Raw genomic sequence first — 46,118 nt, forward strand, 5'->3', positions numbered from 1 at the left:
ATAGCCTTGAACCTCCTGAAAAATGAACAAACTAAAAAACTGTCGGTTAAAAGCAAAAGACTCAAAGCGGCTTGGGATGAAGACTATTTATTAAGGATATTGAAAATAAAAGTGTGAGTTTGCCCTGAATGGGAAGGATGGCTATATCTTCATAAATTTATAGAAATTGAAAGAAATAAAATTGATAAACTATATGAAATGTCTTATAATACTTCAAATGAGTTTATTGTAAACCAAAATACTGGATTGTTTAAATATGATAATAAATTTTATATTCTTAACAAAGAAAATTACAGAATAATAGAATTAACGAAAGAAATTTTCAACAAGGTTGCCAAGAATTCTACCTTTAGAAAAAACAACAATAATGAAGATGTCAGATTCTTGGTTGAAAAAGGAATTTTAATAATAAAAAATAAAATTCATGAAATTATTAAATAAAATATATATACGTATCTCATTATATATGCTCATAGCCTTATCATCATCATTTCTATTTAGGTATGATATTTTTGGGTTTTATAAAAATTGGAAACTTTCTCCCATACTTGATATATATAAATCACTTTTAGAAGGATTAGGTCCTTTTGCGGGTGCTTTGATTATTACATTTATATTTAAAGTTAAGAGGAAAATCTCTTTTCTTGGAATTGCAAAGTTAAAAAGTATCTTAATGATTATTACTCCAATTTTAATACTGTTTATGTTTGGAATAAAAAATAATACAGGTTTTAATAAACACGTATATGGGATGCTTATAGGAATTTGGATTGTCCTTTATGGAATAGCTGAAGAGACAGGATGGAGAGGGTATTTACAAGATGAATTAAGTAATTACAAGCCTATCATTAAATATTCTGTTGTAGGGGTGTTTTGGTATGTGTGGCATCTTACATTTTTAGGAAATACAAATATTTTAAATGAATTTTTTATTTTTTCTATATTAGTAATTTCTAGCATTGGAATAGGCTTAATTGCAGACAAGACTAAATCTATTTTCGCAGCTGCATGTTTTCACATAATTGGTAACATGATTGGGTTTAGTACATTATTTACTACTATTTTTAGTTTAAACAAACGTTTAGTTATTGTTGGAATTTGTGTGGTTGTATGGATTGCAATTATGAAAATACGTATATATACAAAAAAGGTTAATGATTATTAAATTTATTCTTATCCTATTATCTGTTCAAATAATTCACTTTCAAGATGAAAATCACAAACGTAATGAAAGATCTAAAAAGACTATAGATTTCCTAATTGAACATATAACAAAAAAGTGAACAACATTTAAATAAAATTAGAGATTTAATTATATTTAAAAAATAATTTAATTTTACTTAAAAAGTAAACTCTCGTATTTTTTAATTCTATATTTTTGGGTAGTGTCTAAGAAAAAACCGCCAATTGGCGGTTTTTCTTTTAATCATAGCAAAATTCCAAAACTTATTTTCCTCCAAGCATTAACAATTCATTTACAATTACTTCTGTAATATATTTTTTATTCCCTTCTTTATCATCGTAGCTTCTTGAAGTTAATTTACCTTCAATAGCAATTTCTTTTCCTTTTTCTAAATATTTTTCAACAATTTCAGCTGTTTTATTCCATGCCACTAAATTGTGCCATTCAGTGTTGGTTATTTTTTCACCATCTGCATTTTTGTAGGTTTCATTTGTGGCAAGTGAAAATTTTGCTAGTTTACTGCCGTTCTCAAGGGTAATAATTTCAGGATTGCTTCCTAAGTTTCCAATTAATTGTACTTTGTTTCTTAACGTATTCATAAGATAAGTTTTAAATTAAGTCAAATCTCGTTTGTTCGATTCAACAGTGCAAATATGAGTAGCTTCATAATATTTATTCGGTTGGTATTTAATTACTTTCGAATGTAAATGATTGTAATCGTTTGTACACGAATATTTTTTGTATATTTAAATCTACAAACTAAAATGTTGGATTATGATAATTGACTTTAATAACGAGATTTGGAAATATTATAAAGGAGAAAATTGGAGTGATGATGATGAATATATGGTTTCAAATTATGGAAGAATTAAAAAGAAAAAAATATATGAAGAAGATTGGAGGCTTTCTCCAACATCTTTGGTTAGTGAATATTTATCTTTTGGAATTAGAAAAAAAAATAGGAAAAAGAATAAAGGATCTTCAGCATATGTGCACAGAGTAGTTGCTATTTTGTTTTGTGAAAAAAGAGAGGATCAAAAATATGTAATTCATTTAGATTTCAATAAAGAAAATAATATGATTTATAATCTAAAATGGGTTAACAAATCAGAAATGTTTTTACATCATAAAAATAATCCAAAAAAAATTAGTAGAAGAGGACAACGAACTTATTCTAAATTAAGTGAAGGACGAGTTCGATTAATAAAAAAGAAAATATTTGACCCAAATAGAAGAACAAGAATGCGTTTAATTGCAAAACAATTTGGTATTTCAGAAATGCAATTATACCGAATTAAATCTGGTGAAAATTGGGGTAGTGTAAAAATTGATGATTAAATTAAATTGTGAAAATAAACTATGAAAAAAAATTGCTTAGAATGTGGCGAGCCATTTCAAGGACGCATTGACAAAAAATTTTGCTCTGATTATTGTAGAAATACGTACAACAACAAAATTAACAAAGACAGTAAAAACCTTATTAGAAATATTAATAATAGATTACGAAAAAATCATCGATTATTAACTGAGCTAAACAAAACAGGAAAAACAAAAGTTACCAGAAGGAAATTATTAGATGGTAATTTCGATTTTAATTATTATACTTCTATTTATACTACAAAAACTGGAAATACCTATTATTATGTGTATGACCAAGGATATCTTAAATTAGAAAACGATTATTTTTTATTGATTAAAAACGAATAATTTTTCACCAAAAACAAATTCAACTTTTATGAAAACCAACTATCAAACCGTAATTTCATTTTTACTATTCATTTTTATTGGCTACTATAGTTTTGTCTCTTTAACGCCTTCGGCAAGTATAAAAGAGAAAAGTAGTGAAGTAGTATTTTCTACCCCAAAAGCTTTAAATGAATTAAAAGAAATTACCAAAAAACCACATTTTGTTGGTACAATTGAGCATGAAAATGTAAAAAATTACTTAAAATCACAATTAGAAGCACTTGGTTTACAAGTGGAAATACAAGAACAAGTGGCGGTTAATAAAAAATGGAGAGCTGCCACCAAAGTCAAAAATATTATTACAAAAATAAAAGGTACTCAAAACGGTAAAGCTTTATTGCTGTTATCTCATTATGATTCAAATCCACACTCTGCAATTGGTGCAAGTGATGATGGAAGTGGCGTAGTAACTATATTGGAAAGCGTTAGAGCTTTTTTGGCATCAGGGAAAAAGCCTAAAAACGATATTATTATTTGTTTTTCAGATGCTGAGGAATTAGGTTTATTAGGGGCAAGTGCCTTTGTAAATCATCATCCTTGGGCAAAAAATGTGGGTTTAGTTTTAAACTTTGAAGCTCGTGGTAGTGGCGGTCCAAGTTATATTCTTTTGGAAACCAATGAAGGAAATCATAATTTAATTCAAAATTTTCAGCAATCAAAAGCATCGCATCCAGTAGGAAATTCATTAATGTATAGCGTATATAAAATGCTACCTAATGATACCGATTTAACTATTTTTAGAGAAGATGGAAATATTAACGGATTTAATTTTGCGTTTATTGGTGATCATTTTGATTATCATACGGCACAGGATTCTTTTGAACGTTTAGATATTAAATCGTTAAAACATCAAGCAACATATTTAACAGCGACTTTAAATTATTTTGCCAATGCCAACTTAGAAAAATTAAATTCGCAGCAAGATGATGTGTTTTTTAACTTTCCATATTTAGGGATAGTTTATTATCCTTTTGCATGGGTTTTGCCTATGTTTTTTGTTTGTATTCTTTTATTTATAGGACTTTTATTTATAGGACTTTTCACTAAAAAATTAACGGTTAAAGGAATTTTTATTGGATTTATTCCGTTAATTATTAGTTTAATTTCATCAGGATTGTTTGCTTATTATGGTTGGAAATTCATCCTTAAAATTCATCCTCAGTACAAAGATATTTTACAAGGATTTACTTATAATGGATATTATTATATAGCGGCTTTTGTAGCAATAACGGTTGCTATTTGCTTCGCAATATATAATCGATATTTTAAGAAAATTAGCAAACAAGATTTATTAATTGCTCCTTTATTTATTTGGTTACTTATTAATGCAGGAATTGGATTTTATTTAAAAGGAGCAGGATTTTTTAGTATCCCTGTAATCATTTTATTAGTAATGTTAGGTGTGTTTATTTTTTCAAATTCAAAAACAAATACTACCTTGTTTTTTACAATTTTGAGCTTGCCAATAGTTTTAATTTTCGCACCTTTAGTAAAAATGTTTCCTGTTGGGTTGGGATTAAAAATGTTGGCAATAAGCACCGTGTTAACCGTATTGCTATTTAGCTCGTTAATTCCTGTATTTCAACAATATACAAAGATAAAACAACTTAAAAAATTAGTTGCACTTGTAGGCGTTTTATGTTTTGTAATAGCGTATTTCACTTCTGATTATAGCATTAATCGAAAAAAACCAAATAGTATTTTTTATCTTTTAAATACTTCAAAAAATAAAGCATTTTGGGCGAGCTATAATTATAGGACAGATGATTTTACAAAACAATTTTTAGGTGATAAACCTACTAAAGGAAGTTATGACACTAACACAATGGCAAGTAAATATCATACTAATATTAAATTATATACAAAGGCTAAAATAGAAAATTTACAAAAACCTACTATTTCAGTTTTAATGGACACCATAATAGATAATAATAGAAAAGTTACTCTTGAAATTTTTTCGAATAGAAATGCAAACAAAGTAGAATTATTAACTAAAACGCCTTTAAAATTAAAATCTTTTATAATCAACAATGAAGTATTAAAAGGTAATGCTAAATCAGCTGATGTTATAGATTTACAAAAAGGAACTTTGTTAAGCTATTACAGAACATCAAAAGATGAGAAAATAATTTTACAATTAGTTGCGGATAAAAATCAAAAATATGATTTAGATATATTAGAAATAAAATATGATTTGTTTACCAATAATGCGTTTAATGTAAAACCAAGAACAAGTAAAATGATGCCAATGCCTTTTGTTCTAAGTGATGCTACAGTTATTAAAACAAACTTAAAACTCTGATGAACCAATAAATATCTAAAATTTACTTTTTGTATAACATGTTGGCAATACTAAAACTCTGAAATTCTCATAGTATTTGCCATACCACGTTCTTTAACAGGCATAGAAGTTACGTTAACGGCATAATCACCTTTGTTTAAATATCCGTGTTTATGTGCTAAATTATTAATATCCTCAATGGTTTGGTCAGTACTTACAAATTTATCATAATAAATTCCTTTAACACCCCAAAGTAAATTTAGCATAGTTAAAACTCTTCGGTTTGAAGAGAAAACTAAAATGTTTGATTTTGGTCGCCAAGATGAAATATGGAAAGCTGTAAACCCTGAATCTGTAAGCGTTGTAATAACTTCAGCGTTAATTGCATTAGCAGTTAATGCCGCTTGATGGCAAAGTGTTTTTGAAATAAAACGATCATTTACGCATTGTACATAAACTTCAGGAATAGAAATTAAAGGAGAATTTTCTACACTTTCAATAATTCTACGCATTTGCTTAATTACTTCAACAGGATATTCTCCAACAGAAGTTTCTCCAGATAACATAACCGCATCCGCTCCATCCATAATAGAATTTGCCACATCATTAACTTCAGCTCTAGTAGGCACTTCACTATTAATCATAGTTTCCATCATTTGGGTTGCTATAATTACAGGAATATGTGCTTTTTTAGCTTTCAACACTAATCTTTTTTGAATTAAAGGTACTTTTTCCATAGGCACTTCTACTCCTAAATCACCACGAGCAACCATTAATGCATCGCAATGAGATGTTAATTTATCAATATTTGCAACCGCTTCTGGTTTTTCAATTTTAGCAATTACAGGTATTTTAAAAGGAGAATTTTCTTTAATTAACGTATTTAGCTGAATTAAATCTTCCGGCGTTCTTACAAAAGAAAGTGCCATCCAATCTACATTCATTTTTATAGCAAATAAGGCATCTTTTATATCTTTTTCTGTAAGTGCAGGTAATGATATTTTTGTGTTTGGTAAGTTTACACCCTTTTTAGATTTTAATTTACCACCACGCAAAACTTTAGTAATAACATCGGTTTTTCTATCTGTTGCAGTTACTTCAAATAATAATTTACCATCATCAACCAATATTTGCTCACCAACCTCTACATCTTTTGGGAAATTTTGGTAAGTCATAAAAGCTTTTTGGCTAGTTCCTTCACATTTTTCAGTGGTAAAAGTAAAGGTGTCTCCTGATTTTAGTTTTACCTTTTCAGCCATTTTACCAACTCTTAATTTTGGGCCTTGCAAATCGGCTAAAATGGCAACGTGGTAATTTTTTTCTTTATTTATTGTTCTAATTATTTTTATTTTTTCTTCAACATCGGCATATTCAGCATGCGAGAAATTAACTCTAAATACATTTACTCCAGAAATCACCATATTTTCAATAATTTCTTTAGTGCTACATGCAGGTCCTAATGTTGCTACTATTTTTGTTCTTTTTGTAATTTCTGCCATAATTAAAATATTAGGTGATCTTTTGATTTTAAGGTGGTTGGGTCAATTAAATAGCAAGTAACTATTTGATTAATATTTTTTAGTTTAGAAACTAATTTTTTTAAAAATAACGGATTATTACATCCGTCTATTTTATAAAAAAAATCTACTTCTTTTTTTTCAGGAATTAAATAAGAAATTGTGCTAAAATCCCCTTCAAATAATCCTTTATTTTTACTCACAGCTTTTGTACTGCATTTATTATTTATTAAGTAATAATTATTTAAACTGTTGCAATCTTCATATTCAAATAATGGATATTCAGATATTGAATCTTTAAAATCTAAAGGATGTTTAAACCTTGTTAATTTGGTGTTTAAGTTTTGGTTTAATAAATAGGCAAGTCTATAATCTTCCTCGGTAGAATGAATTCCTATTAAGGAAAAATCATCTTCTAAATCAAACAAAACGTATTCCATATAACAAGCACTATATATTTTGCAAAATTACTATAGTTTAATCTTTCAAACTAATAATATTACGAAATCGTATTCGAATTATTTTATAAAGATTTAGAAATTTCTTTTTGATAAACAAAAAATGCCCTTTTCGAAGCAATTTCTTCAGCTTTTTTCTTTGATGTGGCTCTTCCTTTGGCTATAACTTTATTATCAAAATTAAGTTTTACGCTAAAATGTTTTACCTGATCGTTACCTGTATCTTCATAAACATCAAAATGAAATTCTATTTTTTGTTTTTGACACCATTCAATAATTAAACTTTTGTAACTGGTTATAATACGTTCTAATTCTTTTACACTAACGTAGGAATCAATTACTTTCTCTTGAATAAATTTCTCACTATATCGATATCCTTTATCTAAATAAATGGCTCCAACTAAAGCTTCAAATATATTGCCGTGAATATCAATTCCAAATTTTGATTTTGAAATATTACTTTTTACAAAATGTAAGAGGTTTAAATCTTGACCTAATTCATTCAAATGTTCTCTACTCACAACCTTAGATCGCATTTGAGTTAAATAACCTTCGTTTCCAGATGGTACAACTTTAAATAAATAAGAAGCAATAATGGCACTTAATATAGCGTCGCCTAAAAATTCTAAACGCTCATAATTTAGAGGTAATCCAGTAGATTTATCAACTTTTTTATTGGAACGATGAATAAAAGCTTTTTTATAATAATACAAATCATTGGGTTTAAAGCCTAATAATTCTCTTAATTCATGTAAAAAAGCCTCGTCCTTTAAATTACGAGATTTTATAATTTTTCGAATGAAATTCATTCAGTAATTTGTTGTTTTAATCTAGTTTTTTAAAGAGCACACATGCGTTGTGTCCTCCAAAACCAAAAGTGTTGCTCATAGCAACTTTAACATCTCTTTTCTGAGGTTTATTAAATGTAAAATTTAATTTAGAATCAATGTGGTCGTCATCAGTAAAATGATTGATGGTTGGAGGAACAATTCCATGTTCAATTGTTAAAATTGAAGCAATAGATTCAATTGCACCTGCCGCACCTAATAAGTGACCGGTCATTGATTTTGTAGAGTTAATATTTAAAGTATAAGCGTGTTTTCCAAAAACCTCTAAAATAGCTTTTGATTCAGCAATATCACCTAATGGTGTAGATGTACCGTGCATATTAATAGCATCAACATCTTCGGGTTTTAATCCTGCATCTTCTAGGCAATCTAGCATTACTTTTTTTGCTCCAATTCCTTCAGGATGTGGAGCAGTAATATGGTAAGCATCAGCAGATAAACCACCACCAACTAATTCGGCATAAATTTTGGCTCCTCGTGCTTTTGCGTGTTCATATTCTTCTAAAATAAGGCTTCCAGCACCTTCTCCTAAAACAAAACCATCTCTATTTTTATCAAATGGTCGCGATGCTGTTTTAGGATCCTCATTTCTTGTAGATATAGCTTGTAAAGAACTGAATCCACCCATACCAGCAATGGTTATTGCAGCTTCTGATCCTCCGGAAACCATAACGTCAGCTTTTCCTAACCTAATGTAGTTGTAAGCGTCAATTAATGCGTTTGCTGAAGAAGCACAGGCTGAAACAGTAGTGAAATTTGGTCCTTTAAAACCATATTTAATAGAAATTTGCCCTGGAGCAATATCGGCAATCATTTTTGGAATAAAGAAAGGATTAAATCTTGGAGTTCCATCGCCATCACAAAAATTAATGACTTCATTTTGGAAAGTTTCTAAACCACCAATTCCAGCACCCCAAATAACACCAACTCTATCTTTATTAATTTTCTCTAAGTCTAATTTTGAATTTACAATAGCCTCATCGGTTGCCACCATAGCATATTGTGTGAATCTATCCATTTTTCTAGCATTTTTTCTAGGCATAAATTCAGTAACATCAAAATTTTTAAGTTCGCATGCAAAACGAGTTTTGAACTTGGAAGCATCAAAATGTGTTATTGGAGCCGCCCCACTAACTCCGTTAAGGAGGCTGTTCCAATACTCATCAATTGTATTACCAATTGGTGTTAATGCACCAAGCCCAGTTACTACAACTCGTTTTAATTCCATATAAAAATTACTTTTTTGCTTCTTCTATATAGCTAATTGCTTGACCTACGGTGCCAATATTCTCAGCTTGATCATCTGGTATTTGGATATCAAATTCTTTTTCAAATTCCATGATTAATTCAACCGTATCAAGTGAGTCTGCTCCTAAGTCGTTAGTAAAGCTAGCTTCTGTTGTTACTTCATTTTCGTCAACGCCTAATTTATCTACGATAATGGCTTTAACTCTTGATGCAATGTCTGACATAATTTTTTAATTTTAAATTTAATTACTTGGCAAAAATATAAAACTTTATTGAAAAGAAAATCTTTTATTACCTAAAAGATAATTTTTACGATTTAAAAATAAGTAAAGTTTTGAATAATGAAACTATAAAGTTGAAAATATTTTAGTTTATTTGTTGATTATTAGCAGTAAATATGCAGGTATGAAACGTATAATTATTTTAGCATCAGGTTCAGGAACTAACGCTGAAAACATAATAAAACATTTTAAAAATAACTTAAACGTTGAGGTAACCAAGGTGTTAACAAATAATCCTAAGGCTAAAGTGTTGCAAAGAGCAAAAAAATTAAATGTTAGCTCAAGTATTTTTTCAAAAGAAGATTTTTATAGTACTAATTCTATTTTAAAATTTTTAAAACAACATGCTGATTATATTATTTTAGCAGGATTTTTATGGAAAGTACCATTTGTTATTCTTAATTCATTTCCAAATAAAATAATTAATATTCACCCTGCATTATTGCCAAAATATGGAGGAAAAGGTATGTACGGAATGCGTATTCATGATGCAGTTGTTGCAAATAAAGAAAAAGAATCAGGAATTACCATTCATTTTGTAAATAGTAATTATGATGAAGGAGCCATTATTTTTCAAAAAAGCTTTGAAGTGTTGATTTGTGATACGGCTGAAAGTGTTGCTAAAAAAATTCATATTTTAGAACAAGAGAATTTTCCAAAAGTTATTGAAAAGGTTATTTTAGAAAATGGAGATTAAAAATCAAGTACATATTTATACAGATGGAGCTTGTAAATACAAATAAATGGGGGGGGAAAAGAAAAGATATTATGTAGTTTGGGAAGGTCAGAAAACGGGGGTTTTAAAATCTTGGGAGGAATGTAAAAACTCTATTCACGGATTTAAAGGAGCAAAATACAAATCATTTAGTACACTTGAATTGGCAAAAAAAGCTTTTTCAGAAAACTATGAAGATTACAGAGGAAAAGTTGTTTTTGAATGTGAATTATCAAAAGAGCAACTTAAACTTATTGGTGAACCAAACTTAGAAACCATTTCGGTAGATGCAGCTTGTAGTGGAAACCCAGGTATAATGGAATACCGAGGCGTTGATACTGAAACAAAAAAACAAATTTTTATTCAAGGTCCTTTTAAGCAGGGAACAAATAATATTGGAGAGTTTTTGGCTTTGGTTCACGGTTTGAGTTATTTAAAACAAAAAAAGTTGGATTATCCTGTTTATTCTGATTCAAAAATTGCAATTAGTTGGGTTAAAAAAGGTCAATGCAGAACTAATTTACAAATTACGTCAGATAATAAATCCTTATTTGAGTTGGTTAAACGAGCTGAAAAATGGTTAAAAGAAAATAAATACACTACTAAAATTTTGAAATGGGAAACCAAAGCTTGGGGAGAAATTCCTGCTGATTTTGGCAGAAAATAAAACATATGCAAGAAACTAAAACAGATTTAAGTGGATTAAACGAAAATCAAAGGAAAGCAGTTGTTAGTGAAAAAAAAAGATTACTGGTTCTTGCAGGAGCAGGTTCAGGAAAAACAAAAACACTTCTTCAAAAGTTGATTTATCTAATTGAAGAGAAAGGAGTAAATCCAGCAAATATTTTAGCCATTACTTTTACTAAAAATGCAGCTAATGAAATGTTGGATAGATTAATAATTTCAGCAGATGAAACAGAAGAATATGCTGAAATTCTTGCCGACAAAAATAAAACCGTAAAAGAAAAGGATACCGAAAGATATTTTTTCACAAAAAAACACAGATGGATTGACAATCTAACTCTAAAGACTTTTCATAGTTTATGTTATGGAATAATGAGAAACTTTGGTGTAAATGAATTTGATAATAAATTTAAAATAATAACCGATAGCAAAGTTATTAATGATGATTTTTCTAAGTTTTCTGCAACAGAAACTTCTTTTGAAATAATACATAAAATTCTAATTGAAAATTGTGAAAAAAATGAATATTTACTGAATCTAAAGAGATACATTTTAGACTATATGGTAGATAAAATCCATATCGAAAATAAAAAAATCTCTTTACCAAAAGATGGAAAATTTTATACTTCACTTAACGGAACAAAAGTTCGTTCCAAATCTGAACAATATATTTCAGATTGGCTTTATAGACATAGTATCAAATTTGAGTATGAACCAAATGTAAACTTTAAAGATTTTGACTTCAAACCTGATTTTTACATTCCTGAAGCAAATTTATATCTTGAACACGTCAGCGATTTAAGTTACCCAACAAAAGGAAAAGAACTTCAATTCAAAAAAGCAAATAAATTATTAGTCAAAACTTTTGAATCACAAACAAAAGACACTACACTTTTTAATTTAGCACTTGAACGAATTATAAAAAACAGATTACCTGCAAACTACCATTACACAAGTGCTTTATCTTTTGAGGAAGAATTTAAGTATTATCATAAAGAAGTAAAAGATTTTTTAAGACAAACTATGCGTGTTGTCGATATGGTAAAAGTTGAAAATTTATCATCTGAATTTATTCTTAACAAATCACAAAAAGACCAACACGAAAGAGTACGAGATTTTTATACTCTTGCTGTTCCAATAATCTCAAAATACAAAACTTATTGCACCAATAAATCATATCTTGATTTTAATGATATGATAATTAAAACAATCTCTCTTTTTAAAAATCATCAAGAAATTGCAGATAAATTTAGAAGAAAATACGAATACATTTTAGTTGATGAATTTCAAGACGTGAATAATCTTCAAGTAGAACTTATCAAACTTTTGCTTACAGATGATAATCAACTTTTTTGCGTAGGAGATGATTGGCAAAGCATATATGGATTTAGAGGTTCTAATGTAGATTACATTGTTAATTTCAATGAGCATTTTAAAAATGCAGAAACAATAAAATTAAGTATGAATTATAGAAGTACTGAAAATATTGTTGAGGCAGGTAATGAAGTTATAAAACACAATAAATTCAAGGTTGAAAAAGACATTATATCTTCCAAAAAATCAAACAGCAAAATTCATATTTATGCAGGAAAAAATGAAGCAGAAAATATTGAATATGTAGTTGGTAAGGTCAATCAGTTAAAGAAAAGAGGTTATCGAAAAGAAGATATTTTATTCCTATATCGCAGAAGTAAAATGTATAATCCATATTTTGAGAGATTTAGACAAGAAAAAATGTTTGTTTCTGGAAAGACAATTCATTCATCTAAAGGTCTTGAAGCGAAAGCAGTTTTTATTATTGGTTTAACTCAAGGAAATGGAGGTTTTCCAGATATTTGGATGGAAGACAGAATTTATCAAGTAATCAAAGAGTCAAATCACGATTTATTGCTTGAAGAAGAAAGAAGATTATTTTATGTAGCAATAACAAGGGCAAAAGACGAACTGTTTTTATTAACAGAAAAAGGAAATGAATCAAGTTTTTTAAAAGAAATTCCAGATGACTTGACCTTCAAAACAAGTATTCCTTTTAAGTCTATAATTGAACAAATTATACTTTGTAGTAATTGTAATAATAGAATTGATGAAGGATTTTCATTTTGTCCATATTGTGGGGCTGAACAAGAAAATGGATAAATCCAACTAATAACAGAATGGAATTATTGGCTGTAATTGTTGCTTTAGAAAAAATAAAAACCTCAAATGTTGAAATTACTGTTTTTCAGATTCTAAATATGTGGTAGATGCAGTTGAGAAAAAATGGTTATTAGGTTGGCGTAAAAAACAATTTTAAAAAGTTAAAAACTCAGATTTATGGAAACGTTTTTTAAAAATTTACAATCCTAAAAATACAAAATTTGAATGGATAAAGGGGCACAATAATCATCCTCAAAATGAGCGATGTGATGTATTAGCAGTTAACGCTTCTAAAAAAGAAGATTTATTAGAAGATGTAGGTTATGTTAAACAAGAAAACCAATTATTTTAATATTTAACTTAGCATTGCTTTCGCTTTTTGTAAAGCATCTACTAGCAAGTCAATTTCTTTAAAAGTATTGTAAAATGAAAATGAGGCTCTAACCGTTCCGGGAATTTTATAAAAGTCCATAATTGGTTGTGCACAATGGTGTCCTGTTCTAACTTCAATTCCTAGTTTGTCAATAATAGTTCCTATATCATACGGATGAATGTTTGCTATATTAAATGAAATAACAGAAGTTTTATTTTTTGCAGTTCCATAAATTTTTAATCCTTCAATTTGCAATAGCTTTTTTGTAGCATAAACAAGCAATTCATTTTCATAAGCTGCAATATTATCAAATCCTAATTCATTTAAATAATCAAGAGCCACACCAAACGCAATTACACCTGCAATATTTGGGGTACCGGCTTCAAATTTATAAGGTAAATCGGCATACGTAGTTTTTTCAAAAGTCACTTGTTTAATCATTTCACCACCACCTTGGTACGGAGGTAATTTATTTAGTAAAGCTTCTTTTCCGTATAAAATACCAACGCCTGTTGGGCCACAAAGTTTATGAGCAGATGCTACATAAAAATCTACATCTAAAGCTTGTAAGTCAGGTTTAATATGAGGACTAGATTGTGCACCATCAATTAAAACAGATGCACCGAATTTGTGAGCTTTATCAATAATTTTTTTTATAGGATTTATGGTTCCCAAAGCATTTGAAACATGGTTTACAAATACTAATTTGGTTTTATTAGAAAGTAAATTGTCATATTCTTCTAATATTAATTCGCCATTTTCATTTATCGGAATTACTTTTAAAATAGCTCCTGTTCTTTGGCATAACATTTGCCAAGGCACAATGTTAGAATGATGTTCCATAGCTGAAATAATAATTTCATCTCCTTTTTGTAAAAATTGGGTGAAGCTAGTTGCCACCAAATTAATGCTATCTGTTGTGCCTGAAGTAATTATAATTTCGTAATTATGTTTGGTGTTAAAATGTTTTTGAATTTTAATACGCGCTTGTTCAAAAGCATCCGTTGCTAATTGACTTAAAGTATGCACTCCTCTATGAATATTTGCGTTGTAATTAGTGTAATAATCCACCAAACTATCAATAACAACTTGTGGTTTTTGAGATGTTGCGGCATTGTCTAAATACACTAAAGGTTTTCCATTTATTTTTCGTTTTAAAATAGGAAAATCGGCACGAACTTTTTTAATATCTATCATTATCTATTTTAGAATGATTCTAAATGCAAAAGTACAAAATTGAAGTTATTTAATATATGATTGAAAGTAAAACATCAAATTTTAATACTTAAAATAATATTTTTAAAATATTTTTGCTTTCTTAAACCAATTACCTAATAAACTTAAGTTAAGAGATAATTTATGATAATTATCTTGAATTAATCCATTTGATAAAGTGCCTTCTCTACCATAAGAGTAGTTTATATTTATGGTGGATGAAAAATTATTTTTAGAGACAGGAAGTCCTAAACCTAAAGAAAAACTATATCTATTAATATTTTGGTTAGAGATGTGTAAATAACCAGAATCATAATTTGCACCAGCCCTATACTTTACATTACTCCAATAACTGTTTAGGTTAGACGAAGGTTTAAACTCAAAACCAATTCCATAAATGGTTTGGTCTTTATAAGCTGAAGAAGTATTATCAAGCTGGTTTGTTTTGTCCCAATAATTTTTTCTGTAATCTGCATTTACCAATAGATTTTTATTGATTTGTGAACTTATACCTATTCCTAATTTTAATGGTAAATTAAAATCATCAGCATTTTGGTTAAATTCGCTTGAAATAATTGTGCTAGATTTTGTTCCAACAGAAGCTTCAGACCCACGTAAAACGGTTGGTAAATTTATGGTTGCACCAAGTATTGTTTTAGTTCCTAAAAAATTGTTTAAAGAATATTGTATTCCTGCATTTGCTCCAAGGCTAAAGTAAACATTTTTATCGTTTAGATAAGTTGAACTTGTTCCTACGTAAATCCATTGTTCCTGACTTATTGACCCAAACAAACTAGCTAATTCAATACCAATTGATAGATTGTTTCTAAGTTTAAATCCTTGTCCCCAAAATATTTCATTTAAACCTCCAGAACCTTTAACTTTTGTTATGTAATCATTTAGACTTCCTTCCACTGGTTGTACTATGTCTATTTCATAACTTACTTTGCTATATGGCATTATGCCAAAACTCATGCCCCAATTTTTATTTACACTAAATGCCATTGCTAAATGAGTGAAATTAAAATCATAGTTTTGTTGACTTACATGCTTATCTTTCTGAAATGACAAAGTATTATTAAAACCCACTTCATATAAAAATGAATTTTTAGAGATTGTAGTTAATGAAGCAGGATTAGATTTATTAATTATTATTGAAGATGATCTATACGCAATACCAGTGTTTCCCATAGCAGAAAAACCGCCATAGTAGTTTAAATTTTCCTGTCCGATACCATATATAGAATATGGAGAACTAAAATCGCTTTGGGCAATTACAAATAAATTTATGAAGGAAAACATTAAGAATAAAATAGGTTTTATTTTCATAAAATTTTAATAAAGTAAGTAGGTTAATTCAATTTTCATTTTAGTTTCTTTTCCTGATTCACTATCATAAATTAATAGCTTATCAACTGATTGATTATTATTTGGTAACTGGAATAACAATGCATATTTTGTTAGGTAAGTACTTGTTTGAGTTTCATTGATAAATGAAGTAATATCTATTGAATAATAATAATCATAATTTAATTCTTCATCATGAGAATTTAAAGTAGCATAAATGGGATTTCCAGCGGAATTAGTATATTGACTTATAAATCTATTTTTATTATCCACTATGAAAACTGATAAAGACTCAATTGAAGAAATATTTTCATAACTGTTTGGGTCAAGGTACATTTTTAAAGTTGCTTTTATCACCGTGCCACCGTTCTTACTCTCAAGAGAAGTCAAATCTCTAACATAAGGCACTTCAACTCTCATGTTTAGACTAGATCCTGATTGAATATACATTTGATTATTAGTTTTAGAACTTGATAAAATATATTCACTATCGGTAATTAGATTTAAAAGAGTAGCGGTTTTATTGCTAGAAATATTATTAAAAACCTGTTGAATATTAAAATCTGTATATCTATCATTTTCTGAGTTTACACCTTCATCTAGTTTATAATACATTCGAACCACAGAACTTGAAAAATTATCAGAGTTGTTTAATTTAAATCCTAAAACAGAATTGTTATTATTATCTGAAAGGATGGTAAGCCCTTTAAATATTTTTTCTAAATCATCATAATTTTCAACTGTTTTATTCTGAAAAGTATTAAATAAGTTTTCTCCAAAACTATGTTTTAAAGTTATATTAATAGAGTCTTTTTTAATTGGGTAAGGTTTAAAAGATAGTTCGCCTAAAACATCATCATTAAAAGCTAAGGTAGATGTATTGTAGAATTGTGTTTGATCCTTATCCTTTGGTTCAAACTTATCTGTAATTTCATGAATTCTATAGGTTTGCGTTTGAAGAGTATCTCCATAATAGTACTTGTCATAACGTAAAATTAAAGCAATTGAATCATAGGTTGCTTTGGTGTCAACAAAATAACTGTTAGGAATTAGTGAAAAATAACTTTGAGTTTTTAAATCTCCAAATTCTGAATCTTGTAATCCTCCAATTAATATTCGATTGGTTATTGAAGTAATAACAGAATCTAATTGAATAGTAGCTGTTTTTAATGTTAAAGTATCAATTACTACAAGTTTAGAGTCTAAATTTATAAACTCCTCACCAACCAAATATGTTTTTGAATCATCACTACATGAAGCTAGACCAATAAAACTTACTATAAAAAAGAATTTTAAATAGTTTTTCATTTTTTTTGTGTAAAAGTATTTAGTTGATTATAGTTTGAATACTAAAATATACGAAACTTAGAAATACATCTACATAGGTGTTAACAAAACGTTAAATCAACGCATTTAAATAGATTTAATCGTTTATAGATGATTAACTTAATTAGGTAGATGAATATCGACAGTTTGTCTATCTTGTTATTTATATAAATTTATTACGCTCTATTTTTGCTACGATAAGAGGTTTGTTATATGGATTTAAGATTAGGGGTATTTTTATTAATGTTTATTTCAATAGTGGGTAAAGCCCAAAATTTTGAAATTTTTAGCGGAAATATTTATTCAACACTTAACAATTCTAATTCTGTTGGATTAAAAAATGCTATCATTAAAATTAATTTACCCCTACATCTTAAAAAAGGAGGGTTAATTAATAGGTTGTTTTTTTCTAAATATAATCTAGATTACAATTCAGAAGAAACATTAAATACATCTAACATTGAGAGTTTTAAAATATTAAAATATTCATTAGAATATTATACCCCAATAAATAATACATGGAGTCTTAAAACGAACTTTTCACCAATAATATCTTCCAACTTTGAGGCTAATATAACCATGGACGATGTTTTTTTTAATGGAAGCTTAGTTTTTGTTAAGTCTAATAAAAAAAGCATATTTCAAGTTGGGGTAGTTTACAATATTAGTTTTGGAACAAAAAAACCAATACCAATTATAAATTATTCAAGAAAAATTAATAATAATGCTTCCTATGTTTTAGGAATGCCAATCACTAAAATTGAGTATAGCTTTAATTCAATAAATAAGGCAAATATATATTTAAAACCAAAAGGATTTTACTCAAATATTAGTAACAATATAGTTCTAAATAATAATGAAATAGCTGAAACGGTAAAATATCAATCTATTCAATCAGGCATAAGTTATTCGCATTCTATAGACGAATTTTTGAAGTTATCTTTAGATATGGGGTATCAATTTTCATCAAAATATGAACTACTAAATAACAATAAAAGCATTTATAAATTTAAAATGGAAAATAGCTTTTTTGTAGGTTTAAACTTAAAATTTAATTTGTTAAAAAATAAGAAAAATTAAAATAGAATATTATGAATTTTAAAAAAATGTACTTAAAAAGTGTCACCATATTTTCACTTATAGTTCTTGTAAGTTGTTCAACGAATGATTCTAATGATATGGGTAATTGGGTAGAAAGTTCTACCTTTGATGGATATTCTCGAGCAAATTCTGCTGCATTTGTAGTTGATGATAAAGGTTATATAGTTGCAGGCTATGATGGTGATGATTATATGTTTGATCTTTGGGAGTATGATAGAGATGGTGATTATTGGGTGCAAAAAGCTGATTTTCCGGGAGTTCCAAGAACTGCAGCTGTAGGGTTTGCACTTAATGGTAAAGGTTATTTTGGCACAGGATATGATGGAGATAATGAATTAAAGGACTTTTGGAGCTATGATCCTATTACAAATACTTGGGCACAAAAAGCTGATTTTGGAGGAACGGCCAGAACTGGTGCCATTGGTTTTGCTGTTTCAGGAAAAGGATATATTGGAACAGGTTATGATGGAAGTGAACTTAAAGATTTTTGGCAATATAATGATGCTTCAAATGAATGGATTCAATTATATGGATTTGGAGGAAATAAAAGAAAAGATGCGGCTGTATTTGTAATTAATGATAAAGCATATATAGGAACGGGCATACAAAATGGAGCTTATCAAAATGATTTTTATGAATTTGATGGAAATTCAGAAACCTGGATTAGATTAAAAGATTTAGACGATGAAGATGAGGATTATGTAATCTTATTGGCTAATGGAGTAGGTTTTTCCTTAAACGGATTAGGATATATAGCAACAGGTGATGCTTCAGGAGTTTCTAACAATACTTGGGAATATAATCCATTAACAGATACTTGGGATGATAGACCAGATTTTGAAGGAACTCCTCGACAAGATGCTGTTGCATTTAGTTTTTCAGATAGAGCATTTGTTTTAATGGGTAGAAGTGGTGGATATTATTTTGATGATAATTGGGAATATCGCCCTGATGAAGAAAACGATGAAGACGATTAATATTTTTTAAAGTTTGGTTAAGGTTTGTTTTAGGAGTCAAACATTTTTATTTGGCTCCTTTAACTTTTAAAAATCCTAAAATTAAACAACTACAAATGAAAAAAAAGAAAATATTTTTGGTTATTTTATTCATAATTTCACTACTATTTATTGGGTTAAATAATGGTTCAACAAAAAGTTATCATTTAAAATCATATCAATTAGATAATGGCTGGGGATATATGATATTAAAAAAAAATAAAGTAATAATTAAACAAGAAATAATTCCCGCCATTTCAATCAAAAAACCCTTTGCGAATAAAAGAGATGCGGAAATTGTAGGAGAATTAATGATTGATAAACTAAAAAGTAAACAAATACCAAGCATTACTTACAATGAACTCCAAACAAAAAAAATAATATTTTAGTTAATAATCACTATTTTTGGATGTCATTTTAAATTTAGCACTCTTTTGAAAATTAGTATAAAAATAATATCTCCAGTAATATTTCACCTATTATCATGGCTACTATTAATTATGTTAATGTTCGGCACTTTTTATGGGAAGTTTCACTATTTTCCAATAAATGACTTTTTTTATTACAGATTATTTTTAAACATTGTCATTTTTTATTTAAATTATAGTATTCTAGTACCAAAATTATTGTTGAATAAAAGAGTTAATCTTTATGCAATAGCATCTTTTTTATTTATTGTCTTTTTTATTTTTTTATATCTCAGAATCTTACCATCAATTCCATTCATGGCAAATTTCGGAAATCTTTCTGAATTTCAAGATTTAAAAAATGGAGTAAGTATTCTTGAATCAAAAAGATTGTTCTTTATTGGGCTTATTCAAGGAATAGTTGTTTTTTTATTATTCGCGATAAGTTTAAGCGTTAAGTTATCTCAAGAATGGTATAAAAACGAAAAAATTAAAAACCAGATTAAAACACAAAAAATAAATGCCGAATTATCCTTTTTAAAATCTCAGTTAAACCCACATTTTTTATTCAACTCTCTAAACAGTATTTATTCATTAGCAAATAAAAAATCTGACCATACAACAGATGCTATTGTTACACTCTCTGAATTAATGCGCTATATGATTTATGAAACGGATAAGGAGTGTGTGCCTTTACAAAAAGAAATAGATTATATTAAAAATTATATTTCACTTCAAAACTTGAGACTAAAAGATTCTAGTGGAGTAAGATTTAATGTTTATGGTAATTTAGATCAAAATATAGAGCCACTACTTCTTATCTCATTTATTGAAAATGCATTTAAGTACGGGACTGATTATACTGGGAAAACGAATATCTCTATTAAAATTATAGTTAAAGAAAATAAATTAACTTTAAAAGTGAATAATTACATATCTTTAAAAGAAAAAAACAATCCAAATTCAGGGTTTGGGATGCAAAATATTGAAAACAGATTGAATTTGTTATACCCAAAATCTCATGTATTAAAAATTGAAGAAATAGATAACTTATATAAAGTAGAATTGTCGTTAAAATTGAAAAATGATAAAATGTTTAATAATAGATGATGAACCTTTAGCAGTTGAACTGCTGGAAGATTTTGTTTCTAAAGTCCCAGCACTAAAATTAATAGCTACATGTTCTAATGCCATAGAAGCATCAACAATTCTCCAAACAAATAAAGTTGACTTGATTTTTTCAGATATTGAAATGCCTGATTTTTCAGGGATTGAGTTTATAAAATCGTTGGATGTTAAACCGTTGTTTATTTTTACTACAGCTTATTCGCATTATGCAGTTGAAGGGTTTAATTTAAATGCGGTGGATTATTTAGTAAAACCTATTCCTTTTCATAGGTTTTTGAAAGCTGTAAATAGAGCTCAAGAGCTTTTTTTGTTAAAAAATGAAGAACCCAAGCAAGTTGCACAAACTCAAGACTCTCCAAATTTTATTTTTGTCAAATCTGATTACGAAAACATAAAATTAAATTTTGAAGACATTAAATATTTTGAAGGGTTAAAGGATTATATAAAAATATTTTCTACTTCACATAAACCTATTTTAACCTTGAGTAATTTTAAAAAAATTGAGGAAAAATTACCAAGAGATACATTTATACGAGTACACCGATCTTATATAGTTTCATTAAAGTATATCAATTCTGTTCAACGAAACAGAATACTTATAGACAATGTTAGAATACCTATTGGTCAAAATTATAAAGATGAATTTATTAGAAGGATAGGAGGTTAACAAATTAAACGAGACACAATTTTAATTTAAATCACATAAATTTTGTGCTTCAGAAAGTACTTTTCGAACTTTTACATCAGAAAATTCAAGTTTCTTTAAAATAAGAGAGGCTTCAAGGAGCTCTTTTGTTAAAATAACATCATACTCAATGAGTAATTTTTTTTCTCGTTTGCTTAATGATGTTAAAACAGTGATAGGATATAACCCAAATTTATCAATGTTGTTTTTAATCCCATTATTTTTAGGATAATCCCAACTTAATAATAACAGTCCTGAACACTTAGCGTAGTTAATCGCATCTTCAGTAAATTTAGTATTGGTTACTATCCATCCTTGTTTTAAAAATGACTTTTTTTGAGAATTTTTATTCCATTGCTCTTTAATGTCTAAAAACCTAGAATTAATATATAAGGGGATTTTTACATTGTTTGCATAATTAGGTTTTAAGTGGAATTTACATTCTATAGCATAAGTATAACTATCTTTTTCTGCTAAAACATCAATTTCATGAGTTACACATTTTCCGGGTAAAATAATACCAACCTTTGTTTTAAATCCCTTTTGCTTTAATAAAGCACCAACCAGTCGTTCAAAAGGATATCCTGTTGGACCTAAATCAAAAATGGCTTTTTTTAGACTGAATTTTGAAGCGTGTAATCGGTTGTGTTTTTTGAGTAGTGAAAAGGCATTGCTGTAAATCTCTTTGGTGCTAATGCCATTGTACAATTTTGGTTTAATACATTCAATAATTTCATGAGTCACTTCTGTAGAAGCACCACTTCTTTGCAGCGAATTTTGGAGTTTTTGAAACGAAAAAGGTTCTAATTCTCCAGAATTTTTTTTAACGGTTATTACTTTTTTATTCATAATTTTTTAGAGTTAATTAACTTTTAAGGGAGTTATTAATAAGCTGCTTTTAATTTTTGATAAGGTATAAATTATATAGTATTAATTAGTTTCCCGTCAGCCATTTCAATAATTCTATTCGATGCTTCAGCAAAATCATTATCATGGGTTACAGCAATAATGGTTTGCCCTAACTCTTGCGATAATTGATGAAATGTTTCAAGAACAATACTTGTATTTTTACTATCTAAATTACCAGTAGGCTCATCGCACATAATAATTTTGGGTTGGTTTATTAAAGCTCGTGCAATGGCTACTCTTTGTTGCTGACCTCCAGAAAGTTTAGATGCTGGTTTTAACGCTTGATCTTTTATTCCCAAAAGGGTTAATTTTTGATAAGCCTGTTCTTCAATTTCCTGAGGAGAGAGTTTTCCTAACTTTAATGCCGGAATCATTACATTTTTTAAGCATGAAAATTCAGGAAGGAGATAATGAAACTGAAATACAAATCCAATATTTTTATTTCTGATAGCGGCAAGATTATCAGATTTTTGTCCAGTAATTTTTTCACCACCAATAATTAATTCTCCTTCGTAATCGGTATCCATAGTGGAAAGGATATATAATAAAGTTGATTTTCCGCTGCCTGATTTTCCAATCATTGTAATAAATTCGCTATCAAATACTTCAAACGAAATATCATCTAAAGCTTTAAACTTTACTGGTTGGTAAAAATATTTACTTATTTGTTTTGTTTGAAGAATAATTTTTTTTCTCATTATTTTCTGAATATTTCAATAGGATCAATTTTGGCAGCTCCAATTGCAGGAATATAGCCAGCTCCTAAAGTGATTAAAATACCGAGAATACCACCAATTATAAATATTGAAGACTCAAAACCAATAGGAAAATATTCTCGGTCACCACCAATATAAATACCACTTATAAATTTAATTAGACCAGAAGCAAGAAGTAATCCAAATGATGTTCCAATAATCCCCATGATTAAAGATTCTTTTAAAAAAATATTTATTACATCTTTTCCTGAAAACCCAGTTGCTTTAAGAATAGCTATATCATTTAATTTTTCCTTTATGGTCATATTTATAATATTATAAATTCCAAATGCTGCTACTAATAAAATAGCCAATGAAATTGAACCAAGCATAACCTGTCTGGTTTTTTTATTAGACATAGATTGTTCGTTTGCAGCCTGCCAATCTTCAACTTTATAAATTGTTAAATTTTTAAGCTGTTTTGAAAATTCTGGTGCCTTATTTGGGTCTTTGATATTTACTAAAATATCTGTTAAATAACTTGAACTTTCTTTCATAAGTTGTTGAGATATTGCCAAGTTTATATATGATTTAGTTAAATCTATATTAGAATTACTTGTTTTAAAAATACCTTCAACCTTCATCATTTTTACCACGCCAATTGAGGAAGTGATATTTATATTATCATATAATTTGATATTTAATTTTTCAGCTATTCCTACTCCAATTAGTATTCCGTTTGATGTTGACAAAAGATTTCTTATATCTCCAGCTAACATGGTAGATTGAATATTAAACATCTCATTGGCATCAATAATATTTACACCAGAGGCAACCCCATTTATTTGTGATATTCCATTGTTGTAAAAAAGGCTAACAGATACTTGAGGTGTTACGGTTACTATATTTTCATTTTTTTTTAAATCAGCTATTATTTTTTTAGGGTTGAGAAGCGTATTAGATAAGTTAGCTATTTTAGGATTAATTATTATAGTAGTATTCCCTAATTTAGTTTTTGGAATTAAAGGTCTACTAAGAGTGTCATCTTGGTATATTCTAATATGTGATTCCGTTTTAAATAAGGCTTCATCTGAATAGCGATTAAAGCCAACAACCATAGAAATCATGAAAATAAATATTCCAATACCTACAGTTACCCCTAAAGATGCAATTATGGTTTGCTTTTTACGTGTGAGTAAGTGAGTTAAAGCAATTTCTGAATTTACATTTAGTTTCATTTTGTTTTATCGGCTATAATTACAGTATTTTCATCTAATCCGTGAATTATTTCTACCCAATCATTAGAAATAAAACCTATTTCAACAGCTATTTCATCACCTCCTTTTAATTTAACCTTATTACTATAACTCAAATAATTTCGTGGAATAACCAAGGCATTATTTTTATTTTCTATAATAATATTTCCTTGAAGTTGAGTTCCAGAAATTTTGAAATCTAAAATATCTTCAAATTCTATTTTGCAATAAAACGATTGAGTTTGCTTATCAAATGCTGGGTATATTTCGGTAACTTTTCCTTTGTAATTTTTTTTTACTTGTGTGTTTAACTGAATTATTACTTGTTGATGCAATTTTACTTTTGAAATATTACTTTCATCAATACTTAATAATGCATATAATTTTTCTGGGTTTCCAATTACAGCAATAACATCTCCTTTTCTAATATAATCACCTAATTCTTTTTTTAATTCATATACTTTCCCTCCAACAATAGCTTTAATTTTATTGTAATTTTCAGAAACATTATCTACCTCTTTTTGTGATTTTTGTATAATTAATTGTTGATCGGCTTGCTGTTTTAATAGTTTATAATTTTCTTGAAGTGATAAAAAATTGGTTTTAGAGTTGTCTAAATTCAAAAGAACATTTTCATATTCTAATTTTGAAACACTGTTTAATTTATAGAGTTTTTTATATCGTTCTGCTTGTTTTTGGTCTTGAAGAAGTTTTTGTTTTGCGAGCTCAACATTAATTTCTGCCTGTTTAAGCGCAGGAGCATTTGGATTTGTATTAGCCTTTGCAATAGTTAATAAATCAACAGAACTTTTAGCACTTATAATGTTTTGTTCGTTATCTACAATTGCCAATAATTGATTTTTAGTTACAATGTCGCCTTCTTCAATATCCAGTTTTTTAATGTATCCGTCGGACAAAGAGGTTAAGTTATATTGATCTTCTGGCACAAGAATTCCTGAAGCAAAAATAGTTTCAGTAACGTTTTTTCTAATTGGTTTAGTTTCGGTTGTTATTTTCCCGCAAGAACTTATTAAAATTAAGCTTATTAAAAGGAATATGGTTTTTGTTGAATCTTTCATTTTATTGAATTATTTATCTCAATTTTTGATTTTGTATATAATAAATTTGCCAAAGCAATACTATAATTTAATTGGCTAATTAATTTATCGTCAAAAGCAATTAGAAGTTTGTTAGAAGAAAGAATAGATGCATTGAACTGATTTAACGCCATTTGGTAATTTTGTTCTTTTAGTAAAAATATTTGGTTTGTTGTTTTAAATTGAGAGTAGGCCTTTTTATAGTCTAAATTCAAAGTAATATTGGTGATGTCATTTTGAAGCTTTGTATGGTTCGCCTCTAATTCAGAAATTATTTTATTGATTTTGGCGCTTTTGGTAAGCGTAAATCTGTCAATATCAGGAAAAGGCATACTTAGCTTTAGTCCAATATATTGAGAGTTTATCCAATTGGTATTTGGGTCTAAAAACTGATTATTGCTGTTTTGCTGCCATCCATCATAAGCCACTATTGAAATTGTTGGGTATTGGGCTAATCGGTTTGCCCTTAACTCTTCTTTGGCCAAATCGACTTTTAATAATGACGATTTATGTTCCAATTGATTGTTAGTTTGTAAATTTAGATCAAAAGGCTGATTGTAAACGGTGTTTTCAGTTAAGAAAATAGCTGTGTTTTGAGGAATATCGCATAGTATTTTAAGTGCATAATATTGTTGGTTGAGCGATATCTCCAATTGTGTCAAGTTATCTTTCAAAGAGAGCTTGTTTATAGTAGCGTCATTTAAATCTTGTTGCCTGACAATTCCTTCGGTATATTTATTATACATAATGGTTTGCAAAGTATCTGCAGTATATAAATTTTTCTGTGTAATTTCTATTTGTTCTTTCAATGAAATAATGTTGTAATAACTTGCCGAAATGGATTCAAAAAGTAACTTTTTTACTATTAAATTATTCACATCTGTAAGCTGTGTGTTAATTTTTGCACTTTTTAACTTTGTCCAACTTACAGGATTAATAATGTCTATTTGCGGTGCAAAATTAATATTCCCTATAAATTGTTGGCCCATTGTTACTTCTTTAAAAGTACCAGGTTCACCACCAAATGGCTCAGATGGAAAATATGTGACAGGTAATTTTACGTTGTTGGTTAACGAAAAAGAAGATTGTATTTTAAAGTTTACTAAACCTGCTTGTGCTGATATTTTTTGCCATTTAGCCAAAAGTACTTGTTGTTCGCCTGTTTTTATTGAAATGCTATTGTTTTCAGCATATTTAAAAAGAGAATCAATAGTATTAAACACTATTCTATTTTGTGAAATCAAAAATTGATTTATCAATAAAAAACTAAATAAAACTATTGAGTTATACACTTAGTATCTGTTTTATTTGATTTTGGTAAATAGGTTTACTTTCTACCATTCTACTAATTGTTTTATGAAATATGCTCTGCTTAAATTGAGAACGATTAATCCTAAAACAAAATTCGTCAAAATATGCTTGAATATGCCATTTACTTATATGAGTTGGTATTGCTCTTAACCAAGATTTAACTTGCATAATCATAATATGGTGGGTTCTAAAAATTGATTTTTTCAGTTTTCTCAAAAAGGCAAGAACCCTTTTTTATCTTTTTGAGAAAAATCATACTTCAAATGTAGCAAAAATTTGTTGATTTCAATAATAAATATTGAAATTATATCTATCTATCTATCTATCTATTTATCAGTATGTTATTTTTAATTTTTTAATCTGCTCATATCTAAATAAGTTGTAGGTTAAGTTTATTAATCCTATTATTCCAGTTGCTCTTACCAGACCAACTGATTTTAAGACTAAACCATTCATACTTTGTTCCATAAAACCAAATACATGTTCTACTCTTGCTCTAATTTTCGATTTTTTGGTATTACTTTCTTTTTGTTGTTTGGTTAATGGTTTATTACGATAGCCTTTTTCATGTACTTTATTCTTCATTTTATATTTGGCAATAATTTTATCTTGTTCTTCTCCTGTGTAAGCACTATCTGCGTGCAGGTCTTGGTCTTTATCTTTTTTGGTAAGCAAGTTATCTAAAGCTTGGGAGTCGTGAACTGATGCATCTGTTACGGTATAGGTGTTAATGAATTTACTTTTGGTGTCTACTTTTGCGTGATTTTTATAACCGTAAAAAGTCTCCCCGTTTTTCTTTGTCCAACGGGCATCAATGTCTTTATGACTTTTTTTATTAGGCTTGTCGTTCCATAAATCATCACCCTCTCCATTCTTAATTCTCTTGTTTTCTTCCCTTGTGTTGCGTTGTCGTGGAGCTACCGTGAAACTTGCATCTACCATTTGTCCTTCATTAAATATCAACTCTTTTTTTTCTAAAAATGAGGTAAATTGTTCGAACAACTCTTCTACTAAACCTGTTTTTGTTACACGTTCTCTAAAACTCCATACTGTTTTTTCGTCTGGAACTTTATCGCCTGTTTCCAAACCTAAAAATGTTTTAAAACTAGATCTATCTAATATTTGATATTCCACCTGACTATCTCCAAGCCCATAATAACGCTGTAGTATCATTATTTTGAATAACATTACCACATCATAAGGCTTCGCTCCAGCATTATTCTTTTTATTAGTATTGAGCAATTTACTTTCTAACGATTTTCGAAACATCTCAAAATCAATCACTTTACTAATAGCTTCTAATGGATTTCCCATAACTGATAAACGTTCATTAGTGAACTCCTGATCAAATAAGCCTTTATTTCCTCGTGTTTTATACATTTTTTATTGTAATTTTATACCTGATAAATATACGTATATTTAACTGATTAATAATAAGTTAAATTTTAGAAGCCCCCATATGTAATTGTTTGAAATTTGTGCCATTATTACTATATATCTGCTGAATATCATAAATTTCTTTTAACGGTTCATATCCTCTCCATTTATCTGTTATTATTTTAGCAGATGTACTTATATGTTCTTCAAATATTGGTGTTAATGATTTTGCCGAATAATCCTTAATTGATTTTATATAAACTCTCTTAACTTTATTATTATCAGTTAATTCAACAGCAATAACGGCTTTTTTCTTTTTCGTATCATAACTTCTTCCTTGTTTCCCCTCCTCTTTTCCTCCAACAGTAAATTCATCTACATGTATTAATTTTGATAACGGATATTTCTGACTACTTTTCATTGCTTTACGAACTTTTTGCATAAAATACCACGCCGTTCCTTGTCGAATACTAAAACGTTTACCCATTTGAATACTTGAAGTACTTTTGCTACTTGTACTCATTTCAAAAACTACACAAAAAGCTTTTTGCAAACCAAATTTAACCTTATGAAAAAGTGTATTTGCTGTTGCACTTTCTACATGATCACAAGCGTAACAATGGTAATTATATCCTGACTTCTCACAACCTTTTGTGCCTCCACATTTGCTACAAGTAAAACCATCTTGCCACTTTATTTTAGCTAAGTATGCTTTACAAGCATCATCATTTGGTAATTCTTTTATAAAGTTTAGTATATCTTGCCCTTTAAATTGTTCCATATCTATTTGTTTAAAGAGATAAATATACGGAAACTAAATGACTAACTCAATAAAACTAAATTTTTTTTCATTATTATTATATTTTCCATATTTTTTTGATAATAATACTTAAAAACGTAATATTTCAGTCATTAATCCAAACCGTATCACATCTAACTTGTTCTGAAAATAAATATTGTAATAATCGGTACCGTGGTAAAACTGAACAAAGAATCCGATATCTTCTAAAAATGTTGGATGGTAATAAAAAGTTAGGCTTGCATTCAATCTGTCTAAATTAAAAGTATCCCAATTATTTATAGCATCAAGCATCCAAGTAGTTTCTAATTTTAAAGAAACATTAGGCCTTTTATCTGATGTTAAATTAGTTATAGGGAGTTTAAATGCAGAGAATGTATTGTGCCATCTAAACCCACTATATTTTCCGTGTAGTTCATCAAGCATCCAACTTTTTGGGTGCACTTCAATAGAACTTTTAAAAAATTTAATCGCATTGTGAGCTTCACTGAAGGTGGTTTTAATAAAACCAAGTTCAAAATAATTGGTTGCAAAATTTCCTGATAATAAGTTAACGGTACCATCTTCGTTGTAAAAATCACTATTTTGACCGTTGGTGTGGTGTGCAATTCTCCCAAAAAGAGTGGTATGATTTGCCAATGTTTTATCACCTACTAAATAATAAAATGTAATTTGAGGCATGTAACTTGGTGTTCTTACAGGGTAAGAATCCTCATTGTACATCCTTATAATAATTTGTGAAGTTAAAACCCCCATTAACCTAGCGTCTTTTCGCTCCCTAATTATAAAACTAGGACTAATATTAGCTTCAAACATCAAAGGGGCAATATTACCAATATCAACAGGAAATGTAATATAGCTATCACTTTGATTATTAAATGGGCGGACATTATTTAGGATTAGTTCACGCTGCATATTTAATACTTTCGTGTTTAAAATAATTAGCAACTTTAGTTTTGTTTTTTTGTAAAGACCTCATATGAGAATTTAGATTACTCTTTAATTGGGCTTCATTTTTAGGAGAAGGCTTGTTTGATAATGATAATTTTAAGTCGCAATTAAGATATTCATCTGGATTTCTTTCAGGTGAATAGGATGGGAGATAAAACAATCGAATCTTTTCATTATTTTCTTCTTCCCATTGCTTTACAAGTTTACTGTGATGAACCCTCAAATTATCTAAAATCAAGTAAATTTTGTTTTTTGATCCTTTTATCAACCTTTTCAAAAACTTGATTAATCGTTGAGAATTCATAGTCCCATTATAAATCATAAACCTTACTTTTCCTTGGTTGGTTACTGTAGAAATCATATTCATAGATAAACGCTTAGCTAATTTTTTTCTAATTGGGGTTTTCCCTTTGGGTGCATATGAACGTCCATATTGACTCTCGTTTCTTACCCCTGTTTCATCTCCCTAATGTATTACTGCATGCTCTTGTTTGGCTTGTTTTTTTATAAAAGGATATTCTTGTTCAAGCCACTTTTTAACCAATTTATCATTTTGTTCATATGCTTTTTTCTTTGGCTTTTGTGGGGTAAAACCCCATCTATTCAGATAATCCCCCATGGTTCTTATTGCTATTGATACTTTAAATTCCCGTTTTATTAACTCTTTTATAGCTTTTCTAGTCCATAAGCCATAAGGCAATTTTAATTGCTCTGGCATGGTGTCAATTATCATATTTTGAATTATTTTTTCCTGTTCAATAGTGAGAATACGCCCTTCTCCAAGCTTATGCCCTCTTGGCTTTTCTTGTAAGCCTTCGTTACCCCCTATTTTATGATGCTTACACCATAAATAAACAGAATTCCTATTAACTCCCAATAAATCAGCTATTGATAACTGAGTCAACCCTCTTTTATGCAACCGAATAGCTCGTTCTCTAATTGCTAGTTTTGTTTCTTTTCCTAGCGTTCTTAAATCTAATTTAACCATAACCAAAGATACAAAATATATATTAATATTCCTAATATTATGTTGCCGAGTTAATAACGCTCTAAAAAACGCAATGAAACAAATTAATGAGTTATCAACAAATAAATATCAAAATGTGGCGTAATCGTGAATGTTTTGCGTAAGGTCAGTAAAGTTATAAAAAGAAACATAGTAGTAATCTCTTAATGAAAGATCAAATTCATTTCCTGTATATCCTTCCATTCTCAAAAATTCAAAATACCTATGGACATTTAAAAAAAATTGCTCTCCTCCTGTTAAATTATCTGTCATAATAATTTTTTGTTTTTTATTTCTACAAAATATTGTTGATACTTTTACAATTTTGTATATTTTCTTGCAGAGAGGAAGGGATTCGAACCCTCGATACGTTGCCGTATACACACTTTCCAGGCGTGCGCCTTCGACCACTCGGCCACCTCTCTATTTTATTGATTCAAATATAAATCAATTAATCCTTCTGGTGTTTTTACCAGAATTGTTTTTTGTTCTCTATCAACCTTAACAATAAAGTCGTCAATCATTGGGATAAAAACATCGGTACCATTTGCATTTATTTCAAATAATGGCTGTGCTGTTCTGTCATTTATTCCTTCAATTACACCAATAAAACCATGTTTTTCATCCACCATTTTAAAATTAATGATTTCGTGAAAATAGAATTTATTTCCTGTTAATTTTGGTAAAAATTTTAATGGTAAATAAATTTCTCCTCCTAAAATTTCATCAGCTTCAGCTTCACTATTTACATCTTCTATTTTTAGCCGTAATTGATTTCCTTTTTGAAGCAAACTTTTTTCAATAAAAAAAGGAACCAGTTGGCTGCCAAAAGCAACAAAAATTGATTCCAAATTTGTATAAAGTTCAGGTTCGTCTGTATCTAATTTTGCTACAACTTCCCCTTTAAAACTATGTTTTCTAACGATTTTGCCTAAATAAAAACAATCTTCTTTACGCATTATCGTTAACTAAATTATTCTGCTTTTCCTTCATCAGATGCTGCAGCTTGTGCATCATCAATAGTTTCAGGAGCTTTTTCTTCAACTACTTCTTCTGCAGCCTTTGCAGCAGCTTTTGCATCTGCTTCTGCTTTAATAGCTTCTTCTTCAACTTCTTTTACAGCAGCTAAACGTTCTTCATTTATTTTTGCTTCAGCTTTTAAAATTTCAGCTTTTGTTTTAGCATCAGCTTGTGCTAATCCATCTTTTTTAGCGTTAATTTTATTTTCTTTTTCAGCAACCCAAGCTTGAAATTTTTCTTCGGCTTGTTCTTCTGTTAAAGCACCTTTTCTAACTCCACCAACTAAATGGTTTTTTAACATTGCTCCTTTATAAGATAAAATTGCTTTTGCTGTATCTGTTGGTTGTGCTCCATTTTGTAACCATTTTACAGCTCCATCTATATCTAAATCAATAGCTGCTGGGTTTACGTTTGGATTATAAGTTCCAATTTTTTCTAGGTACTTACCATCTCTTTTTGAGCGTACATCTGCAGCTACTATCCAATAGAATGGTTTTCCTTTTTTACCGTGTCTTTGTAATCTAATTTTTACTGGCATTTGTTTTAATTTTTAAGGTTCTCGACCTTGGTTATTAATTTTTTTGAGTGGGCAAAGATACTGAGTTATTTTTAAAATAACACACTTTATTTAAGTATCTTTTAGACTAAACCTGTAAAACCCAAGAAAGCAAGTGATAAAAGACCCGCCACTAATAAATTAATTGGAACTCCTTTCATTCCTTTTGGGATGTTTGCAAGCTCTAAATGTTCTTTAATACTTGCAAATAAAATTAGAGCTAAAGCAAAACCGAGTGAATTAGCCATAGCAAAAAATGTTGCTTTTAATAAACTTCCATTTTCTAATCCTAATGCTAAAATTGCTACACCTAATACAGCACAATTTGTTGTAATCAATGGTAAAAATACGCCCAGAGCCTTATATAACGGCGGACTTACTTTTTTTAACATAATTTCAACCATTTGAACCAAAGCCGCAATAACTAAAATAAATGAAATTGTTTTTAAATAATCTAATCCTGCCGGAACCAAAATATATTGATATAGCAAATAGGTAACTATGGTAGCAATTGTCATGACAAACAAAACGGCACCAGACATTCCTATTGAGGTTGAAACTTTATTAGAAACACCTAAAAATGGACAAATTCCTAAAAATTGAGATAAAACAATGTTATTTACAAAAACTGCGGCTATAAGTATTACAATATATTCCATTATCCTGTTATTTTAGAAGTTAGTTTATTAAATATAACGGTTAAATACGCTAAAGCAATAAAAGCTCCGGGAGGCAAAATAAAAATAATAAAAGTATTTGCGTTTTCAGAAGTTAATTTAAAATCAAATACACTTCCATTACCTAATAATTCACGTGTTGCACCTAAAATTGTCAATGCAATTACAAATCCTAATCCCATTCCAAAAGCATCAATGATGGAAGAAAAAACATCATTTTTTGATGCAAACGCTTCGGCTCTTCCTAAAATTATACAGTTTACAACAATTAAAGGAATAAAAATCCCTAATTGCTCATACAAAAAAGGAACAAATGCTTCTAATACCATTTCTACAACTGTTACAAATGTGGCTATAATAATGATAAAAGCAGGAATACGAACTTTACTTGGTATTTGGTTTTTTACGAGTGAAACAACAATGTTTGACATTACCAAAACAAACAAGGTTGCCACCCCCATTCCAAAACCATTAAATGCTGATGTTGTAACACCCAACGTTGGACACATACCTAATAACAGTACAAAAGTTGGATTTTCTTTTACAATTCCTTTTATAAAATTTTCCTTTTGATTTATTTTACTGACCATAATTTTTGATTTTTAGGTACTTAAATAGAATCTATAGTTTTCACAAATTCATCATAAGCTATTTGAACAGATTCAGCAAATGCTCTTGAACTAATGGTTGCACCTGTTAAAGCATCAATATCACCGCCGTCCTTTTTTACTTTTAATTTATAGGTAGATGGATTTTTGCCTCTGAATTGCTTTAAAAATTTTTCTTTTGTCATTTTTGTTCCTAAACCAGGTGTTTCCTTCTGATCTAATATTTGGATATCTTGTATATCTCCATTCGGTTTAAAACCAATCATTAATTTCACTAAGCCATTAAATCCTTTTTCTGAGGAACCCGTTACAGCGATCCCTACTTTATTCTTATTTGCATACGCCGTATAAATTTCAATACTATCTTTAACTTTTTCCGATTTAACCCTTTTTACATTTTCAACTGGATTATTATCAAACTTGGGCAATACTATTTTTAATGCATTAACCTTTTTTTGCAATCGGGCTTTCGCTTTTGGTGCCATAGTTAAATCGTTAACATACCCTAATAAAAATCCTGAAACAACAGTAATTACCAAAAGTGATATCACCATATTAAAAAATGTATCTTTCTTTTTACCCATAATTATAAAATTTTAGATTTAATTTCTGAGCCAAATCGTCTTGGTTTGAAATAAGTATTTATTAAAGGAACAAATGCGTTCATTATTAATATTGCAAAGGATACACCTTCAGGATATGCACCAAAAAGCCTAATAACTACAGTAATTACGCCTATTCCTATTGCAAAAACAATCATCCCTTTTTTAGTTATAGGGCTTGTAACTAAGTCAGTTGCCATATAAAAAGCACCTAAAATAGCTCCTCCTGATAACAATTGAATTAAGGGGTTTGCATATTGTTCAGGATTTATTAGCCAAAAAACACCAGTCATTATAGTAATTGTAGCTAACATTATTATTGGAATATACCAAGATATTACACGTTTGTATAAAAGATATGCTCCGCCAATTAATAAGGCTAATGCTGAAATTTCACCTATTGAACCTCCTGTAATTCCTAACAACATATCCAAAGTTGAAGGTATTTTAGAACTTAAATCCGTCATTGTATCTCCATACATTAATCCTTCTTTAATAATACCTAATGTTGTTGCTCCAGTAACTCCGTCAATCAATTGAGTATTATTTACAACGGCTGTTGGCCACATTGTCATTTGAACTGGAAAAGAAATTAGTAAAAAAACCCTAGCTGCTAAAGCTGGATTAAAAATATTAAAACCAAGTCCTCCAAACGACATTTTTACAACGCCAATAGCAAACAAGCTTCCAACAATAACCATCCAAATTGGCAATCCAGAGGGTAAATTAAAGGCTAATAAAATTCCCGTAATTAATGCCGATCCATCCCAAATAGTTATATTAGTTTTTAACAAATATTTTTGTATTAAATATTCAAATAACAAGCATGAAACTACAGCTACTGCAGCAACTATAAATGCATTAATGCCAAACACATATAATGAAACCAAAAAAGCAGGAACTAAGGCTATAACTACATCATACATTATTTTTTTTAATGATTCTTCAGAATGTATGTGTGGTGATGCTGAAATTATAATAGGTGGATTACTCATTTTTAATTTTTAACTATTTCTAATTTTTTAACAATATTTTTTCCAAATCGAATATAATCTAATAATGGACGATGAGATGGGCACACATAACTGCATGAGCCACATTCAATACATGTCATAATATCTTCTGAAGAAGCTTTTTCATAAAAACCTTTTTCTGATAAATCCATCAACAAATTTGGCTCTAATCCCATAGGGCAAACAGAAACACATTTACCACAACGAATACAATTTTGCTGCTCACCTCTACTCGCTTCATCCTCAGAAATAACTAAAATTCCAGAAGTTCCTTTAGTTACCGGAACATCGGTGTTTTTAATAGCTTTCCCCATCATTGGGCCTCCATTTACCAGTTTACGTGTTCCTTCAGGTAAACCACCAACTTCATTTACTAAATCGGTAATTGGTGTTCCTATTTTTACCCAATAGTTAGATGGATTTTTTAATTGTTTTTTGGGTTTAATTCCCCGACGCTCTGCGTCGAAATAAAAAAGGAATTTCCTATTTGATACCTCGTATGCTTGCGTCGAGGTAGTTCATTTTTTTACCAGTAACGGTAACAACTCTTTCTGTTAAAGGCACATTGTTTTGTACCGCTTGATAAATGGCGAAAATAGTTCCAACATTATGTACAATTACACCCACATCAAGTGGCAAACCATTTTTAGGAACTTCTCTTTTTAGCAACGCTTTTACCAATTGCTTTTCACCTCCTTGCGGATATTTAACTTTTAATGCTGCTACATTTATATTTTCTTCTTCTTTTGTAGCTTTTAAAAAAGCATATATTGCATTCTTTTTATTATTTTCAATTCCAATAATCACTTTGTCAACACTTAAAGCATACATTAAAATTTTAATACCAATTACAATCTCTTTCGTTTTTTCAAGCATTAATCTGTGGTCAGCAGTTAAATAAGGTTCACATTCTACACCATTAACTACCAAACAATCAATTTTTTTATCTTTTTTTATACTCAATTTAACATGTGAAGGAAATGTAGCTCCACCCAAACCAACAATACCATAATCAGCAATTCGCTGTAAAATTTCTTTAGAAGTTAAGGTTATTTCTTCTTTTAAAGGATATTCAATCTCTTCTAAATTAGAAGGGTCTTTTACATCCGTTCTAATTACAATACATTGCTTTTTATAGCCACTAGAATCAATAATTTTATCCAATTTTGTTACCGTACCAGTTACTGGAGAATGTATATTTGAAGAAACAAGCCCGCCCGATTTGGCGATAACCTGCCCTTTTTGAACCTTCTCTTTTACTTCAACTACAATTACTGAAGGAATACCAATATGCTGTGATATAGGAATATATACCACTTTTGGTAAAGGCATTTTCTTAATTTTTTTTAAAACCGTTAACTTGTTTTCAGGAGGGTGAATACCTCCTTTGGGGAAAGTTTTAAGCATTGGTTTGAAGTTTTACTAATTTAACTTTTATAACTTTTTCTTTTCTTGGAGGAAAATTAGTTTCAATAATTGAATGTGTTGGACATACAAGAACGCATTTTCTACATAATGTACAAAGTACAGGGTCAATGTATGCTAAATTATTTATCATTGTAATAGCGTCTTTTGGACACACATCTTCACATTTTGAACAACCAATACAAGCTACAGCACAAGCTTTTTTTGCAATTCCAGCCTTGTCTTCATTTAAACAGCCAACAAAAACTTTTAAATCACGTTTATTTTTAGGACGCATTTCTATAATATCTCTTGGACAAGCATCAACACAAGCACCACAAGAAGTACATTTATCCGTAATAACAACAGGTAATCCAGTTTCATTATCCATGTACATGGCATCAAACTTGCATGCATTTACACAATCTCCATCACCTAAGCAACCATATTGGCAATCCGTTTCTCCACTAAAAATCATAGCCGAAATTGCACAAGTTCTTGGTCCTTGGTATTCTGTATTTTTTGGACGAACATCACATCCTCCTTGGCAACGTACAACAGCTACCGTAGGATCTTTTTCAGCTACTTCTTTCCCTAAAGTAGCAGCAACTAATTTCATAACAGCATTACCACCAACCGGACAAAATAAATCGGAAATATCTTCTGTATTCACCAATTTCTCAGCAAAAGATTTACATCCAGGAGAGCCACATCCTCCACAGTTAGCTGAAGGCAATAATTCTTCAACTTCGGCAATCAAAGGGTTTTCATATACGTAAAACTTTTTAGAAACCACATACAACACTCCTGCTGCAATAAATCCTAAAGAAGCTAATAACAAAACACTATATAAAACCGAAACTGTCATTCTTAATTAATTTTTTAATATTGAAATCTTGAATATTTTTTCTAACGGTTTTTTCATTAAGTAAATTACAAAATAATAGGGTATTAAAACCAAAATGGATAACAAACCCGCAATCCATTCTTTTAAAAAGAGTAATGCTAGTATCAATGTAAAAAGCATCAGTATAAACGGAAAAACATACGCCCAAAAAACAGCTTTTAGACCTAATTCTTTTTTTAAAATAACATTAACTATTTCGTTGAGTTTATGCGAATCATTTGTATCAATAATTTCTATTTCTTTTATATTTGATTCGGATGCTCCGCAAGCACCTTTGGCATTGCAAGTTTCACAATTTGTGCTTTCTAACAACGTAACCGTAACAGCACTTTTTGAAATTTTAGATATAATACCTTCATGTTTTACAAAACTATCAAGGTCAACGCTTTTAAAACTATTTAAATCAAATTTTACCATAATTGTAATTCTAACAATAGTTTAATTCAACAAAATTAACGATTATTGAATTCTTGAAAAATGATTTTCATTAGATTTTTATACAATTAATTTTAAGTGATTCTCATATGTGCAAATTCTATTTAAATGCTACCTTTAAAACTTAGTGTTTTTTTATTTTGTTAATAAAATTTAAGAGATTTAAAAGCCTAGCACTTATTAAATTCATACTTTTAAAACCTCATTTTTCACACAAAATAACTGCTGCATGTTTTTAATTTTTGATACTGAAACTACTGGTTTACCTAAACGATGGAATGCTCCAATAACCGATACTGACAATTGGCCAAGGTGTATTCAAATTGCTTGGCAATTGCATGATGAACTAGGTAATATAGTGGAACATCAAGATTTTTTAATAAAACCAAACGGATTTAATATTCCTTATGATGCAGAGCAAATTCACGGTATTTCAACGCAACTAGCAGCAGAAAAAGGAGAAGAATTAGAAAAGGTTTTAGAAATTTTTAATGAAGCTATTTCAAAAGCAACTTTTATTGTCGGTCAAAATGTAAAATTTGACCTAAATATTATGGGTTGCGAATATTTTAGGACTAAAATAAGCACTTCTTTAAATAAAATGCCAGTTTTAGATACTTGTACTGAAGTAACAGCTAGTTTATGTCAAATTTCTGGAGGTAGGTATGGAAAATTTAAACTTCCAACATTAACCGAATTACATCAACATTTATTTAATACTCCGTTTGGAGATGCACATAATGCTACTGCCGATGTAGAAGCAACTACACGTTGTTTTTTAGAATTAATTCGTCAAAGAAAATATACTGCAGAACAACTTAAAACAGACTCTGATTATTTCAAAAAGTTTGAGACTAAAAATCCAACTACTATTAAAGTTGTAGGAATCAAGCATATCAACTTAAAAGAAGAAAGTGAAAAATTAAAAACTGAATCTAAGAATAATTTTAATGCCACCTCCAAAAAAATAGCATTAAGTGATGAGCTAAAAAAAGCTTCGTTTATCCATTTACATTGTCATTCTCAATTTTCAATTCTTCAATCTACTTCCAACGTTCAACAATTGCTAAATGCAGCTATTGAATTTAATATGCCTGCTGTTGCCATTACTGATATTGGCAATATGATGAGTTCTTATTATTTTATTAGAGACGCCATTAAATATAATAGTTCAGTAGCAACTTTTAACGAATCCAAATCAGACGAAGAAAAAGAAAAAAAACCCATAACTCCAATTGTTGGATGTGAATTTTATGTTTGTGAAGACCATTTGGATAGAACGCATAAAGATAATGGATACCAAGTAGTATTTTTAGCGAAAAACAGAAATGGCTATCATAATTTAGCAAAAATGTCATCGCTTTCTAATACCGAAGGTTTTTACTATGTACCAAGAATTGATAAAAAAATAATAGCTCAATATAAGGAAGATTTAATTGTGTTATCTGGAAATTTGCAAGGCGAAATTCCTAATAAAATTCTAAATATTGGTGAAAATCAAGCTGAAGAAGCATTATTGTGGTGGAAAGAACAATTTAGAGCTGATTTCTATTTAGAAATTATGCGTCATCAACAAGAAAATGAAAATCACGTAAATGAAGTTTTAATTCAGTTTTCAAAAAAACATCACGTTAAATTAATTGCAACTAACAATACTTTTTATACCAAACAAGAAGATGCAGAAGCACATGATATTTTATTGTGTGTAAAAGAAAATGAGAAATTTGCCACACCAATAGGAAAAGGAAGAGGCTACCGAAATGGACTTCCAAATGAAGAATATTATTTCAAATCTCAAGAGGAAATGAAAATGTTGTTTTCAGACATTCCTAAATCCATAACCAATATTAAAGAAATTACAGATCAAATTGAAATTTATAATTTACAACGTGATGTTTTACTTCCTAAGTTTACTATTCCCAATGAATTTATAAATCCAGAAGATGAAAAAGATGGAGGTGTTAGAGGTGAAAATGCATATTTAAAATACTTAACTTTTGAAGGTGCTAAAAAAAGATATGGTGATACTTTAGATAAAGAAACACAAGAGCGGTTAGATTTTGAGTTGTCAATTATTGAAATGACTGGTTATCCTGGTTATTTTTTAATTGTTTGGGATTTTATTTTAGAAGCACGAAAAATGGGAGTTTCCGTTGGTCCTGGTCGGGGTTCTGCTGCGGGTTCAGTAGTTGCTTACTGTTTATGGATTACTAATATTGACCCAATTAAATACAATCTCCTTTTTGAACGTTTTTTAAATCCTGATCGTGTATCATTACCCGATATTGATATAGATTTTGATGATGAAGGAAGACAAAAAGTATTAGATTTTGTAATTGAAAAGTATGGAGCCAATCAAGTTGCACAAATTGTAACTTACGGTACAATGGCTGCCAAATCTTCTATTAGAGATACTGCCAGAGCTTTAGATTTACCACTTTCTGATGCCGATAGAATTGCAAAACTTGTTCCAAATATTAAACTGAAAAACATATTTGGAGACGATGAAGAAAGCAAAGCAAAAATAAAAGAACTACGCAAAGAAGATTATGATTGTGTAACCGAACTTATTAGATTATCAGAAGGTGATGACTTAGAAGCTCGTACCATAAATCAAGCTTACAATTTAGAAGGCACAGTTAGAAATACTGGAATTCATGCTTGTGGAGTAATAATTACTCCTGAAGACATTACCAATTTAATTCCAGTAGGTAAAGCTAAAGATTCAGACATGTATGTTACACAATATGATAACAGCGTGGTTGAAAGTGCAGGATTACTTAAAATGGACTTTTTAGGATTAAAAACATTAACCCTAATAAAAGACACCATTAAAATTATAAAAGCAATTCATGGCAAAGAGTTAATTCCTGATGATTTTCCTTTGGATGATTTTAAAACCTTTGAGTTGTTTCAAAAAGGGGAAACAGTTGGTGTTTTTCAGTATGAATCTCTAGGAATGCAAAAACATTTAAAAGCATTAAAACCTACAGAATTTGCAGATTTAATTGCTATGAATGCACTGTATCGTCCAGGTCCAATGGAATACATTCCGCTTTTTATTATGCGTAAACACGGGAAAGAAGCTATTGAATACGATTTGCCAGAAATGGAAGAGTATTTAAAAGAAACTTATGGCGTTACGGTTTATCAGGAGCAAGTAATGTTGCTGTCCCAAAAAATAGCAAATTTCACCAAAGGTGAAGCAGATCAATTGCGAAAAGCAATGGGGAAAAAGATTTTTGCTTTACTTCAAGAACTAAAACCTAAGTTTCTAAAAGGAGGTATTGCAAATAATCATCCTAAAGAAATTTTAGAGAAAATTTGGAGGGATTGGGAAGCTTTTGCAGCTTATGCATTTAACAAATCGCACTCTACGTGTTACGCTTATATTGCCTACCAAACCGCTTATTTAAAAGCATATTATCCTGCGGAATTTATGGCTGCAGTACTTTCAAATAATATGAATGATATTAAGCAGGTTACCTTTTTTATGGAAGAATGCAAGCGTGCCGGAATAGCAGTTTTAGGACCCGACATTAATGAATCGTACTATAAATTTGCCGTTAACCAGCAAGGTGCAATTCGCTTTGGAATGGGAGCTATAAAAGGCGTTGGTGCCAATGCCGTAGCTGCAATTGTTGAAGAACGAAAGAAAAATGGCAACTACAATTCCATTTTCGATTTAACTAAAAGAGTTGATTTACGCACGGTTACTAAAAGAGCCATTGACGGATTGGTTTTGGCTGGTGGGCTTGATTCCTTTACGCCAACTAATAGAGCTCAATATTTTTTACAAGATGAACGTAACATTTCATTTATAGAAAAGGCAATTAGATTTGGGAATAAATATCAGGATAATAAAAATTCTTCTCAGGTTTCATTATTTGGAGAAACTTCTGAAATTCAATTCCCAGAACCTGAAATTCCATTTTGTGAAAATTGGGGAATAATGGAAAAGTTATCTAAAGAGAAAGAAGTAATTGGTATTTATATTTCTGGTCATCCTTTAGACAATTTTAAAACGGAAATGGAAACCTATTGTAAAACACCACTTTCAGAATTTGAAAATTTGGACGCTTTACTTAATAAAGATGCATCAGTTGGGGGTATTGTTTCTAGTGTTGAACACCGAACCAATCAAAAAGGAAATGGCTGGGCAATGTTTACTTTAGAAGATTATTCCGGATCTTATCAATTTAGAATTTTTGGTGAAGAGTATCTAAAATTTAGACATTTTTTAGTAATGAATTCTTTTTTATATCTAAAAATTAGTTGTCGTCAAAGCTGGAATAAAACCGATGTTAGATTGTCTTATACTAACATTCAATTGCTAGCAGATATTTTGGAAAAATTTTCTAAAAAATTAACTATCAACTTATTAAATAATGATGTAACTAAGAAAAATATTAAAAAGATAAATGAAGTTTTAAAAAATTACGAAGGCAAAAAACCAATACAATTTACTATTTTTGAGCCCAAAGAAAATTTAAAGCTGACCATGCCAAGCAGAAGTTTTAAAGTGAATATTTCTAACGAATTATTAGAGAAATTAAAAAAAGAACAAATTCATTTTAAACTTAATTAATTTCCTCAAATTGATGAAAAAAATTTTAACTTTATTATTGTCACTAAGTTGTTTTCTAAACTTTGGACAAACAAAATTATCTTATTCATCTTATCTTCAAGTAGATTATTTATATGGAAATATTATCGCTCATAATCCAGATGCTACGGCTTTTTTGCAAGGTCATCCAACAGGATTTATATTAAGTTATAATAAGCGAAGTTTTGGAGAAGAAAATTGGCAAGAACGTTTTAATTATCCTGATTTTGGTTATTCATTAGGAATTTATGATTACCATTCTGAAATATTAGGGAAATTATATGCCGTTTACGGACATTATAATTTCTATTTATTAAATCGATTATATAAAAATCAACTTATTGTTAGAACTGGAATTGGGTTGGCTTATAATACGCATCCGTATAATAAAGTTACTAATAATAAAAATACTGCTTTTGGTACGTATTTAAACTCAAGTACTTATTTTAAAGTGTATTACCAACACGAAAACATTTTTAAAAATATCGGATTTAATACAGGATTAACCTTTATTCATGCCTCAAATTCAAATGTAAAATCACCTAATTCTGGAGTTAATTTATGGGCTTTTACCATAGGATTAAATTATAATTTAACACCTAAACTAAATAATAATACCTTTATTCCATCTACTGAATCTAAAAAATTTACAGAACCTATAAAACTTAATATTGCTATTCGAGGAGGTGTAAATGAATCTGAAATTATTGGTAGCGGACAGCGTGCTTTTTTTGTAGCTTCAGTTTATGCGGATAAAAGAATTAATAGAATTTCAGCATTACAACTTGGCTTAGATTTATATATTTCTCCAATTGTAAAAGATTTTTATGAAATTAACAAAACCATTCCTTTTTCTCATTTAAAAGAAGCCCATGAATTTTCTAGAATAGGACTGTTTATTGGTCACGAATTATTTATCAATAAGCTATCCATAGAAACCAGTTTGGGCTACTATATTAAAACACCTTATGTATATCAAGCTATTTATTATGAAACGCTTGGTTTAAAAAGATACATCAATAAAAAATGGTTTGCTAGCATTCGATTAAAAGCACATGCTGCCAATGCAGAAACAGTTGAATTTGGAGTAGGAATTAGACTATAATATGAAACACAAAATTTACATATTATTTTTAATTTTAAGTGTTAGTATCTCAGCACAAAATACTTCTTTTTTTAAAAGTATAGAAAGTGATTTTTTTATTGGAAAAAACATTGAGCATGATAAATCGCTCCATAATGCTATTCAAGGAAATAGTTATGGATTTATGTTTTTATTTAATACTAAAAACAATCAAAAATCTAAGTTCAATAGGTTGTATAATTATCCTGAAAAAGGATTTTCATTATTATATTTAAATTATAATTCTAGTATTTTAGGAGAAGCAATTGGTGGTTATAGACATTACACATACCATTTATCTTCTAAGCATAAAAATCTAAAACTTTCCACTGGCTTTGGTTTAGGTTATGCAAATCATCCTTATAATGCAATTTCAAATAATCAAAATTTTGCGTTGGGTTCGCATTTGTTAGTCTCAGCATTTTTGAAATTAAATTATTTTAACTATTTCTTAAATAAAAATCTTACTGTTTCTTCAGGAGTTAGTTTAGTGCATTTTTCAAACATCGCTTTTAAAAATCCGAATTTGGGTATTAATACGGTTTCACTTCATTTAGGAATTAAATATCAAAATTCTAATAGTACCGAAAAACCATCAGAAAAACACGTATTAACTTCAAAAAACTCTTCTAAATGGAACTATAATATACTTGTTAGAACTGGTTATAACGAATCTTTGGTAATTGATAGTGGTTTATTTCCTTTTTATACGTTTACTTTTTATGGTAGTAAATTCCTAAATCAGTACTCAACATTTACTATTGGAACAGATTTTTTTAATTCTAGATTTTTAAAAGAATACATTAAAAATGAAGCTATTTCTACTGGGAAAAATTATGATGCAAACGATTATAATAGAATTGGAGTTTTTGTTGGTCATGAACTCACACAAAATCATTTTGCTTTTGTAACTCAAATTGGATATTATGCTTATTATCCATTTTCGTATGTAAGTAGAATTTATGAACGATTTGGATTTAAATATAAATTAGGAAATCATTGGTTTTCTGAAATCACCCTAAAAGTAAATTTATTTAGAGCAGAAGGATTAGAAATAGGATTAGGTTATAAATTTTAAATAAACGTATGAAAAAACTTCTTTATTTTTTTACAATACTAATTTTGACAAGCTGCAATTCTGAAAAAGCAGGTAATTGCTGGCAGACTGCTGGAGAAAAAATTCAAAAAGAATTTACGGTGAATGACTTTACTAAAATAGTAGTTCATGATAAAATTGAACTAATTATTACCCAAGGTTCAACTCAAAAAGTGCTTGTAGAAACTGGTAAAAACTTAATGCCAGATATTAGTGTTTCTGTGGTTGATAATCGTTTGGTGTTAATTAACAATAATACTTGTAATTTTTTTAGAGATTATGGCATAACCAAAGTATATGTTACTTCACCTAATTTAACGGAAATTAGAAATGCTTCAGAACAAAATATTACGGCAACCAACACGCTTACTTATCCATCATTATATTTAATGTCTGTTGGAGATAAACGGAAGTATTTATCCGTTGGTGATATTAATTTAGCTATCCAAAATGATAAGGTTAGAATATGGAGTAACGGTATTGCTACATTGCATTTAACTGGAACCACCAATAATTTAGATATCAATTTTTCAAATGGCGACACGCGTTTTGAAGGTGAAAATTTTAAAGCAAAAAACATAAATGTTGCCCAAACAAGCTCTAATGATATGTTAATTTTTCCAATAGAAAGTTTAACAGGAAGTATTCATTCCGTTGGTAATGTAATTTCATTTAATAAACCTCCAATTGTTGATGTTAATGTGCAAAACGTAGGTCAGCTTATTTTTAAATAACCTAAACGCTACTCTTTAATCAGGGCAAACTCACACTTTTTCTTTGATAAAAGCTAGATAATCAGTTGATTTATAGTTGTCAAAGTTATTAATTAGTCGAACCTATTTTATTACAAGAAGATAGTTTTAATAGTGTTTTTAGTTGTTTTTATTACCAAAATAGGGTTCAAAAAAGACCAGTTTTTAGTATCTTGGTGCATAAAACCTTGTCAAATGCGTTCACATAAAATCGATACAAATCAATATAATTTTTTAGGAAATA

At 29.1% G+C, this 46,118-nt stretch carries 44 protein-coding genes, 1 tRNA gene and 5 pseudogenes; 18 read left to right on the plus strand and 32 right to left on the minus strand.

The annotated features are described in order from the left end of the window. The first annotated feature begins 198 nt into the window (after positions 1–198). Both L3J60_RS06625 and L3J60_RS06630 read left to right on the plus strand, forming a co-directional pair. Complete coding sequence (locus L3J60_RS06625; protein WP_291974710.1) at positions 199–441, plus strand: hypothetical protein; 243 nt, start codon at positions 199–201, stop codon at positions 439–441. A gap of 25 nt (positions 442–466) precedes the next feature. Continuing rightward, the gene (locus L3J60_RS06630; RefSeq protein ID WP_291974711.1) at positions 467–1,165 is read left to right on the plus strand and encodes a CPBP family intramembrane glutamic endopeptidase; all 699 of its coding nucleotides are present in this window, start codon (positions 467–469) and stop codon (positions 1,163–1,165) included. Positions 1,166–1,446: 281 nt separating this feature from the next. Here L3J60_RS06630 and ssb read toward each other — a convergent pair whose 3' ends face one another. Continuing rightward, the gene (gene ssb / locus L3J60_RS06635) at positions 1,447–1,782 is read right to left on the minus strand and encodes a single-stranded DNA-binding protein (protein WP_291974712.1); all 336 of its coding nucleotides are present in this window, start codon (positions 1,780–1,782) and stop codon (positions 1,447–1,449) included. A 175-nt stretch (positions 1,783–1,957) separates the two neighbouring features. Between ssb and L3J60_RS06640 the strand changes: the two genes are divergently transcribed. Genes L3J60_RS06640 through L3J60_RS06650 form a run of 3 tightly spaced genes read left to right on the plus strand, consistent with a single transcriptional unit; the run spans position 1,958 to position 5,231 of the window. Further along, the gene (locus L3J60_RS06640) at positions 1,958–2,521 is read left to right on the plus strand and encodes an HNH endonuclease (protein ID WP_291974713.1); all 564 of its coding nucleotides are present in this window, start codon (positions 1,958–1,960) and stop codon (positions 2,519–2,521) included. Between the two features lie 21 nt (positions 2,522–2,542). Beyond that, positions 2,543–2,890 (plus strand): hypothetical protein, encoded by a 348-nt coding sequence (locus L3J60_RS06645; RefSeq protein ID WP_291974714.1) that lies wholly within the window; start codon positions 2,543–2,545, stop codon positions 2,888–2,890. A 28-nt stretch (positions 2,891–2,918) separates the two neighbouring features. Further along, positions 2,919–5,231 carry a M20/M25/M40 family metallo-hydrolase gene (locus L3J60_RS06650; RefSeq protein WP_291974715.1) on the plus strand — a complete coding sequence of 771 codons (2,313 nt, stop codon included), beginning with the start codon at positions 2,919–2,921 and terminating at the stop codon, positions 5,229–5,231. 50 nt (positions 5,232–5,281) lie between these two features. On the opposite strand, the gene pyk is transcribed toward L3J60_RS06650, so the two are convergent. From pyk to L3J60_RS06675, 5 genes are all read right to left on the minus strand, one after another. Then, positions 5,282–6,709, minus strand: a complete 1,428-nt coding sequence (pyk, locus tag L3J60_RS06655) for a pyruvate kinase (RefSeq protein WP_291974716.1) — start codon at positions 6,707–6,709, stop codon at positions 5,282–5,284. A 2-nt stretch (positions 6,710–6,711) separates the two neighbouring features. Continuing rightward, a complete protein-coding gene (locus L3J60_RS06660) occupies positions 6,712–7,167 on the minus strand; it encodes an IPExxxVDY family protein (RefSeq protein WP_291974717.1) in 456 nt (151 codons plus the stop codon). A gap of 83 nt (positions 7,168–7,250) precedes the next feature. Then, positions 7,251–7,994, minus strand: a complete 744-nt coding sequence (gene rnc / locus L3J60_RS06665) for a ribonuclease III (RefSeq protein WP_291974718.1) — start codon at positions 7,992–7,994, stop codon at positions 7,251–7,253. 16 nt (positions 7,995–8,010) lie between these two features. Beyond that, positions 8,011–9,261, minus strand: coding sequence for a beta-ketoacyl-ACP synthase II (fabF, locus tag L3J60_RS06670; RefSeq protein WP_291974719.1), 1,251 nt, complete (start codon positions 9,259–9,261; stop codon positions 8,011–8,013). A gap of 7 nt (positions 9,262–9,268) precedes the next feature. Continuing rightward, positions 9,269–9,505 (minus strand): acyl carrier protein, encoded by a 237-nt coding sequence (locus tag L3J60_RS06675; protein WP_068209181.1) that lies wholly within the window; start codon positions 9,503–9,505, stop codon positions 9,269–9,271. Positions 9,506–9,686: 181 nt separating this feature from the next. On the opposite strand from L3J60_RS06675, the gene L3J60_RS06680 reads away from it, so the two are divergent. The 4 genes and pseudogenes from L3J60_RS06680 to L3J60_RS06695 all read left to right on the plus strand — a co-directional run. Then, on the plus strand, positions 9,687–10,259 hold the full coding sequence (locus tag L3J60_RS06680) for a phosphoribosylglycinamide formyltransferase (RefSeq protein WP_291974720.1): 573 nt from the start codon (positions 9,687–9,689) through the stop codon (positions 10,257–10,259). A 46-nt stretch (positions 10,260–10,305) separates the two neighbouring features. Continuing rightward, complete coding sequence (locus L3J60_RS06685; RefSeq protein ID WP_291974721.1) at positions 10,306–10,944, plus strand: ribonuclease H family protein; 639 nt, start codon at positions 10,306–10,308, stop codon at positions 10,942–10,944. Between the two features lie 5 nt (positions 10,945–10,949). Continuing rightward, entirely contained in the window at positions 10,950–13,097 is a 2,148-nt protein-coding gene (locus L3J60_RS06690; protein WP_291974722.1) for a UvrD-helicase domain-containing protein, read from the plus strand. Between the two features lie 5 nt (positions 13,098–13,102). Next, positions 13,103–13,449, plus strand: a pseudogene (locus L3J60_RS06695) (ribonuclease H); the annotation flags it as partial. 3 nt (positions 13,450–13,452) lie between these two features. Here L3J60_RS06695 and L3J60_RS06700 read toward each other — a convergent pair. From L3J60_RS06700 to L3J60_RS06710, 3 genes are all read right to left on the minus strand, one after another. Then, entirely contained in the window at positions 13,453–14,667 is a 1,215-nt protein-coding gene (locus tag L3J60_RS06700) for a cysteine desulfurase (protein ID WP_291974723.1), read from the minus strand. Positions 14,668–14,769: 102 nt separating this feature from the next. After that, positions 14,770–16,014: a hypothetical protein gene (locus L3J60_RS06705; protein WP_291974724.1), complete on the minus strand. Its 1,245-nt coding sequence runs from the start codon at positions 16,012–16,014 to the stop codon at positions 14,770–14,772. 6 nt (positions 16,015–16,020) lie between these two features. Then, the gene (locus tag L3J60_RS06710; RefSeq protein WP_291974725.1) at positions 16,021–17,340 is read right to left on the minus strand and encodes a DUF4270 family protein; all 1,320 of its coding nucleotides are present in this window, start codon (positions 17,338–17,340) and stop codon (positions 16,021–16,023) included. A 231-nt stretch (positions 17,341–17,571) separates the two neighbouring features. Between L3J60_RS06710 and L3J60_RS06715 the strand changes: the two genes are divergently transcribed. From L3J60_RS06715 to L3J60_RS06735, 5 genes are all read left to right on the plus strand, one after another. After that, positions 17,572–18,438: a DUF6268 family outer membrane beta-barrel protein gene (locus L3J60_RS06715; RefSeq protein WP_291974726.1), complete on the plus strand. Its 867-nt coding sequence runs from the start codon at positions 17,572–17,574 to the stop codon at positions 18,436–18,438. Positions 18,439–18,449: 11 nt separating this feature from the next. After that, positions 18,450–19,436: a kelch repeat-containing protein gene (locus L3J60_RS06720; protein ID WP_291974727.1), complete on the plus strand. Its 987-nt coding sequence runs from the start codon at positions 18,450–18,452 to the stop codon at positions 19,434–19,436. 95 nt (positions 19,437–19,531) lie between these two features. Beyond that, positions 19,532–19,843 (plus strand): DUF4907 domain-containing protein, encoded by a 312-nt coding sequence (locus L3J60_RS06725; RefSeq protein ID WP_291974728.1) that lies wholly within the window; start codon positions 19,532–19,534, stop codon positions 19,841–19,843. A 336-nt stretch (positions 19,844–20,179) separates the two neighbouring features. Then, positions 20,180–20,971 (plus strand): sensor histidine kinase, encoded by a 792-nt coding sequence (locus tag L3J60_RS06730; RefSeq protein ID WP_291974729.1) that lies wholly within the window; start codon positions 20,180–20,182, stop codon positions 20,969–20,971. Continuing rightward, complete coding sequence (locus L3J60_RS06735) at positions 20,946–21,656, plus strand: LytTR family DNA-binding domain-containing protein (protein WP_366836971.1); 711 nt, start codon at positions 20,946–20,948, stop codon at positions 21,654–21,656. Before L3J60_RS06730 ends, L3J60_RS06735 begins: the two co-directional genes overlap by 26 nt. A gap of 21 nt (positions 21,657–21,677) precedes the next feature. On the opposite strand, the gene L3J60_RS06740 is transcribed toward L3J60_RS06735, so the two are convergent. The 23 genes and pseudogenes from L3J60_RS06740 to L3J60_RS06845 all read right to left on the minus strand — a co-directional run bounded on the left by L3J60_RS06740 (position 21,678) and on the right by L3J60_RS06845 (position 38,279). After that, on the minus strand, positions 21,678–22,523 hold the full coding sequence (locus tag L3J60_RS06740; protein WP_291974730.1) for an ATP cone domain-containing protein: 846 nt from the start codon (positions 22,521–22,523) through the stop codon (positions 21,678–21,680). 71 nt (positions 22,524–22,594) lie between these two features. Further along, positions 22,595–23,281 carry an ABC transporter ATP-binding protein gene (locus tag L3J60_RS06745; protein ID WP_291974731.1) on the minus strand — a complete coding sequence of 229 codons (687 nt, stop codon included), beginning with the start codon at positions 23,279–23,281 and terminating at the stop codon, positions 22,595–22,597. Further along, positions 23,281–24,516, minus strand: coding sequence for an FtsX-like permease family protein (locus tag L3J60_RS06750; RefSeq protein WP_291974732.1), 1,236 nt, complete (start codon positions 24,514–24,516; stop codon positions 23,281–23,283). The genes L3J60_RS06745 and L3J60_RS06750 overlap by 1 nt, the downstream gene beginning before the upstream one ends. After that, complete coding sequence (locus L3J60_RS06755; RefSeq protein ID WP_291974733.1) at positions 24,513–25,613, minus strand: HlyD family efflux transporter periplasmic adaptor subunit; 1,101 nt, start codon at positions 25,611–25,613, stop codon at positions 24,513–24,515. The genes L3J60_RS06750 and L3J60_RS06755 overlap by 4 nt, the downstream gene beginning before the upstream one ends. Beyond that, positions 25,610–26,923, minus strand: a complete 1,314-nt coding sequence (locus tag L3J60_RS06760; RefSeq protein ID WP_291974734.1) for a TolC family protein — start codon at positions 26,921–26,923, stop codon at positions 25,610–25,612. Before L3J60_RS06760 ends, L3J60_RS06755 begins: the two co-directional genes overlap by 4 nt. After that, positions 26,916–27,122, minus strand: a pseudogene (locus L3J60_RS06765) (IS1595 family transposase); the annotation flags it as partial. The gene L3J60_RS06760 and the pseudogene L3J60_RS06765, both read right to left, overlap by 8 nt. Positions 27,123–27,275: 153 nt before the next feature. Further along, positions 27,276–28,322, minus strand: a complete 1,047-nt coding sequence (locus tag L3J60_RS06770) for an IS5 family transposase (protein WP_291974735.1) — start codon at positions 28,320–28,322, stop codon at positions 27,276–27,278. A gap of 79 nt (positions 28,323–28,401) precedes the next feature. Next, a pseudogene (locus L3J60_RS06775) lies at positions 28,402–29,100 on the minus strand (IS1595 family transposase); the annotation flags it as partial. A 108-nt stretch (positions 29,101–29,208) separates the two neighbouring features. Next, the gene (locus tag L3J60_RS06780) at positions 29,209–30,033 is read right to left on the minus strand and encodes a hypothetical protein (protein ID WP_291974736.1); all 825 of its coding nucleotides are present in this window, start codon (positions 30,031–30,033) and stop codon (positions 29,209–29,211) included. Then, positions 30,023–30,520 (minus strand): annotated as a pseudogene (locus L3J60_RS06785) (IS630 family transposase); the annotation flags it as partial. The gene L3J60_RS06780 and the pseudogene L3J60_RS06785, both read right to left, overlap by 11 nt. A 15-nt stretch (positions 30,521–30,535) precedes the next feature. Continuing rightward, a complete protein-coding gene (locus L3J60_RS06790) occupies positions 30,536–31,057 on the minus strand; it encodes an IS630 family transposase (RefSeq protein ID WP_291974737.1) in 522 nt (173 codons plus the stop codon). A 358-nt stretch (positions 31,058–31,415) separates the two neighbouring features. Beyond that, a tRNA-Ser gene (locus L3J60_RS06795) sits at positions 31,416–31,500 on the minus strand. Positions 31,501–31,503: 3 nt separating this feature from the next. Continuing rightward, positions 31,504–32,034, minus strand: a complete 531-nt coding sequence (gene rimM, locus L3J60_RS06800; RefSeq protein ID WP_291974738.1) for a ribosome maturation factor RimM — start codon at positions 32,032–32,034, stop codon at positions 31,504–31,506. A gap of 14 nt (positions 32,035–32,048) precedes the next feature. Further along, on the minus strand, positions 32,049–32,633 hold the full coding sequence (locus L3J60_RS06805; protein WP_291974739.1) for a 30S ribosomal protein S16: 585 nt from the start codon (positions 32,631–32,633) through the stop codon (positions 32,049–32,051). 101 nt (positions 32,634–32,734) lie between these two features. Continuing rightward, the gene (locus tag L3J60_RS06810) at positions 32,735–33,313 is read right to left on the minus strand and encodes an RnfABCDGE type electron transport complex subunit A (RefSeq protein ID WP_366836979.1); all 579 of its coding nucleotides are present in this window, start codon (positions 33,311–33,313) and stop codon (positions 32,735–32,737) included. Next, positions 33,310–33,918, minus strand: a complete 609-nt coding sequence (locus L3J60_RS06815; RefSeq protein WP_291974741.1) for an electron transport complex subunit E — start codon at positions 33,916–33,918, stop codon at positions 33,310–33,312. Before L3J60_RS06815 ends, L3J60_RS06810 begins: the two co-directional genes overlap by 4 nt. A gap of 20 nt (positions 33,919–33,938) precedes the next feature. Further along, entirely contained in the window at positions 33,939–34,520 is a 582-nt protein-coding gene (locus L3J60_RS06820) for an RnfABCDGE type electron transport complex subunit G (protein WP_291974742.1), read from the minus strand. A 2-nt stretch (positions 34,521–34,522) separates the two neighbouring features. Beyond that, complete coding sequence (locus tag L3J60_RS06825) at positions 34,523–35,533, minus strand: RnfABCDGE type electron transport complex subunit D (RefSeq protein WP_291974743.1); 1,011 nt, start codon at positions 35,531–35,533, stop codon at positions 34,523–34,525. Between the two features lie 2 nt (positions 35,534–35,535). Further along, positions 35,536–35,868, minus strand: a complete 333-nt coding sequence (locus L3J60_RS06830; protein WP_291974744.1) for a 4Fe-4S dicluster domain-containing protein — start codon at positions 35,866–35,868, stop codon at positions 35,536–35,538. 48 nt (positions 35,869–35,916) lie between these two features. After that, a pseudogene (locus tag L3J60_RS13450) lies at positions 35,917–35,997 on the minus strand (hypothetical protein); the annotation flags it as partial. Between the two features lie 37 nt (positions 35,998–36,034). Further along, the gene (locus tag L3J60_RS06835; protein ID WP_291974745.1) at positions 36,035–36,958 is read right to left on the minus strand and encodes an RnfABCDGE type electron transport complex subunit C; all 924 of its coding nucleotides are present in this window, start codon (positions 36,956–36,958) and stop codon (positions 36,035–36,037) included. Further along, positions 36,951–37,823, minus strand: coding sequence for a Fe-S cluster domain-containing protein (locus L3J60_RS06840; RefSeq protein WP_291974746.1), 873 nt, complete (start codon positions 37,821–37,823; stop codon positions 36,951–36,953). The genes L3J60_RS06835 and L3J60_RS06840 overlap by 8 nt, the downstream gene beginning before the upstream one ends. Before the next feature lie 6 nt (positions 37,824–37,829). Beyond that, a complete protein-coding gene (locus L3J60_RS06845; RefSeq protein ID WP_291974747.1) occupies positions 37,830–38,279 on the minus strand; it encodes a SoxR reducing system RseC family protein in 450 nt (149 codons plus the stop codon). 247 nt (positions 38,280–38,526) lie between these two features. On the opposite strand from L3J60_RS06845, the gene dnaE reads away from it, so the two are divergent. Genes dnaE through L3J60_RS06865 form a run of 4 tightly spaced genes read left to right on the plus strand, consistent with a single transcriptional unit; the run spans position 38,527 to position 45,856 of the window. Beyond that, positions 38,527–42,885: a DNA polymerase III subunit alpha gene (dnaE, locus tag L3J60_RS06850; RefSeq protein ID WP_291974748.1), complete on the plus strand. Its 4,359-nt coding sequence runs from the start codon at positions 38,527–38,529 to the stop codon at positions 42,883–42,885. Between the two features lie 13 nt (positions 42,886–42,898). Further along, positions 42,899–44,008, plus strand: a complete 1,110-nt coding sequence (locus L3J60_RS06855) for an acyloxyacyl hydrolase (RefSeq protein ID WP_291974749.1) — start codon at positions 42,899–42,901, stop codon at positions 44,006–44,008. Between the two features lies 1 nt (position 44,009). After that, the gene (locus L3J60_RS06860) at positions 44,010–45,104 is read left to right on the plus strand and encodes an acyloxyacyl hydrolase (RefSeq protein WP_291974750.1); all 1,095 of its coding nucleotides are present in this window, start codon (positions 44,010–44,012) and stop codon (positions 45,102–45,104) included. 8 nt (positions 45,105–45,112) lie between these two features. Beyond that, positions 45,113–45,856: a head GIN domain-containing protein gene (locus L3J60_RS06865; protein WP_291974751.1), complete on the plus strand. Its 744-nt coding sequence runs from the start codon at positions 45,113–45,115 to the stop codon at positions 45,854–45,856. Positions 45,857–46,118 lie beyond the last annotated feature (262 nt).

This window comes from Lutibacter sp. (assembly GCF_021647475.1).
Taxonomy (GTDB): Bacteria; Bacteroidota; Bacteroidia; order Flavobacteriales; family Flavobacteriaceae; genus Lutibacter.

Coding starts and splice junctions, on each gene's coding strand:
- L3J60_RS06770 (WP_291974735.1), bottom strand. CDS start 28,322: ATGTATAAAACACGAGGAAATAAAGGCTTATTTGATCAGGAGTTCACT.
- L3J60_RS06740 (WP_291974730.1), bottom strand. CDS start 22,523: ATGAATAAAAAAGTAATAACCGTTAAAAAAAATTCTGGAGAATTAGAA.
- L3J60_RS06745 (WP_291974731.1), bottom strand. CDS start 23,281: ATGAGAAAAAAAATTATTCTTCAAACAAAACAAATAAGTAAATATTTT.
- L3J60_RS06830 (WP_291974744.1), bottom strand. CDS start 35,868: ATGATGGGGAAAGCTATTAAAAACACCGATGTTCCGGTAACTAAAGGA.
- pyk (WP_291974716.1), bottom strand. CDS start 6,709: ATGGCAGAAATTACAAAAAGAACAAAAATAGTAGCAACATTAGGACCT.
- L3J60_RS06660 (WP_291974717.1), bottom strand. CDS start 7,167: ATGGAATACGTTTTGTTTGATTTAGAAGATGATTTTTCCTTAATAGGA.
- ssb (WP_291974712.1), bottom strand. CDS start 1,782: ATGAATACGTTAAGAAACAAAGTACAATTAATTGGAAACTTAGGAAGC.
- L3J60_RS06675 (WP_068209181.1), bottom strand. CDS start 9,505: ATGTCAGACATTGCATCAAGAGTTAAAGCCATTATCGTAGATAAATTA.
- L3J60_RS06630 (WP_291974711.1), top strand. CDS start 467: ATGCTCATAGCCTTATCATCATCATTTCTATTTAGGTATGATATTTTT.
- L3J60_RS06725 (WP_291974728.1), top strand. CDS start 19,532: ATGAAAAAAAAGAAAATATTTTTGGTTATTTTATTCATAATTTCACTA.
- L3J60_RS06710 (WP_291974725.1), bottom strand. CDS start 17,340: ATGAAAAACTATTTAAAATTCTTTTTTATAGTAAGTTTTATTGGTCTA.
- L3J60_RS06680 (WP_291974720.1), top strand. CDS start 9,687: ATGAAACGTATAATTATTTTAGCATCAGGTTCAGGAACTAACGCTGAA.
- L3J60_RS06705 (WP_291974724.1), bottom strand. CDS start 16,014: ATGAAAATAAAACCTATTTTATTCTTAATGTTTTCCTTCATAAATTTA.
- L3J60_RS06645 (WP_291974714.1), top strand. CDS start 2,543: ATGAAAAAAAATTGCTTAGAATGTGGCGAGCCATTTCAAGGACGCATT.
- L3J60_RS06690 (WP_291974722.1), top strand. CDS start 10,950: ATGCAAGAAACTAAAACAGATTTAAGTGGATTAAACGAAAATCAAAGG.
- L3J60_RS06730 (WP_291974729.1), top strand. CDS start 20,180: ATGGCAAATTTCGGAAATCTTTCTGAATTTCAAGATTTAAAAAATGGA.
- L3J60_RS06840 (WP_291974746.1), bottom strand. CDS start 37,823: ATGACAGTTTCGGTTTTATATAGTGTTTTGTTATTAGCTTCTTTAGGA.
- L3J60_RS06750 (WP_291974732.1), bottom strand. CDS start 24,516: ATGAAACTAAATGTAAATTCAGAAATTGCTTTAACTCACTTACTCACA.
- L3J60_RS06650 (WP_291974715.1), top strand. CDS start 2,919: ATGAAAACCAACTATCAAACCGTAATTTCATTTTTACTATTCATTTTT.
- dnaE (WP_291974748.1), top strand. CDS start 38,527: ATGTTTTTAATTTTTGATACTGAAACTACTGGTTTACCTAAACGATGG.
- L3J60_RS06755 (WP_291974733.1), bottom strand. CDS start 25,613: ATGAAAGATTCAACAAAAACCATATTCCTTTTAATAAGCTTAATTTTA.
- L3J60_RS06860 (WP_291974750.1), top strand. CDS start 44,010: ATGAAACACAAAATTTACATATTATTTTTAATTTTAAGTGTTAGTATC.
- L3J60_RS06865 (WP_291974751.1), top strand. CDS start 45,113: ATGAAAAAACTTCTTTATTTTTTTACAATACTAATTTTGACAAGCTGC.
- L3J60_RS06625 (WP_291974710.1), top strand. CDS start 199: ATGTCTTATAATACTTCAAATGAGTTTATTGTAAACCAAAATACTGGA.
- L3J60_RS06640 (WP_291974713.1), top strand. CDS start 1,958: ATGATAATTGACTTTAATAACGAGATTTGGAAATATTATAAAGGAGAA.
- L3J60_RS06685 (WP_291974721.1), top strand. CDS start 10,306: ATGGGGGGGGAAAAGAAAAGATATTATGTAGTTTGGGAAGGTCAGAAA.
- L3J60_RS06720 (WP_291974727.1), top strand. CDS start 18,450: ATGAATTTTAAAAAAATGTACTTAAAAAGTGTCACCATATTTTCACTT.
- L3J60_RS06845 (WP_291974747.1), bottom strand. CDS start 38,279: ATGGTAAAATTTGATTTAAATAGTTTTAAAAGCGTTGACCTTGATAGT.
- L3J60_RS06855 (WP_291974749.1), top strand. CDS start 42,899: ATGAAAAAAATTTTAACTTTATTATTGTCACTAAGTTGTTTTCTAAAC.
- L3J60_RS06835 (WP_291974745.1), bottom strand. CDS start 36,958: ATGCTTAAAACTTTCCCCAAAGGAGGTATTCACCCTCCTGAAAACAAG.
- L3J60_RS06780 (WP_291974736.1), bottom strand. CDS start 30,033: ATGCAGCGTGAACTAATCCTAAATAATGTCCGCCCATTTAATAATCAA.
- fabF (WP_291974719.1), bottom strand. CDS start 9,261: ATGGAATTAAAACGAGTTGTAGTAACTGGGCTTGGTGCATTAACACCA.
- rnc (WP_291974718.1), bottom strand. CDS start 7,994: ATGAATTTCATTCGAAAAATTATAAAATCTCGTAATTTAAAGGACGAG.
- L3J60_RS06700 (WP_291974723.1), bottom strand. CDS start 14,667: ATGATAGATATTAAAAAAGTTCGTGCCGATTTTCCTATTTTAAAACGA.
- L3J60_RS06815 (WP_291974741.1), bottom strand. CDS start 33,918: ATGGTCAGTAAAATAAATCAAAAGGAAAATTTTATAAAAGGAATTGTA.
- L3J60_RS06735 (WP_366836971.1), top strand. CDS start 20,946: ATGATAAAATGTTTAATAATAGATGATGAACCTTTAGCAGTTGAACTG.
- L3J60_RS06825 (WP_291974743.1), bottom strand. CDS start 35,533: ATGAGTAATCCACCTATTATAATTTCAGCATCACCACACATACATTCT.
- L3J60_RS06820 (WP_291974742.1), bottom strand. CDS start 34,520: ATGGGTAAAAAGAAAGATACATTTTTTAATATGGTGATATCACTTTTG.
- L3J60_RS06715 (WP_291974726.1), top strand. CDS start 17,572: ATGGATTTAAGATTAGGGGTATTTTTATTAATGTTTATTTCAATAGTG.
- L3J60_RS06790 (WP_291974737.1), bottom strand. CDS start 31,057: ATGGTTAAATTAGATTTAAGAACGCTAGGAAAAGAAACAAAACTAGCA.
- rimM (WP_291974738.1), bottom strand. CDS start 32,034: ATGCGTAAAGAAGATTGTTTTTATTTAGGCAAAATCGTTAGAAAACAT.
- L3J60_RS06805 (WP_291974739.1), bottom strand. CDS start 32,633: ATGCCAGTAAAAATTAGATTACAAAGACACGGTAAAAAAGGAAAACCA.